Source organism: Streptomyces sp. NPDC059649, from assembly GCF_042734445.1.
In the GTDB taxonomy this organism is placed as follows: Bacteria; Actinomycetota; Actinomycetes; order Streptomycetales; family Streptomycetaceae; genus Streptomyces.
In genome coordinates, this window is sequence record NZ_JBHWDV010000029.1 from 1 (window position 1) to 57671 (window position 57671).

General features: G+C 73.8%; 44 protein-coding genes and 1 tRNA gene (1 of these 45 running past the window's edge). 23 read left to right on the top strand and 22 right to left on the bottom strand.

The features are described 5' to 3' along the window. The first annotated feature begins 413 nt into the window (after positions 1-413). Together ACFV1J_RS26065 and ACFV1J_RS26070 are read left to right on the top strand one after the other, a co-directional pair. A complete protein-coding gene (locus ACFV1J_RS26065; protein WP_385861854.1) occupies positions 414-1340 on the top strand; it encodes an aminoglycoside phosphotransferase family protein in 927 nt (308 codons plus the stop codon). A gap of 48 nt (positions 1341-1388) precedes the next feature. Next, on the top strand, positions 1389-2189 hold the full coding sequence (locus tag ACFV1J_RS26070) for an alpha/beta fold hydrolase (protein ID WP_385861856.1): 801 nt from the start codon (positions 1389-1391) through the stop codon (positions 2187-2189). 67 nt (positions 2190-2256) lie between these two features. On the opposite strand, the gene ACFV1J_RS26075 is transcribed toward ACFV1J_RS26070, so the two are convergent. Further along, positions 2257-4467 carry a restriction endonuclease gene (locus ACFV1J_RS26075; RefSeq protein WP_385861860.1) on the bottom strand — a complete coding sequence of 737 codons (2211 nt, stop codon included), beginning with the start codon at positions 4465-4467 and terminating at the stop codon, positions 2257-2259. Positions 4468-4878: 411 nt separating this feature from the next. After that, positions 4879-6441, bottom strand: coding sequence for an AMP-binding protein (locus tag ACFV1J_RS26080; RefSeq protein ID WP_385861862.1), 1563 nt, complete (start codon positions 6439-6441; stop codon positions 4879-4881). A 321-nt stretch (positions 6442-6762) separates the two neighbouring features. Between ACFV1J_RS26080 and ACFV1J_RS26085 the strand changes: the two genes are divergently transcribed. Further along, the gene (locus ACFV1J_RS26085) at positions 6763-8592 is read left to right on the top strand and encodes an alpha-L-fucosidase (protein ID WP_385861863.1); all 1830 of its coding nucleotides are present in this window, start codon (positions 6763-6765) and stop codon (positions 8590-8592) included. Positions 8593-8708: 116 nt separating this feature from the next. Here the strand turns inward: ACFV1J_RS26085 and ACFV1J_RS26090 are convergent, their stop codons facing one another. Next, positions 8709-8882, bottom strand: coding sequence for a hypothetical protein (locus ACFV1J_RS26090; RefSeq protein ID WP_385861865.1), 174 nt, complete (start codon positions 8880-8882; stop codon positions 8709-8711). Between the two features lie 384 nt (positions 8883-9266). Here ACFV1J_RS26090 and ACFV1J_RS26095 point away from each other — a divergent pair, with 384 nt between their 5' ends. Further along, positions 9267-10691 carry a lipase maturation factor family protein gene (locus ACFV1J_RS26095; RefSeq protein ID WP_385861867.1) on the top strand — a complete coding sequence of 475 codons (1425 nt, stop codon included), beginning with the start codon at positions 9267-9269 and terminating at the stop codon, positions 10689-10691. Here the strand turns inward: ACFV1J_RS26095 and ACFV1J_RS26100 are convergent. Then, on the bottom strand, positions 10585-11673 hold the full coding sequence (locus ACFV1J_RS26100) for a tetratricopeptide repeat protein (protein WP_385861869.1): 1089 nt from the start codon (positions 11671-11673) through the stop codon (positions 10585-10587). The two genes, ACFV1J_RS26095 and ACFV1J_RS26100, sit on opposite strands and share 107 nt — an antisense overlap. A 261-nt stretch (positions 11674-11934) precedes the next feature. Between ACFV1J_RS26100 and ACFV1J_RS26105 the strand changes: the two genes are divergently transcribed. After that, positions 11935-13152: a lactonase family protein gene (locus ACFV1J_RS26105; protein WP_385861871.1), complete on the top strand. Its 1218-nt coding sequence runs from the start codon at positions 11935-11937 to the stop codon at positions 13150-13152. Between the two features lie 86 nt (positions 13153-13238). On the opposite strand, the gene ACFV1J_RS26110 is transcribed toward ACFV1J_RS26105, so the two are convergent. After that, complete coding sequence (locus ACFV1J_RS26110; protein WP_385862002.1) at positions 13239-14009, bottom strand: PaaX family transcriptional regulator C-terminal domain-containing protein; 771 nt, start codon at positions 14007-14009, stop codon at positions 13239-13241. A gap of 136 nt (positions 14010-14145) precedes the next feature. On the opposite strand from ACFV1J_RS26110, the gene ACFV1J_RS26115 reads away from it, so the two are divergent. The 5 genes from ACFV1J_RS26115 to ACFV1J_RS26135 all read left to right on the top strand — a co-directional run bounded on the left by ACFV1J_RS26115 (position 14146) and on the right by ACFV1J_RS26135 (position 19598). After that, positions 14146-15873, top strand: a complete 1728-nt coding sequence (locus tag ACFV1J_RS26115) for an acyl-CoA dehydrogenase family protein (protein ID WP_385861873.1) — start codon at positions 14146-14148, stop codon at positions 15871-15873. Then, entirely contained in the window at positions 15873-16706 is an 834-nt protein-coding gene (locus ACFV1J_RS26120) for a crotonase/enoyl-CoA hydratase family protein (protein WP_385861875.1), read from the top strand. Before ACFV1J_RS26115 ends, ACFV1J_RS26120 begins: the two co-directional genes overlap by 1 nt. 41 nt (positions 16707-16747) lie before the next feature. Further along, positions 16748-17599 (top strand): alpha/beta fold hydrolase, encoded by an 852-nt coding sequence (locus ACFV1J_RS26125; RefSeq protein WP_385861877.1) that lies wholly within the window; start codon positions 16748-16750, stop codon positions 17597-17599. A gap of 111 nt (positions 17600-17710) precedes the next feature. Further along, positions 17711-18217, top strand: a complete 507-nt coding sequence (locus ACFV1J_RS26130) for a DUF1990 family protein (RefSeq protein WP_385862004.1) — start codon at positions 17711-17713, stop codon at positions 18215-18217. 154 nt (positions 18218-18371) lie between these two features. After that, a complete protein-coding gene (locus tag ACFV1J_RS26135; RefSeq protein WP_385861879.1) occupies positions 18372-19598 on the top strand; it encodes a metallophosphoesterase in 1227 nt (408 codons plus the stop codon). An 82-nt stretch (positions 19599-19680) separates the two neighbouring features. Here ACFV1J_RS26135 and ACFV1J_RS26140 read toward each other — a convergent pair whose 3' ends face one another. Then, positions 19681-21168 (bottom strand): glycoside hydrolase family 30 beta sandwich domain-containing protein, encoded by a 1488-nt coding sequence (locus ACFV1J_RS26140; RefSeq protein WP_385861881.1) that lies wholly within the window; start codon positions 21166-21168, stop codon positions 19681-19683. A 477-nt stretch (positions 21169-21645) separates the two neighbouring features. On the opposite strand from ACFV1J_RS26140, the gene ACFV1J_RS26145 reads away from it, so the two are divergent. Then, positions 21646-23790 (top strand): SpoIIE family protein phosphatase, encoded by a 2145-nt coding sequence (locus ACFV1J_RS26145; RefSeq protein ID WP_385861883.1) that lies wholly within the window; start codon positions 21646-21648, stop codon positions 23788-23790. A 33-nt stretch (positions 23791-23823) separates the two neighbouring features. Here ACFV1J_RS26145 and ACFV1J_RS26150 read toward each other — a convergent pair whose 3' ends face one another. The 5 genes from ACFV1J_RS26150 to ACFV1J_RS26170 form a co-directional block, all read right to left on the bottom strand. Then, a complete protein-coding gene (locus ACFV1J_RS26150) occupies positions 23824-25221 on the bottom strand; it encodes an NADP-dependent succinic semialdehyde dehydrogenase (RefSeq protein ID WP_385861885.1) in 1398 nt (465 codons plus the stop codon). 1051 nt (positions 25222-26272) lie between these two features. Next, positions 26273-28303: a dipeptide ABC transporter ATP-binding protein gene (locus tag ACFV1J_RS26155; protein ID WP_385861887.1), complete on the bottom strand. Its 2031-nt coding sequence runs from the start codon at positions 28301-28303 to the stop codon at positions 26273-26275. Next, the gene (locus ACFV1J_RS26160; protein ID WP_385861889.1) at positions 28300-29205 is read right to left on the bottom strand and encodes an ABC transporter permease; all 906 of its coding nucleotides are present in this window, start codon (positions 29203-29205) and stop codon (positions 28300-28302) included. The genes ACFV1J_RS26155 and ACFV1J_RS26160 overlap by 4 nt, the downstream gene beginning before the upstream one ends. Further along, positions 29202-30152 carry an ABC transporter permease gene (locus tag ACFV1J_RS26165; protein WP_385861891.1) on the bottom strand — a complete coding sequence of 317 codons (951 nt, stop codon included), beginning with the start codon at positions 30150-30152 and terminating at the stop codon, positions 29202-29204. Before ACFV1J_RS26165 ends, ACFV1J_RS26160 begins: the two co-directional genes overlap by 4 nt. Beyond that, positions 30149-31903, bottom strand: a complete 1755-nt coding sequence (locus ACFV1J_RS26170; protein ID WP_385861893.1) for a peptide ABC transporter substrate-binding protein — start codon at positions 31901-31903, stop codon at positions 30149-30151. The genes ACFV1J_RS26165 and ACFV1J_RS26170 overlap by 4 nt, the downstream gene beginning before the upstream one ends. A 332-nt stretch (positions 31904-32235) precedes the next feature. Between ACFV1J_RS26170 and ACFV1J_RS26175 the strand changes: the two genes are divergently transcribed. Together ACFV1J_RS26175 and ACFV1J_RS26180 are read left to right on the top strand one after the other, a co-directional pair. Continuing rightward, positions 32236-33447, top strand: coding sequence for an ROK family protein (locus ACFV1J_RS26175; RefSeq protein WP_385861895.1), 1212 nt, complete (start codon positions 32236-32238; stop codon positions 33445-33447). Positions 33448-33499: 52 nt separating this feature from the next. After that, positions 33500-35071 (top strand): M81 family metallopeptidase, encoded by a 1572-nt coding sequence (locus tag ACFV1J_RS26180; RefSeq protein WP_385861897.1) that lies wholly within the window; start codon positions 33500-33502, stop codon positions 35069-35071. Between the two features lie 67 nt (positions 35072-35138). Here the strand turns inward: ACFV1J_RS26180 and ACFV1J_RS26185 are convergent, their stop codons facing one another. The 4 genes from ACFV1J_RS26185 to ACFV1J_RS26200 form a co-directional block, all read right to left on the bottom strand. After that, positions 35139-36362 carry an MFS transporter gene (locus ACFV1J_RS26185; RefSeq protein WP_385862006.1) on the bottom strand — a complete coding sequence of 408 codons (1224 nt, stop codon included), beginning with the start codon at positions 36360-36362 and terminating at the stop codon, positions 35139-35141. A 300-nt stretch (positions 36363-36662) separates the two neighbouring features. Further along, on the bottom strand, positions 36663-37856 hold the full coding sequence (locus tag ACFV1J_RS26190; protein WP_385861899.1) for an amidohydrolase family protein: 1194 nt from the start codon (positions 37854-37856) through the stop codon (positions 36663-36665). Further along, positions 37856-39256, bottom strand: coding sequence for a glutamine synthetase family protein (locus ACFV1J_RS26195; protein ID WP_385861901.1), 1401 nt, complete (start codon positions 39254-39256; stop codon positions 37856-37858). The genes ACFV1J_RS26190 and ACFV1J_RS26195 overlap by 1 nt, the downstream gene beginning before the upstream one ends. Positions 39257-39364: 108 nt before the next feature. Next, complete coding sequence (locus ACFV1J_RS26200) at positions 39365-41428, bottom strand: SpoIIE family protein phosphatase (protein ID WP_385861903.1); 2064 nt, start codon at positions 41426-41428, stop codon at positions 39365-39367. Positions 41429-41633: 205 nt separating this feature from the next. Here ACFV1J_RS26200 and ACFV1J_RS26205 point away from each other — a divergent pair, with 205 nt between their 5' ends. The 6 genes from ACFV1J_RS26205 (at position 41634) to ACFV1J_RS26230 (ending at position 46230) form a co-directional block, all read left to right on the top strand. Then, positions 41634-42518 carry a TetR family transcriptional regulator C-terminal domain-containing protein gene (locus ACFV1J_RS26205; protein ID WP_385861905.1) on the top strand — a complete coding sequence of 295 codons (885 nt, stop codon included), beginning with the start codon at positions 41634-41636 and terminating at the stop codon, positions 42516-42518. Between the two features lie 86 nt (positions 42519-42604). Then, entirely contained in the window at positions 42605-43492 is an 888-nt protein-coding gene (locus ACFV1J_RS26210) for a 3-keto-5-aminohexanoate cleavage protein (protein ID WP_385861908.1), read from the top strand. A gap of 71 nt (positions 43493-43563) precedes the next feature. Then, positions 43564-44541 (top strand): 3-hydroxyacyl-CoA dehydrogenase NAD-binding domain-containing protein, encoded by a 978-nt coding sequence (locus tag ACFV1J_RS26215; RefSeq protein ID WP_385861910.1) that lies wholly within the window; start codon positions 43564-43566, stop codon positions 44539-44541. Next, positions 44538-44993, top strand: coding sequence for a thioesterase family protein (locus ACFV1J_RS26220; RefSeq protein ID WP_385861913.1), 456 nt, complete (start codon positions 44538-44540; stop codon positions 44991-44993). Before ACFV1J_RS26215 ends, ACFV1J_RS26220 begins: the two co-directional genes overlap by 4 nt. A gap of 117 nt (positions 44994-45110) precedes the next feature. Next, on the top strand, positions 45111-45443 hold the full coding sequence (locus ACFV1J_RS26225) for a DUF427 domain-containing protein (protein WP_385861915.1): 333 nt from the start codon (positions 45111-45113) through the stop codon (positions 45441-45443). Between the two features lie 85 nt (positions 45444-45528). After that, positions 45529-46230 (top strand): DUF309 domain-containing protein, encoded by a 702-nt coding sequence (locus ACFV1J_RS26230; protein WP_385861917.1) that lies wholly within the window; start codon positions 45529-45531, stop codon positions 46228-46230. Between the two features lie 7 nt (positions 46231-46237). Here the strand turns inward: ACFV1J_RS26230 and ACFV1J_RS26235 are convergent, their stop codons facing one another. The 6 genes from ACFV1J_RS26235 to ACFV1J_RS26260 all read right to left on the bottom strand — a co-directional run bounded on the left by ACFV1J_RS26235 (position 46238) and on the right by ACFV1J_RS26260 (position 51871). Continuing rightward, positions 46238-47410 carry a D-alanyl-D-alanine carboxypeptidase family protein gene (locus tag ACFV1J_RS26235; RefSeq protein WP_385861919.1) on the bottom strand — a complete coding sequence of 391 codons (1173 nt, stop codon included), beginning with the start codon at positions 47408-47410 and terminating at the stop codon, positions 46238-46240. A gap of 208 nt (positions 47411-47618) precedes the next feature. Next, entirely contained in the window at positions 47619-48854 is a 1236-nt protein-coding gene (locus ACFV1J_RS26240) for a cytochrome P450 (protein ID WP_385861920.1), read from the bottom strand. A 236-nt stretch (positions 48855-49090) separates the two neighbouring features. Further along, positions 49091-50311, bottom strand: a complete 1221-nt coding sequence (locus ACFV1J_RS26245; RefSeq protein WP_385861922.1) for an MAB_1171c family putative transporter — start codon at positions 50309-50311, stop codon at positions 49091-49093. Continuing rightward, positions 50304-50936 (bottom strand): hypothetical protein, encoded by a 633-nt coding sequence (locus ACFV1J_RS26250; RefSeq protein WP_385862009.1) that lies wholly within the window; start codon positions 50934-50936, stop codon positions 50304-50306. Before ACFV1J_RS26250 ends, ACFV1J_RS26245 begins: the two co-directional genes overlap by 8 nt. Before the next feature lie 79 nt (positions 50937-51015). Beyond that, a complete protein-coding gene (locus ACFV1J_RS26255) occupies positions 51016-51504 on the bottom strand; it encodes a helix-turn-helix domain-containing protein (RefSeq protein WP_385861924.1) in 489 nt (162 codons plus the stop codon). A gap of 290 nt (positions 51505-51794) precedes the next feature. Continuing rightward, positions 51795-51871: transfer RNA gene (locus tag ACFV1J_RS26260), tRNA-Pro, on the bottom strand. 164 nt (positions 51872-52035) lie between these two features. Here ACFV1J_RS26260 and ACFV1J_RS26265 point away from each other — a divergent pair. The 3 genes from ACFV1J_RS26265 to ACFV1J_RS26275 all read left to right on the top strand — a co-directional run bounded on the left by ACFV1J_RS26265 (position 52036) and on the right by ACFV1J_RS26275 (position 54170). Continuing rightward, positions 52036-52329 carry a YiaA/YiaB family inner membrane protein gene (locus ACFV1J_RS26265; protein ID WP_030415232.1) on the top strand — a complete coding sequence of 98 codons (294 nt, stop codon included), beginning with the start codon at positions 52036-52038 and terminating at the stop codon, positions 52327-52329. A 231-nt stretch (positions 52330-52560) separates the two neighbouring features. Further along, on the top strand, positions 52561-53211 hold the full coding sequence (locus tag ACFV1J_RS26270) for a transketolase (protein ID WP_385862011.1): 651 nt from the start codon (positions 52561-52563) through the stop codon (positions 53209-53211). 50 nt (positions 53212-53261) lie between these two features. Then, the gene (locus ACFV1J_RS26275) at positions 53262-54170 is read left to right on the top strand and encodes a transketolase family protein (protein WP_385861926.1); all 909 of its coding nucleotides are present in this window, start codon (positions 53262-53264) and stop codon (positions 54168-54170) included. Between the two features lie 8 nt (positions 54171-54178). On the opposite strand, the gene ACFV1J_RS26280 is transcribed toward ACFV1J_RS26275, so the two are convergent. Further along, positions 54179-55093 (bottom strand): alpha/beta fold hydrolase, encoded by a 915-nt coding sequence (locus ACFV1J_RS26280; protein ID WP_385862012.1) that lies wholly within the window; start codon positions 55091-55093, stop codon positions 54179-54181. Positions 55094-55274: 181 nt separating this feature from the next. On the opposite strand from ACFV1J_RS26280, the gene ACFV1J_RS26285 reads away from it, so the two are divergent. Continuing rightward, on the top strand, positions 55275-57671 hold the 5' portion of the coding sequence (locus ACFV1J_RS26285) for an amidohydrolase family protein (protein WP_385861929.1). 840 nt of this gene lie beyond the right edge of the window; the window shows 2397 of its 3237 coding nt (coding positions 1-2397); it begins with the start codon at positions 55275-55277; the stop codon falls past the right edge of the window.

Here is a 57671-nt window from a genome sequence, read left to right on the forward strand (position 1 = left end):
ACCGGCCCCGGAGGACCGTCACCGCACCCACCACAACCCAGCCCGCCGCTGGGGGTACCTCCCACGCCCTTTAGGCAGTGGGGGAGCAACGGCGAACAACAACCGCGGCGCCGCAGACAAAAACGTGGGAGGCGCCGCACAGCGCACGCAACGACGGGACACCAGCCAGGGACCACGCACGCCCCCACCAACCTCTCCCCCCAATCACGGGAGGGGCCGCGCCGCAGGACGAAGTCCGGAGGAGCGGCACCGCACCCGACAACCCACGCCCGCCGCCAGGCGCAACGGCGAGAAACCACCGCGGCGGGACGGCCGACAACGTACGCGGCGCCGCAAAGCGCAGCGGAACGGCGAGCAACCCCCGCGGCCGGAAAGCCAGGTACGTGGGCAGAACAACCGAATAGCATGCGTGGATGTCCCGCTTCCCCGCTGACCTGCCCGTTCTTGCGCAGATGCGCCGCACCGCTTCCGGGCGGGAGTGGCTGGAGCGGCTGCCGGGGATCGTCGGTGAGTTGGAACGGCGTTGGGAGCTGCGGCTCGGGCCGCCGTTCCGGGGCGGCAGTTGTTCGTGGGTGGCGCCGGCCGAGCTGCCCGGCGGGGCACCGGCCGTTCTCAAGGTCACCTGGCCGCACCGCGAGGCCGACGGGGAGGGGCCGGCCCTGCACGCCTGGAACGGCCGCGGCGCGGTACGGCTGCTGCGGCGGGCGCCCGAGCTGGGGGCGCTGTTGATCGAGTGGTGCCGGCCCGGCACCGAGCTCGGTGACGCCGCGCTGCCGCCCGCCGAACGGCTCGGCATCGCCACGGACCTGCTGCGCGACCTGTGGTCCGCACCCGCCCCGCCCGACGGCGAGCTGGAGCGCATGGACGCGGTCTGCGCCGAATGGGCCGACCTCCTGGAGGAGCGGATGGACCGGCTGCGGCCCGGATACGACCCGGGGCTGGTGGCGCTCGGCGCCCGGCTGTTGCGCGAACTGCCGCGGACCGCCCGCCGCGAGGTCGTCGTGCACGGCGACTTCAACCCCGGCAACGTGCTGGCCGCGGAGCGCCGCCCGTGGCTGGTCATCGACGCCAAGCCGATGGTCGGCGACCCGGCGTACGATCCGTCCCCGCTGTTGCTGCAGATCGACGATCCCTTCGGGTACGCGGACCCCCGCCCGGTGCTCCGCGAGCGGTATGCGCAGGTCGCCGAGGCGCTGGACGAGGACCCGGCGCGGTTGTCGGCCTGGTCGGTGGCGCGTGGCGTGGAGAGTGCGCTGTGGTGTGCCGCGCATGGTGATGTGGCGGGCGGGGCCGATGAGTTGAGGCAGGTTCAGGTGCTGGCTCGGCTGGCGGGATGGTGAGGGGCGGATCCGGCCGGCCGGAGCCGGGGAACCCCTAGGGTCGGCAGTATGAGTGCGCTTGGGGAGCGGGAACCGGTTCATGTGACGGTGTGGGACGAGGCGACACCCGGGGCGCCGCGGGTGCTGATGGTGCACGGCACCATGACCTGGGGGACGGAGTGCTTCGCGGGGCAGCGGCCGCTGGCCGAGATGTTCCGGCTGGAGCTCGTCGACCGGCGCGGCTTCGGCGACAGCCCGGACATCGCCCGCAGCGACTACGAGACGGACGCCGAGGACGTCCTCGCGCTCCTCGGCCACGGCGCACACCTCGTGGGGCACTCGTACGGCGCGGCCGCCGTGATGCTGGCCGCGTCCGCGCGCCCCGAGGCGGTGCAGTCGCTCACCCTCATCGAGCCGGGCCCGCTGCGCACCGCGGCCGGGCACCCCACCGTGGCGGCCGCGGTGCGGCGGATCCGGGAGGCGTACGGCGCCTTCGACGCCACGGCGATGGACCCGGAGGCGTATCTGCGGCTCTCCACCGAGCCGTACGGGCTGCCGATGCCCGAGCCGACCCCGCGGAAGCTGCGCGCGGTGCGGTCGGCGATGCGCGAACGGCCGGTGTGGGACGCGGAGTTGCCGCTCGGCCGGCTGACCGCGGCCGCGCTGCCCAAGGTCGTCATCAACGGCACCTGGGAGACTGCGCATCCGGCGTACCGGGAGTTCACCGGCGCGGCGCTGGCCGCCTGCGGGGAGTACCTCGCCGAGGCGATCGGCGCCCGCCACGTCCAGGTGAGCGGCGCCGCACACGCACCGCACCAGGAGCGTCCCGACGCGGTGAACGCCGTGCTGACCCGGTTGTGGCAGAGCTGACCCCGGCCCTCGGCTGCCGGGCGCCGGGCGCCGGTCCGGTTCACGGGAGCGGACGCAGGCGGCCGGCTCAGGCGACCTCGATGCCGTACTCCTGCACCAGGGCCGTGAGGCCGCCGGGATAGCCCTTGCCGCCGATGACGAAGTCCCAGTCGCCGCCGGCACGTTGGCGGAAGGAGCCGAGGACCAGTGCGGTCTCGCCGCGTCGCCCGTCGGAGACCTCCAGCTGTCCCTGCTCCTCCCCCGCGGCGTCCAGCAGCCGGATCCGGGCGTCGGTGAAGCCGGAGAGGTCGGCGTCGGGGTCGGCCTGCGGGTCGACGGCGGCGACCAGCACCAGCCGGTCGGCGTCCGGGGGCAGCCCCTCGAAGTGCACCTGCACCGCGGCCCGGTCTGGGGCGGCGGCTGTGGCGGCGGTGGCGGTGGCGGGCAGCATCCGTACCGAACCGTCCGGTGTGCGCGGGTTGTTGTAGAAGACGAAGTGGTCCTCGCTGAGCACGGTGGTGCCCTTGCAGACCAGGGCGCAGACGTCGAGGGCCACGTCCCCGGACCAGGTCATGCCGAGGATGTTGTGGTCCGGAGTCCCGGAGGAGGAGGGGGAGGAGGAGGTGGTGGGGGCAGTGGCCCCCACGGAGGCGACCGGATCGGCGGCGGCGTAGGAGACCGTGGCGGCGTCGGAGGACGTGGCCGCGTAGGAAACCGTGCCCGCGTCGGAGACCGTGGCGTCGGCGAGGTCGGGCGTGCCGAGGCGGCCGCGGAGGCCGTAGCGGGCGAGCAGGTCGACGAGTTCGGGGCCGGCGATCAGGCTGAGCGGTTTGCCGTTGGCGAAGGTGTGCGCGCCGGGGCCGAAGCGGGAGGTGGTCACCAGCACGCCCTTGTTGGCGCCTTCGGCCTGGACCGTACCGTACAGGTCGCGGACCGCGGTGGGCGGGACGGTGTTGCGGTAGCGCTTGACCTGCACGACGATCTTGCCGCCGCGGATCGGGTCGGGGTCCAGCGCGTCCACGTCCACCCCGCCGTCGCCGGACCGCTGGGTGGTGACGGCCTGCATGCCCATCGCGCGGAACAGCTCCGCGATCAGGTTCTCGAAGGCGATCGGGTCCATCTCGTACAGGTCCGGCTCGGCCTCGCCGCCGTGCGAGACGACCGCGTCGGTACCACCGACGTCGCCCGGCAGCCGTCCGGGCCGTACCGCCGTGCGCTGGTCCGGTCGGGCGGCCAGCTGTCCGCGCAGGCCGTCGGTCAGGCACTCCACCGCGCTGACCCGGTCGAGGTGGAGGGCGTCGAAGGCGCTGCGCGGGGCCATGACGGTGGCGAGGTACAGCTGCGCGGGCCGGCCGGTCGCCGGGTCGGCGTCGGCCACGAAGCCGTTGAGGGCCACGGAGTCCAGCGCGCCGTAGGTGTCGGCGGCGAACAGGTCCCGCAACACCAGCAGCATGCTCTGGGCCAGGACGTCTCGGTAGAGCGCCCGGCGCTGGGCGGCCGGCCGGGCGGTCTCCTTCTCCTGGTCGGCGGTGGCCTGGTACCGGACGGCCTTGGTCTCCGGAACGACGGCGTAGCCGGGCAACTCCCAGTCCAGGACGAGCTGGCGGGCCGTGGGATCGTAGGCGGCGGTGACCCGGCGGGGGAAGCCCTCCGGCCAGGCGGTGGAGGCGTAGAGCGCGGCGGAGAAGTACTCCACGGCGGCCTCGGCGTCGCCGGTGCGCAGACCGGTCAGCAACTCCTCGATGCCGGCGTTGTGCCGCCGGATCTCCGCCAGCGCACCGGCGGCCCACTGGTCGTACTGGCGGCGGTACGCGGCGAGTTGGTTCTGCCGCTGGTGTTCGGCGGCCTGGGCGGCGTACCAGTCCTGTTCGTACCGGGCGCGGGCCTCTTCCTGCGCCCGGTCGCGGCGGGCCGCGCCCAGGTGCCAGCCGCCGCCGGAGGGCGTCTGATAGCGGGCCGGGTCGGGCATCGGTACGGGGGTGGCGAGGGCGCCCGGCGCGAACTCCTCGATGCGCTCGGGGCGCAGCAGCGCGGCGGCGGTGAAGGCCGGGGCGCGGCAGCCGTCGGCGAGCAGGCCGGTGAGCGCGGCGACCCGCGCCTCCAGTTCCTCGGTCCGGCGGCGGGCGTCCGCCTCGCGCTGTTGCCGATAGGCCGTCCGGCGTTCCCGGTGCAGTCGCGCCATGGCCCGTTCGGCGTCCCGGGCCTGCCGTTCCTGGTCGCGTTGCGCCTGGGCGTACGCGCGGCGCTGGGCTTCCTCCCGGCGCTGCTGCTGGCGCTGCGCCTCGGCCCAGACGGCCATTAATCCATGGGAACGGCGGCTCATGTCGACTCTTCGTCCTCCCCCCGGGGCGGCGGCCCCCGGAACCCTGTGGAAGCGGCTTCACCAGCACTGTTGCAGCTGACCGTCGCAGTCGACTCTAGCGGGCGCGCGGTGCCGGGACGGTGGCGGGAGGAGACGTTTCCGACCCGGGGCCGGTACGACGGGGGGGACGATGACGACGCGGGGAGGCCCGTCCCCGCAGCGGCCGGCCCGCTCCCGGCGGCCGACCCTCTCCTGACGGCCAACCGCCGCTCGGCGACCGACCTCCGCGCGGCGGCGGCCCCCGAGACGTCGTCATCGGCGGCGGTCCCGGGCACCAGGACGCGGTCGCCCTCGATGTGCCGGGTGCGCAGCGGCAGGATCTCCCGGTTCGGACGGTGACCGACCCCCTCAGATCGTTCCCCCGTGCCCCGCCCAGTACGGGTCCCGCAGCTGGCGTTTGAAGAGTTTGCCGGACTCGTCGCGCGGGAGCCGCTGTTCGAAGACGACGGCCCGTGGGACCTTGTAGCCGGCGAGCCGCTCGGCGACGTGGCCGCGTACGGTTTCCGCGGTGAGCCGTACGCCGGGCTCGGTCTCCAGGTGCGCGGCGAGGACCTCGCCGAACTCCTCGTCGGGGATGCCGAACACCGCGGCGTCCCGTACCCCGTCCAGGGCCAGCAGCGCGGCCTCGATCTCCGCGGGGTAGATGTTGACGCCGCCGGAGATGACCATGTCGTGGCGGCGGTCGCTGAGGTAGAGGTAGCCGTCCGCGTCGAGATGGCCGATGTCGCCGATGGTGACGTAGCCGGGCAGGCCCGGTGCCTCCATGGCGGCGCGCTTGGCCGGGTCGCCGAGGTAGGTGAACTGCGGCCAGTCCTCGGAGGGTTTGAGGTAGATGTCGCCGGGGGCGCCGGGCGGCAGCGGCTGCCCGTCGGGGCCGAGGACGGCGACGTCACCGGTGCCGCTCGCCCGGCCGACGGTGCCGGGGTGGGCCAGCCACTCCACGCTGTCGCACCATGTCACCGCGCCGGTCTCACTGCCGCCGTAGTACTCCCGGAGGACCGGTCCCAGCCAGTCGATCATGGCGTGTTTCACATGCGGCGGACAGGGCGCGGCGGCATGCACCACCGAGGTGAGCGACGACAGGTCGTAGCGCTCGCGGACGTCCTTGGGGAGCCGCAGCAGCCGTACGAACATGGTGGGCACGACCTGTACCTGCTCGATGCGGTGCCGCTCGATCAGACGCAGGAACTCCTCGGCGTCGAACCGCGGCATCAGGGTGATGTCGAGGCCGGCGGCGAGCGCGAGGACGGCGTGCTGGCCGGGGGACGCGTGGTAGAGCGGGGCGGGGATCAGCGTACGGCCGCCGGGCGCCACCGCGAAGTACTCCAGGAACCGCTGTACGGCCTGGCCGAGCCGGTCCGCTGCGACCGGGGCGCGCAGAACTCCCTTGGGGCGCCCGGTGGTTCCGGAGCTGTAGATGACGGTGGGCGGGCGTTCCGCGGCGGGCCGGTCCAGCGGCTCGTGGCCGGCCAGCCACTCCTCCAGCACCGGATGCGTGCCGGTGGGCGGGGGTGCGGCGATGCCGCACGCGGCCGCCACCCCGGCGGGCACCGCCACCTCGACGAGACGGACGCCCTCGGGCAGCACGGCGGCCACCCGGTCCAGCAGGTCGGTGTGGACGAAGACCACCTTGCTGCCGCTGTCGGTGAGGACGTGCCGCAGGTCGTCGTGGCGGAAGTGCCAGTTGACCGGGACCGCGGAGGCGCCGAGCAGGGCGGCGCCGGAGGTGATCTCCAGATGGGCGAGCTCGTTGCGGAGCACCACGGCGATCCGGTCACCGGGTTCGACTCCCGCCTCCCGTAAGCCGGTGGCGATCCGCGCCGCACGGTCGGCGAACTCCGGGTAGCCGCGCTCCTGCCCCGCGCAGCGGAGGGCGGGGGTACCGGTGGCGGGCGGGGCGACGGCTTCCATGGGACCTCCAGTGGGTGCGCCCGGGCGGCTCATTGAACAGCCAACCGGGGTGCTGCACCAGGGCTCCGCGGCACCGTACAGACAAGCGGGACGCCCGACCGTACGCATCTCGGCCAACCTCCCGACGACCGCTTTGATCCGAGCAATGAGCCCGTATTCCGCCCTCAGCGCCCTTACGGGCCCCCGGTTCCGCCCAGATGCTCCGATGTTTGTGGTGTCCGGGGGCTTCCGGTCGCGGGGCCGGGGCTGCACCATGCGGGAGGACACGGGAGGCGCGCGCCCGGTTCGCCGACGGGACCATCCGACCCGAGGGAGCGAGCGATGCACAGCCGCACAAGACCGTTACGGAGACTGGCAGTCGTGGTGGCGCTGGGCGCGCTGCTGCTGACGGCGGGCGGCTCGGGGGCCGCCGCCGCGCCCCCGCCGCGGCCCGCCGAGGGACCCGGGACCAACCACGCGACCGACGACCCCTTCACCGCGCCGCGCACCGCGTGGTGGCGCACGGACCGCTTCGGGATGTTCATCCACTTCGGCGCGTACTCGAACCTGGAGGGCGAGTACACCCGGCCGGACGGGACGGTCTGCCGCAACGCGGAGTGGATCGAGCGGGAGTGCGGCATTCCGCGGGCGGAGTACGAGAAGCAGGCCGCCACCTTCGACCCGTCGGGCTTCGACGCCGAGGCGATCGTCCGGGCCGCCAAGGACGCCGGGCAGCGCTACCTCGTCATCACGTCCAAGCACCACGACGGCTATGCGATGTGGCCGACCCGGCAGAACACCTGGAACCTGCGGGACCACTCCGCCTTCGACAAGCGCCGCGACCTGCTCGCCGAGCTGAAGCGGGCCGCCGACGCCGCCGGCATCACACTCGGCTTCTACTACTCGATCTGGGACTGGCACGACCCCGACTTCGCCGACCCGGCGACCTTCCCGCGCTACCGGAAGCGGATGTACGGCCAGCTCAAGGAGCTGATCGAGAACTACGACCCGGCACTGCTGTGGTTCGACGGCGAATGGGACGCGGACCGCCCCGCCAACCACTGGTCCCGCCAGGACGGCGCCGCGCTCCAGGCGTATCTGCACCGGCTGAAGCCGGACCTGATCGTCAACAACCGGGTCGGCAAGCGCGATGTGGTCGACGGTGACTTCGGCACACCGGAGCAGGAGATCCCCGCCGAGCCGGTGGACGGTCAGCTGTGGGAGAGCTGTATGACGCTCAACGACCACTGGGGGTACGCCCGTTACGACAGCAACTGGAAGTCGCCGGCGACCGTGGTCCGCAATCTGCTGGACGTGGCGAGCCGGGGTGGCAACTACCTGCTGAACGTGGGCCCCGACCGGCTCGGCCGGATCCCCGGGCCGTCCGTCGACCGGCTGCGGGAGACCGGTCGCTGGCTGGCCGCGCACGGGCAGGGCGCCGCCGTGTACGGCGCCGGGCACACCGGGCTGGTCTCCGCCCCGTCCTGGGGCGCGGTCTCCCGGCGCGGCGACGAGCTGTACGCCTCGGTCACCTCCTGGCCCGCGGCCGGTACGCCGCTCCACCTGACCGCGCGGGCGCCGTTCGGGATCACCGCGGCCCGGGTGCTGGGCAGCGACCGGCCGGTGAAGGTGGTCCGGGCCGGCGACGGCTTCGACCTCACCCCGTCGGGTCCGGCCCCCGACCCGCTGGCGAGCGTCCTCCGGCTGACGATCCAGCCGCCGCCCGCGGCGCCCGCCGGCACCGGCACCGGGCTGACCGCGCGGAGCTGGGCGAACGACTCCTTCACCGGCCCGCCGGCGGTGACCGGTGTCGATCCGACGGTGAACAAGTCCTACCGCTTCGACGGTTCTCCGGACCCCGGTATCCCCGCCGATCACTTCAGCACGCGCTGGACCGGCTTCCTCCAGCCGCGCTTCGACGAGACGTACACGCTGACCACCGTCTCGGACGACACCGTGCGGTTGTGGCTGGACGGCCGGCTGCTGATCGACAGTACGACGCCGCACGGCCCGCAGGTGGACAAGGCCACCGTCTCCCTGAAGGCCGGCCACCGGCACCGCATCCGGATCGAGCACACGGAGCGGACCGGTGAGGCGTATCTGAAGCTGCTGTGGTCGAGTCCGAGCCAGTCCCAGCAGATCGTGCCGCAGCGCCGGCTCTACCCGGGCTGATCCCCGACCGCGCGGCCCGCGCGACGCCGGCGCCCCGCCGTCCGCGGTGCCTGATCGGGCGTCGGCCCTGACCCTGGAGGGAGCTACCCCAAGGGTCAGGGCCGACGTCCGAGCGATCAGTCGATGCCGCGGAAGATGTGCGGCTCGCCGGGATCGTCGTCACAGCCGGCCAGCCGCACCGGGCCGCAGCGGTCCCAGACTTCGAGGTTACGGACTTCCTTGATCCGACCTGGTCGCTCGCCCCCCTGCTTCAGCCGGGGTTGCTTGGTTTGAACCTTGTGCACAGCCACCACGCACTCCTTCATCGAGGTTTTGGTCCGACGCGGTGGCGCCTTGCTTCACAGAGCGGGAAGTCGGCCAAGGTTTGTGGCGTTCCCGCGACGGGCCAATGGTGTTGGCGTCTCCCAGATAGGTCGTCCGTCGGCCTTCAGAGTAACTACGGCGCTCGCGGCGCGCTCGACGTTTTCCGGCGAGATGGTCATGTCGCCGGAAGGCGGGAACCGCACCCCCTTGGGAGATCGGGCCGACAACGCCATCATGTGAGGTGCATCACACACTCGAACGGCTCTCAGGTTGCTGCATTTGCCCCGATCCGTACGCTGGAGAGTGACGGGAGCGTGACCGCCCGGACAGCGTGTTCCCGGGGGCGCGGCGGCAGTGCTACCCATGGGCGGGTGGCATGGTTCTCGGATTCCGGTTACTGGCTCGGCCGGCTGGTTTTCCAGCGCACGCTGGCCGTTCTCTACCTGCTCGCGTTCCTCGCGGCGGTTCGGCAGTTCCGGGCGCTCATGGGGGCGCGCGGGATGCTGCCGGTGCCCGATTACGTGGCGCGGGTGCCGTTCCGCTTGGCGCCCTCGGTGTTCCACTGGCGCTATTCGGACCGCTTCTTCGCGGGCTGGTGCTGGTCCGGGGTGGTGCTGTCGGCGGCGGTGGCGGCGGGTGCCGCGGATGCCGTACCGCTCTGGGCGTCGATGGTGCTGTGGGCCGTGCTGTGGGCGCTGTACCTCTCCGTCGTGAACGTCGGGCAGACCTGGTACAGCTTCGGCTGGGAGTCGCTGCTGCTGGAGTCGGGCTCGCTGGCGGTGTTCCTCGGCAACACCGACACCGCGCCGCCGGTGCTGACCATGTGGCTGCTGCGCTGGGTGCTGTTCCGGGTGGAATTCGGCGCCGGCCTGATCAAGATGCGCGGCGACCGCTGCTGGCGGGATCTGACCTGCCTCTACTACCACCACGAGACCCAGCCGATGCCCGGCCCGCTGAGCTGGTTCTTCCACCATCTGCCCAAACCGCTGCACCGGGTCGAGGTGGCCGCCAATCATGTCGCCCAACTCGCCCTGCCCGTCCTGCTGTTCACGCCGCAGCCGATCGCCGGCTGGGCCGCGGCCGCGATGGTCGTCACCCAGCTGTGGCTGGTGCTGTCCGGCAACTTCGCCTGGCTGAACTGGGTGACCATCGCGCTCGCCGCGTCCGTCGCCGCACCGCTGTGGGCCCAGCCCGATGCGCCGCTGCCCGCCCCGCCCCTGTGGTTCGAAGTGCTGGTCCTGATCGCCACCGCCGGCGTGGCCTGGCTCAGCTACCGGCCGGCCCGCAATCTGCTCACCCGGCAGCAGATGATGAACACCTCCTACGAGGCGCTGCACCTGGTCAACTCCTACGGTGCCTTCGGCAGCATCACCCGGGTCCGCCGGGAGATCGTCATCGAGGGCACGGCGGACGCGGTGACCGGGCCCGGGACGACCTGGCAGGCGTACGAGTTCCACGGCAAACCGGGTGACGTGCGCCGGCTGCCGCGCCAGTTCGCGCCGTACCATCTGCGGCTGGACTGGCTGATGTGGTTCGCCGCGCTCTCCCCGGCCTATGCGCGGTCCTGGTTCGTCCCGCTCGTGGCGCGGCTGCTGGAGAACGACCGGGACACCCTGCGGCTGCTGCGCAGCAATCCGTTCCCCGACCTGCCGCCGGCCCGGATCCGGGCCCGGGTCTTCCGCTACCGCTTCACGACCTGGCGGGAACTGCGGGAGACGGGAGCGTGGTGGCATCGCACCGAGGAGCGGGAGTTCCTGGCGCCGATCGGGCGGTCAGCTCTGTCCGGAAGGCGATGACCATGGCGCGCGCATGGCGCAGGCCTATGCGGGCGAACTCCTTTTCCAGGTCGGCGAGTTCGGCCAGGGTCTCGTCGAGGTCGCGGCCGAGCCGGGCGCGGGACTTGGCCAGCCCCAGCCGGGACAGCGCCTCCCCGCGCGGTTCCTGCATCGCACGGAACTCCCCCAGCGAGAGGGTGTAGGTGTCCCGCGCCGCGGCGTAACGGCCCGCGCGGTACAGCACGTTGCCGCGCATCTTGTGGTTGTAGGCGAGCGCGCTGGCCAGGTCCATCCGGCGGCAGACCGCCTCCGCCTCGGACAGCAGCGTCAGCGCCCGCTCGGTCTCGCCCCGCACGGACAGCACATCGGCGATCCCCCGCAGCGACCAGGCGCGGCCGCGGGCGTCATCGCCCTCCTCGGCTATCCGGGCGGACTCCTCGAACAGCTCCAGGGCCTTGTCGTAGTCGCCGGTGTTGCGGTGCATCTGGGCGATGCCGGACATCGCCCAGACCGTGTGCCGGGTCTCGCCGTGCGCCCGGGCCTGGGCGAGCAGCTGTTCGTGGAGGTCGGCGACCGCGGCGTAATCGCCCTGTATGCGACCGGTTTCGGCGAGTCCGGCGAGCGCGTAGCCGTGCGCGAGACGGTCGGCGCCGTGGTCGGCCAGCGCGACGGCGTGGGTGAGCAGCCGGCGGGCCAGCGGCAGGGTGCCGCACTGGCGGGCCAGTGTGCCGCCGCTCCACAGTGCCCAGGCCATGGCGCCGGCGTCACCCGCGCTCCGGGCGCTGCGGTAGCTCTCCCGCCAGGCGGCGCCCGCTGCCGCGACCCGGCCGAGCCGCCGGTTGGCCTCGGCGACCGCGAGTCCGGCGCGGGCCCGCTCCAGCGCCGTGCCCGCCTCGGTGCGCGCCCGGCTCGCCGTGGCCAGCACCTCCTCGTAGGAGGAGTTCACGCCCAGTGCCGCGCCCAGCTCGCCCTGATATTCCGGTGCGAACGCCTTGCCGTACATCAATCCGGGACCTCTCGATCATTTCCGTGCTTGATCACGAAACTACGAGCGATCGGGGGTCCGGCGAATCACTCCACGTATGGGTCCTTCCGTACAACTGGAGTGCTACGCAAGGGGTACCTGGTCATCTTGGGGATGTAGGGGTCTCTCAGGGTCGAACCCGGAGGGGACAGGCCGCGGAAGGGCTCCGCCGCCGTTGCACCCTGCGCAATCCGGGTTGCAGCTCTTGCCCGCACGGGCGCCGCGGGCCACCCTGCTCCCATGACGGAAGCGCGCACGGACTCGCGTACAGGGGCGGCGGCCGGAGGCGGGATCGGCCGCCGCAGGTTCCTCGGGACGGTGGCGGTGGGGGCGGTCACGGCGGCCGGTGCGGGGCCGCTGACCGCCGGCGATGCGGCGCCCGCGCGGGCCGGACGCACTGCCGGCCGCCGCCCGCACGGTACCCGCCCGCTCTTCCTGGGCACCTACACCTCGAAGGAGGGCGGCGGCACCGGCATCGGTCTCGCCACGTACGACACCGCGACCGGCCGGATCACCGCCACCGGCGTGGTCCCCGGCGTCCCCGACCCGTCCTACCTCGCCCTCGCCCCGTCCGGCCGCACCCTCTACGCGGTCGACGAGCAGCAGGACGGCCGGGTGACCGCCCTCGCGCTGGCCGCGGACGGCCGGCCCACCGTGCTGGGCGCGCAGTCCACCGGCGGCGCCGGCCCCTGCCATCTGTCGGTGCACCCCGGTGGCCGCTGGCTGCTGAGCGCCAATTACCTCTCGGGCAGCGTGGCCGTCCACCCCGTCGACCGGGCCACCGGAGCCCTCGGGGCGCGCACGGACCTGGTCACCCACGACGCTCCGCCGCCCGGCCCCGGCCAGGACGGCCCGCACGCCCACCAGATCCTCACCGGCCCCGACGGCCGCCACATCCTGGCCGTCGACCTCGGCAACGACACCGTGTACACCTACCGCCTCGATCCCACGGCCGGAAAGCTCACCGAGGTGTCGGCCGCGTCGCTGCGGCCCGGCGCCGGCCCCCGGCATCTGACCTTCCACCCCACCGGGGACTTCGCGTATCTGGCGAACGAGGTGGACAACACGGTGGTGGTCTGCCGCTACGACCGCCGCACCGGACGGCTGACACCCGGCGCACCGCAGTCCACCGGGACCGGCCCCGGCACCAGCTATCCGGCCCAGATCCTGGTCACCGCCAACGGGCGCTATGCGTTCCTCGCCAATCGCGGCCACAACAGCCTCACCCGTTACGCCGTCACGGCGGGCGGGGCGCGGCTCGTCCTGCTGGACACCGTGCCGGTGGGCGGCGACTTCCCCCGGCAGATCGCCTTCTCCCCGGACGAGCGGTGGCTGTTCGCGGCCAACCAGAAGTCCGGCACGGTCACGGTCTTCGCCGTCACCGCCCGCACCGGAACCCTGACTCCTGCCAGGGAACCCTTCGCCGCCCCGCTCCCCGTCTGCGCCCTCCCGCTCTGAACGCCCGCCCCGAACGCCCGGCCTCAACTCCCGCCCCGAACGCCCGGCTTGAACGCCCTTCCTGCTGTCCGGAAAGGGGGCCTCCCCTAGTCGGACAGGTACGGGCGGAGGGCCTGGCGGAGGTCTGCTTCGAAGTGGGCGTAGTGGGTGCGGAGCGGGGTGCCGGGCCAGTCCGGGGGGAGCAGGGCGGCGGGGAGGAGGGGGTCGGCGAGGAGGTGGCGGAGGGCGGCCGCGGCGATGGTGAAGCGGTCGGCGAGGGTGTCGGCGCGGTCCAGAGCGGTCATCAGGGCGCGGGCGTGGGCCGCCCAGGCGTCGAGGTCCCAGAGCCGGGCGGAGAGTGCGGCCGGGTCGTCGTCCGGGGTGGCGGTGAACCAGGTGCACTGTTCGGTGACCACCGCCGGGCGGGGCCGGTCGAGGTTGGCGGGGCGCAGCCAGCTGCCCTCGCGGAGTTCGGCCAGCCGGAGGCCCGCCATGGCCTGTCGCAGCGCGGTGCGTTCCGCGGCGGGGCGGCGCTCGGCCGTGGTGACGACGGCGATCTCCCAGTCCCCGTGCCAGCGGCGGGTGCGCGGCGTACGACTCTCGTCCTGGCGGGCCTGGCGGGCCAGGAGGCGGCTGGTGAGGGCGTAGGTGCCACCGGTCTGCCGCAGGTCACCGGCGGCGACCATGCGGGACAGGGCGACCCGGACGGTGCCCTCGGCGACGCCGAAGAGCTCGCCGACCCGAACCAGGGCGCGCGCGGGCAGGCGCGGCGGATGGTGGCCGAGGAGGGTGCTCAGCACGATCGAGCGGGCGGTGAGCGGCCGCGGTCGGTCGAGGTCGGCGGGGCGGTCGAGGGGGGCGGGGCGGTTGTCGTTCATGGGTGGCTGGGCGTTCATGGGTGGCTGGAGTTTACGGGGCGGCGGTCGGCGGGCCGGTGGTCGGTGGTCGCGGCCGGTCACCGCGGGCGGTATTACATGCTTCCTTCGGGTGTTCGGATTCTGTAATGTCGAGGGTATGACCGTCACCCATGAAGTCGTGAATCAGGCGCCGCCGCTGACCGGGTTCAGTACGGCGGACGAGCCGGCCCTGCTGGAGGCGCTGCGGCGGTACGGCGCCGGGTGGGGCGAGCCGGAGGTGACCGCGCTCGGGGCGCTGGCCGGTTCGGCGGCGGTGCAGGACCAGGCGCGCTGGGCGGAGCAGCAGCCGCCCCGGCTGCACACCCACGACCGGTTCGGGCACCGCGTCGACGAGGTCGAGTTCCACCCGGCCTGGCACCAGCTGATGACCGTGGCGGTGGAGCAGGGCCTGCACGCCGCGCCGTGGACCGATGACCGCCCGGGGGCGCATCTGGTGCGGGCCGCGAAGTTCTACGTCTGGTCGCAGGCCGAGCCGGGACACGGCTGCCCCATCTCGATGACGTACGCCGCGGTGCCCGCGCTGCGTGCCGCACCGGAGCTCGCCGCGCGGTACGAGCCGCTGCTGGCCGCCCGGTCGTACGACTTCGGGCTGCGCGCCCCGCTCACCAAGTCGGGTCTGATCGCGGGCATGTCGATGACGGAGAAGCAGGGCGGCTCCGACGTGCGGGCCAACACCACGCGCGCGGTGCCGGCCGGCGACGGGACCTACCGCCTCACCGGCCACAAGTGGTTCACCTCGGCGCCGATGAGCGATCTGTTCCTGGCGCTGGCGCAGACCGAGGAGGGGCTCAGCTGCTTCCTGGTACCGCGGGTGCTGCCGGACGGCACGCGGAACGGGATGCGGTTGATGCGCCTGAAGGACAAGCTGGGCAACCGCTCCAACGCCTCGTCCGAGATCGAGTACGAGCAGGCGGTGGCGTGGCCGGTCGGCGAGCCGGGCCGCGGGGTGCGGACCATCGTCGAGATGGTGAACATGACCCGGCTGGACTGTGTGCTGGGCTCGGCGGCCGGGATGCGGGCGGGGCTGCGGCAGGCGCTGCACCACACCGCGCACCGGCGGGCGTTCGGGCGGGAGCTGGACCGGCAGCCGCTGATGCGCTCGGTGCTCGCGGACCTGGCGATCGAGTCCGAGGCCGCGACGCTGCTGGGCCTGCGGCTGGCGGCGGCGGTGGACCGGGCGCAGGCCGGGGACGCGCAGGAGGCGGCGCTGCGCCGGGTGGCGCTGGCGGCCGGCAAGTACTGGGTGTGCAAGCGCGGCAGTGCGCACGCCGCGGAGGCGCTGGAGTGCCTGGGCGGCAACGGCTACGTCGAGGACTCCGGCATGCCGCGCCTCTACCGGGAGGCGCCGCTGCTGTCCATCTGGGAGGGGTCGGGCAATGTCGCCGCGCTGGACGTACTGCGGGCGCTGGGCCGGGAACCGGACGCGCTGGACGCGTTCTTCGCCGAGGTGGAGCAGGCGGCGGGCGCCGACCGGCGGCTGGACGCGGCGGTGGCCGGGGTGCGCAAGCTGCTCGGCGAGGCGTCCGGTCCGGAGCGGGCGCAGCTGATGGCGCGTTCGCTGGCGGAACGGATGGCGCTGGTGCTACAGGGTTCGCTGCTGGTCCGGCACAGCGATCCGGCGCTGGCCGATGCGTTCTGCGCGACGCGGCTCGGCGGGGAATGGGGCCATGCGTACGGCACGCTGCCGCCCGGCGCCGGCCTGACGGCGATCCTCGAACGGGTCCGGCCGTGGACGCCGGAGGCGGCGGCCCGGGGCAAGGCGGCCGGGAGCACGACGGCCGGGGTCGCGGCGGTCGGGGGCGCGGCGGTCGGGGGCGCGGCCTGATGTCCGTACGGGTGGAGCGCGCCGGGCCGGTGACGACGGTGGTGCTGTCGCGGCCGGACCGGCGCAATGCCGTGGACGGCGCCACGGCCCGTCAACTCGCCGATGCCTTCCGGGAGTTCGAGGCGGACGACGGGGCGCGGGCGGCGGTGCTGTGGGGCGCGGGCGGCACGTTCTGCTCGGGGGCCGACCTGAAGGAGGTGGGCACCGAGCGCGGCAACCGGGTGGCGGCGGACGGCGACGGGCCGATGGGGCCGACCCGGCTGCGGCTGAGCAAGCCGGTGATCGCGGCGGTGTCGGGGCATGCGGTGGCCGGCGGGCTGGAGCTGGCGCTCTGGTGCGATCTGCGGGTGGCCGAGGAGGACGCGGTCTTCGGGGTGTTCTGCCGGCGGTGGGGCGTGCCGCTGATCGACGGCGGTACGGTGCGGCTGCCCCGGCTGATCGGGGCGAGCCGGGCCATGGACCTGGTGCTGACCGGCCGGCCGGTGCCGGCCGCGGAGGCGCTGGCGATCGGGCTGGCCCACCGGGTGGTGCCGACCGGTACGGCGCGCGCGGAGGCGGAAGCACTGGCCGCCGAGCTCGCCCGTTTCCCGCAGGCGTGTCTGCGCAGCGACCGGGCGTCCCTGCTGGACCAGGAGGGCAGGGACGAGGAGACCGCGATGGCCGCCGAACTCCGTTACGGGCAGGCGGTGTTGGCCGAGGCGCGGCAGGGCGCGGCACGCTTCGCCGCGGGCGCGGGACGGCACGGCACACCGGCCGGGGAGCCGGGCACCTCCGACCGGCCGGACTCCGCGGAACGGGCAGGTCCCGGTGGGCCGGGCGTCTCCGCCCCGTAACCCCCTTGCCGTGATCGTCGCGCGGTCAGGAGGATGGTGCCATGTCTGCCGCCACCTTCACCGCGCCCGACGGGACCGAGCTCAGCTACCACCTGCTGGGCGAGGGCGAACCCCTGCTCTGCCTGCCGGGTGGTCCGATGCGGGCCGCCGCCTACCTCGGCGACCTCGGTGGGCTGTCCGCGCACCGGCAACTGGTGCTGCTCGACCTGCGCGGCACCGGCGACTCCGGCGTACCCGCCGACCCGGCCGGCTACCGCTGTGACCGGCAGGCCGAGGACGTCGAGGCGCTGCGCCGGCACCTCGGCCTGGCGCGGGCCGATCTGCTGGCGCACTCGGCCGCCGGTGACCTCGCCCTCTCGTACGCGGCGCGGTACCCCGAGCGGATCCGTGCGCTGGTGCTGAGCAATGCCCGGGGCCGGACGCTCGGCGTCGACTTCACCACCGAGCACCGTCTGGAGGCCGCGGCGCTGCGGAAGGCCGAACCGTGGTACGAGTCCGCCCACGGCGCCTTCGAAGCCATCTGGGCCGGCACGGCGACCGACGAGCAGTGGGACACCGCCATGCCCTTCTTCTACGGGCGGTGGGACGCGGCCGCACGGGCGCATGCGGCGGCCGAGGTGGCGCAGACCAACGAGGAGGCCGCGGAGCACTACGCGTCGGCCGGCGCCTTCGAGCCCGCCGCCACCCGTGCCGCCCTCGCCGCGCTGCGTGCTCCGGTGCTGTTCCTCGCCGGTGAGCTGGACGGCGGTCCGCTGCCCCGGATCGCCGCCACCATCGCCGGGCTGCTCCCCACCGCCGAGCTGACCGTCCAGCCGGGCGCCGGCCACTACCCGTGGCTCGACGACCCGGACTTCTTCGTCCGGACGGTGGAGGCGTTCCTCGGCCGGGTGTGACGGACGGCCGTGCCGTTCGCGGGCCCGGTCCCGTACGGTGTGGCCCGGCCGCCCGGCGAACGTTGTTGATCACCTGCGGCCGCCCGCGTACCGTCGCCGTTCATGACCGATCTGACCGACCTCAGCTACCCCGAGGTGGGCGCCACCGGACGCTCGCCGTTGCCGCCCGGCTACGACCACCTCCACGAGGAGCTGCCGATCGGCCGGGGCCGCGCGGTGCTCACCGCGGCGGGCGAGGCCATCACCACCTTCGGGATGCACCGGGCGGCGGGCACCGGCATCCGGTCCGACGCCCCGCGGGCCGCCCCCGGCGTGGCCGTGACGGTCTCCCTGGGCGTCGGCCCGCTGCGGCTGCGGGCGCCCTGCCGGGTGGTGTGGACGGCGGACGAGAGGGACCGGATCGGCTTCGCGTACGGGACCCGGGAGGGGCACCCCGAGTGCGGCGAGGAGGCGTTCCTGGCCGAGCTGCGTGCCGACGGCACGGTGTGGTTCACGGTGACCGCGTTCAGCCGTCCCGCGCAGACCCTCACCCGGATCGCCGGTCCGCTCGTCCCGGTGTTCCAGCGGGTCTACGTCCGCCGCCTGGGCCGCACCCTGCGCCGGCTCGCGAGCGGCTGACGGAAGGCGCCGCGTCCGCTTTTCTCACCGCCTGATGCCGTACGGGGACGGGTAGTTACCGACGCGTAGCAAAGGTGTCGCCGATCGCCATACGTCCACCTCCGGTTCATCTTTTCGTCACCATCGCCCCTGCCGGCCATGAGAAAAACCAGGCATGTGTGAAGACGAACTGATCCCGCCGCAGGCGGACATGACCGAGCGGGAGTGGCTGCGGGCCGGCTCGGAGGCGGCGGGCGCCGGGGCGGCGCCGATGCCGACGACGGGGCGGGTGCCGCAGTGGGTGAACCGGCGGACCCTGCTGGGCGGCGCGATGGCCGGTGCCGCGCTGGCGGTGCTGCCCTCGCCGGCCCAGTCCCCCGCGTCCGCCGCCCCCCGCCCCGGTGCGCCGGGAGCCTTCCCGTTCCCCGAACGCCCCAACGGCAAGGGCGAGTTCGCCATTCTGGTCACCGGTGACGCGGGGACCGGGGACGAGGCGCAGTACGCGGTGGCGGCCGCCGCGCGTGACATCTGCCGCAGCGAGGGGGTCGGCCTGGCGGTCGGGCTGGGCGACAACATCTACGAGAACGGGCCGGAGTCCGACCACGACTCCGAGTTCCAGGACAAGTTCGAGAAGCCGAACAGCGGCATCGACGTGCCCTGGCTGATGGTGCTCGGCAACCACGACTGCTCGGGGCTGATACCCGGCAGCGGCGGTGACCCGTCGCGCGGTGACCGCGAGGTCTCCTACGCCAAGAGCTCGAAGCGCTGGTACATGCCGGCCCGTTACTACCGCGTGCCGCTGCCCGCCGCCGACCCGCTGGTGGAGTTCTTCGCCCTCGACACCATTCCCTGGTCGTCGTACGTCGCCCAGCTCGACCCGTACTACCGCTGGGACGGCCCGTACATGCGCGCCCAGCGCAGCTGGCTGGACGAGGCGCTCAGGTCCTCTCGGGCGCGCTGGAAGGTGGTGATCGGCCACCACCCGTACCTCAACAACGGCAAGCACGGCAGCGCCGGTTCGTACGACGGTTTCGAGATCGGCAACTACACCAGCGGCGTCCACCTCAAGGACATGTACGAGAAGGTGGTGTGCGGCCGGGCCGATCTGATCCTGTCCGGGCACGACCACACCCTGCAGATCCTGGAGCCGACCGCACGCACCGGCGGCACCCGCCAGGTGGTGTGCGGGGCGTCCGCCAAGACGGAGGACGGCAAGGCCCACTTCGCGCATCCGGCGGCCTGGCAGAACTTCTCCGACCACGGCTTCATGCTGCTGAAGGTGTCCGGCGCCCGCCTGACCATCGACGCGTACACCGTCGACGTGGCGACCCGCAAGGCCACCCTGGCCCACCGCACCCGCCACACCCGCCCGGTCACCACCCCGGCCGCGGCACACGCCTGACCGGTACGGGCCCGTGCTCCTGGACGACGCGGCGCCGGCGCCCGCCCGTTCGCGCCGGCGCTGAAGCCAGTGCTCGGGCCCGCTACCAGACGAAGGTGGCCGAGGCGCCCGGGGGGAGGGTGTAACGGGTGTGCCGGTGGGTGGAGTTGATGCCGGCGGGCTGGGGGGTGGGGGTGTCGTTGTAGGTGATCAGGACGGTGGAGCCGTCGGGGTTGCGCCAGGCGACGTGGGGCAGGGCGGACGGGCCGGTGGAGGCGATGCGGCGGGCGCCGGGTTTCACGAACTTGGTGAGGTGGCCCATCGTGTAGTACTCGACGGTGTAGTCGACCCGGCCGTTGCGGTCGTCGCCGTGGTGGACGGTGACCAGCCCGCTGCAGTCGGAGCAACCGCCGTGGTGGGGGCCGTGGTTCTGGTCCACGGCGAGTGACCACTTCGTCCAGCTGCTGCCCCAGTTGCGGGTGTAGTCGATGAGGTCGTGCATGTCCTGCTTCTGCTGGTTGGCGATCCACCGGCCGCCGGAGTGCTCGGTGTCGTAGACCGGCAGATCGGGGTACCGGTCGTGCACCCGGGTCTGCCGGGTGACCTCGCCGCCGTAGCCGTGCCAGGCCAGACCGCCGAAGTTGGGGTGGTGGCGGACGGCCGGATCGTCGACGGTGGGCCGGGCGAAGGCGTCGTAGCGGTCCCAGTTCCAGTCCAGGGCGAGGACCTTGGTGGGCAGTTGGGCCCGGCGCAGCGCGGGCAGCAGGTCGTGCTTGGTGAAGCGGGCGAGCGAGGCGCCGGTCCACCGCATGGACGGGTAACCGGCGCAGCAGGTGGGCTCGTTCTGGACGGAGACGTAGTCGACCGGCACGCCGCGGTCGCGGTACGCCCGGAGGTACTTCACGAAGTAGCGGGCGTAGCCGGCGTGGTACTCCGGCCGCAGCCGGCCCTGGTCGAGCCGGCCGTTGTCCTTCATCCAGGCGGGCGCGGTCCAGGGCGTGGCCATCACCTTCAGCGCCGGGTTGAGCCGGCGGGCCCGGGCGGTCAGCGGCAGGACGTCGGCGAGGTCGTGGGCGACGGAGAAGTGCCGGAGGTCCGGGTCGGTGCGGCCGGCGGGCAGGTCGTCGTAGGTGTAGCCGGAGCGGGCGAGGTCGGAGGCGCCCATCGGGTTGCGGAGGAAGCCGAGGCCGATGCCGTCGTCCGGGTCGAAGAGCTTGCGCAGGACCGTCGCGCGGGTCGCCTCGCTGAGCGCACCGCTGCTGTTCAGCAGCCAGGCGGCGGTGTCGGTGAACGAGGCGCCGCCGCCCTCGAACCGCTGGTAGGTCCGGGACGGGTCGACGGTGAGGGTGCCGCCGCGGCCCGGCCGGAAGGTGAGCGGCGGCTGCCGCCGCAGACCCTGGACGACCTGCCGGCCGCCGGGGTCGGAGGTGGTGGTGAGGTAGACCCGCATCCGGTGCGGTGCCGGGCCGGCGGGCTCCGGGGGCGTCGGCGCCCCGGCGGCCGTCCACAGCACCAGCAGGCCGGCCACCCCGGCCGCGGACGTGGCCAGGGCGCGCCGGCGGCGTCGCGCTCGTGCGGCTCGCGCTCTCATGGCGGGGCCCTCCTGTGGCGCGGGCAGTCCGGCGTACGCCCGGTGTTCTGCCCGGTGAGCCGGTACGGACCCGGCCCGCTCGCGGCTTCCGGCCGGCGGGGCACCCGGCCGACGGCTCCGCCCCATGGTTCGGGAGGTGAACGGTTGCGTCAAGCGACGGTATACAAGAGGGAGTTGGGCGGGGCCGGGGCGGGGCCGGGGGGCTTGCCCGCCTTGGTCTTCCGGACTCCGGGGAGCGGGCCGGGCCCGCGGTACCGGTACCGCGGCCGGTACCTGCCGCGCCACGGGCGCCGGGTGCACCCGCCCCCGCCCCCGAACGCGTCCCTGCCTCCCCTCCCCTCCCCTCCCCTCACCCGTTCTCCGTACCCCGGGGGCCGCCCGGAGCACCGGACATGCGGGGTGTGCGGGCCCCGCCTAGGGTGTTCGCATGGCGAGCCCACACGTCGCACGCTCCCGGGCCACGAGGTGGGGCACCCGATGACGGCCCCGCCGGCCGGACCGTCCGACGAGGGCTACGACCCCCGAACCGACCGGGACTGGCGCCGGGTCGCGGAGGAGACTCCCGGGGTCTCGCGGCACGAGCCGCTCGGGCTGCGCGAGCGGCTCTCACTCAACCGGATGGGCACCTTCGACTGGGACCTGGACCGCGGGTTCATGGACCTGGACCCCGGCGCCCTGGACGTCTTCGACCTGCGCCCGGAGGAATACGACGGCGCACCGTTGTCCCTGGTGGCGCGGGTGCCGCCGGAGGAGGGGCTGCGGCTGGACGAGGCGCTCTCGCAGGCGCTCCAGGACGGCCACTCGTCGTACGGCGCGTACTTCCGGGTCCAGTGCCGGGACGGGACGCGGCGCTGGACGCACTCGCAGGGGCGGATCCTGCACGATCCGGAGGGCACGCCGTACCGGGTCATCGGCATCGTCCGGGAGGCGACCAGTGAGCTGGCGGACTCGGCGCTGCTGCGCTCGCTGCAGCAGGAGCGGCAGCGGCAGACCGTGATGGTGCAGCAGACCACCGCCGCGCTGTCGAGGGCGCTGTCCGTACGGGACGTGACGCGGGTGCTGACCGGTAGCCGCGGCGCCCGGCGGTTCGGGGCGGACGGGCTGGTGCTCGGGCTGGTCGCGAACGACCGGTTCGAGGTCATCGCGGCCGCCGGGATGCTGGGCGAGGTCCCGGACGACATGATGAACTCGCGGCTGGACGACACCCTGCCGCTGGCCGACGCGGCACGCCGGCGGCGGCCCGTCTTCCTCAGCACCCGCGGCGAGCTGATCGCCCGCTACCCGCGGCTGCGCCCGTACGCGGACCTGCTGCCGGCGGGCGGTGCGGCCCTGTTGCCGCTGGTCGCCCAGGACACCGTGATCGGGGCGCTGGGGCTGTTCAACGCCGAGCCGGCGGTGCGGTCGCCGGAGGCCCGGAACCTGGCGCTGGCGCTGGCCGGTGTGGTGGCGCAGTCGGTGCAGCGGGCGACCCTGTTCGACCAGGAGCGGGAGCTCGCGACCGGGCTGCAGGCGACGATGCTGCCGCGCCGGCTGCCGCCCCTCGCCGGCGGCGCGGTCACCGTCCGCTACCACCCGGCGAGCGTCGGCCGGGACATCGGTGGCGACTGGTACGACGTGATCGCGCTGCCGCAGGGCCGCACCGGGCTCGTCGTCGGTGACGTCCAGGGGCACGACACGCACGCCGCCGCCGTGATGGGCCAGCTGCGGATCGCGCTGCGCGCCTACGCCAGCGAGGGGCACGCCCCGGAGACCGTGCTGGTGCGGGCCTCGCGCTTCCTCGCCGAGCTGGACACCGAGCGGTTCGCCACCTGTACGTATGTGCAGGCCGACCTGGAGTCGGGGGCGCTGCACGTGGCGCGGGCCGGTCATCTCGGCCCGCTGATCAGCAACACCTCCCGGCACATCGACTGGCCGGAGGTCCGCGGCGGGCTGCCGCTGGGGCTCGCCACCCACTTCGGGCCCGACCACTTCCCCGAGACCCAGCTCTTCCTGGAGCCCGGGTCGACGCTGCTGCTGTGCACCGACGGCCTGGTCGAACAGCCCGGCCGGGGCATCTCGGCGGGCCTCGAGGCGCTGACCGAGGCGGTCCGCACCGGCCCGGCGGACCTGGAGGAGCTGGCCGACCACCTCTCGGCCCGGCTGTGGGCCGACCCCGGCTCGGACGACGACATGGCCCTCCTGCTGCTGCACCGCGAGCCGGGCCCGGGGGCCGTGACCACGCCGCGGCTGCGGCTCCACGTCCACCAGGCCGATCCGTCGGGCACCGTCGAGGTCCGCTCGGCGCTGCGCCGCGTGCTCGACCAGTGGCGGGCGGGCGCCGTCCTGCACGACGTCGAGGTGGCGGCCTCGGAGCTGATCGCCAACGCGCTGACCCACACCGAGAGCGGCGCCCTGGTCACCGTGGAGCTCCTGCCCGGCACCCCGCGGCGGATCCGGCTGGAGGTCGAGGACCGCTCCAGCCAGTGGCCGCGCCGCCGCAGCCCCGGCGAGACGGCGACCTCGGGCCGGGGCCTGCTGCTGGTCGAGGCGCTGGCGGACCGCTGGGGCGCGGAGCCGCGGGGCAACGGCAAGGCGCTGTGGTGCGAGTTCCTGACACCGGACGGCGCGGACCCGGCGCGGTGACCACCCACGGCCGGGCACGCGCCCGTCGAACCCTCACTCCTCGGGGCCGTACCAGAGCGTCGTCGTGTTGCAGAACTCCTTGATGCCGTGGCCGGACAGTTCCCGCCCGTAGCCGGACCGCTTGGCGCCGCCGAACGGGAGGCCGGGGTGGGAGGCGGTCATGCCGTTGAAGTAGACGCCGCCGGCCTGGAGGTCCCGGGCCAGCCGGGCCTGTTCGTCGGGGTCGCGGGTCCAGGCGTTGGAACTCAGCCCGAACGGGGTGTCGTTGGCGAGCTCGACCGCCTCGTCGAGATCGGCGACGCGGTAGAGGGTGGCGACCGGGCCGAACGCCTCCTCGTGGTGGATGCGCATGGTCGGGGTGATCCCCGCCAGGACCGTGGGCTCGTAGAACCAGCCGGCCCGGTGCTCGGGCGGCCGGCGCCCGCCGCACAGCGCGGTCGCGCCCTGGTGGACCGCGTCATCGACGAGTTCCTCCAGGTCGGAGCGGCCCTGCTGGCTGGAGAGCGGTCCGATGTCGGTGTTCTCGTCCATCGGGTCGCCGACGGTCAGCGCCGCCATCCGCTCGGTGAACCGCTCGCTGAACGCGTCGTAGACGTCGTTGTGCACGATGAACCGCTTGGCCGCGATGCAGGACTGCCCGTTGTTCTGCACCCGCGCGGTCACCGCGACCTTGGCCGCCTTGTCGAGGTCGGCGGAGGGCAGCACCACGAACGGGTCGCTGCCGCCGAGCTCCAGCACGGTCTTCTTGACCTCGTCACCGGCGATGGACGCCACCGCACGCCCGGCCGGCTCGCTGCCGGTCAGGGTCGCGGCGGCCACCCGCGGATCCCGCAGGATCTCCTCGACGGCGCCGGAGCCGATGAGCAGGGTCTCGAAACAGCCCTCGGGGTAGCCGGCGCGGCGGAACAGCTCCTCGATGTAGAGGGCGGTCTGCGGGACGTTCGAGGAGTGTTTGAGCAGTCCGGTGTTGCCGGCCATCAGCGCCGGGGCGGCGAACCGCACGACCTGCCAGAGCGGGAAGTTCCACGGCATCACCGCCAGCACCGGGCCGAGGGGCCGGTAGCGGACCACGGCACGCATCGCCCCGGAGTCGGCGACGTCCGCCGGGTCGGGGTGCTCGTCGGCCAGCAGGCCCTCCGCGTGACGGGCGTACCAGCGCATGGTCTTGACGCACTTCGCGGCCTCCGCACGGGCCTGGACCAGCGGTTTTCCCATCTCGGTGGTCATCGTGCGGGCGATGCCGTCCTGGTCGGCCTCCAGCAGGTCGGCGGCCTTGAGCAGCAGTTCCGTACGGCGGGCGAAGCTGGTGGTGCGGTGGATCTGGAACGCCTGCTCCGCCCTGACCAGGCGGTCCTCGATCTCGCCCGCGTTGAGCGCGTCGAAGGTCTTCAGGGTCTCGCCGGTGGCCGGGTTGACCGTGGCGATGGCCATGGTCAGCACCTCCTAGGAAAGCGGTGAGGGAGCGGGGGACGGGTCCGGGACCGGGTCGGGATCGGGTCCGGGCGGCCGGGGTATCGGCGACGGTTCCGGAGGGATGGGCTCCGGTGGCGGGGGCGGGACCGGTGGTCCGGGAAGCGGGTCGGGGGTGGGATTCGGCGGCGGGCCTCCCGGGTCCGGCGGCCGCGTGGGCTCCGGATCGCGGTCGAGCGTGCGCTCACGGCGCGGGTGCGGTTGCCGCTGCACGGCGGGCCTCCAATGAGAGGTTCTGTAGCCACGTATGCGGCGTACGCCGCATGTGTCCCCCGTACCCGAGTCTGGCGTCTCTACGGGTCCCCCGCACGGTGGGTTGCGCCCCGCACCGTTCCGCTGCGCTTTGCGGCGCCTCCCACGTACCTGGCCGTCCCGCCGCGGGGCTTGGTCGCCGTTGCGCTTTGCGGCGCCCCGCACGTACCTGGCCGTCCCGCCGCGGGGCTTGTTCGCCGTTGCGCGCTTTGCGGCGCCTCCCACGTACCTGGCCGTCCCGCCGCGGGGCTTGTCGCCGTTGCGCTTTGCGGCGCCCCGCACGCACCTGTCTGTCCCGCCGCGGGGCTTGTTCGCCGTTGCGCCTGGCGGCGGGCGTGGTGTTGTCGGGTGCGGTGCCGGCCCTCCAGACTTCGTCCTCCGGTCCAGCCCCTCCCGTGAGTGGGTGGTGAGAGGCCGGTGGGGGTGACTGTCATCCGTTGGCTGCGCGCACGTGGGCATTACCTGCACCCCCACCGTCCTTAACTTTCCCTCTCACGGGAGGGGACGGGCCGGAGGGGCCTTGTTCGTGGGCTTCGCTTCCAGGGGCTCAATTAAGGAGCGAAGGCGGAGCGCAGCGGAGCGTAAAGCGAAGCAGTCCACGAACAAGGCCCCGGAGGTCCGTCACCGCACCCGACAACACCCAGCCCGCCGCAGGCGCAACGGCGAGCAACAACCGCGGCGCAGCAGACGGGTACGTGCGGGGGCGCCGCAAAGCGCAACGGCGAGCAAGCCCCGCGGCGCCGCAGACAGGTACGTGGGGCTAACCGCGAAGCGGAAAGTGGCAGGAGACGTGGTGGGCCCCGCCCGTCTCCACCACCGCCGGCGGCGGCTCCGTCGCGCAGAGCTCCGTCGCAAAGGCGCACCGCGTGCGGAAGCGGCAGCCCGACGGCGGGGACGCGGCCGAGGGCGTCTCGCCGCCGAGGGGGCGGGAGGCGGAGTCGGGCGGGCGGACCGTGTCCAGGAGCCCGCGGGTATAGGGGTGGAGCGGGCGGTCGAAGACCGCCTCCACGGGGCCGGTCTCGACGAGTGTGCCGAGGTACATCACGCCGACCCGGTCCGCGACGTGCCGCACCACCGCGAGGTCGTGCGAGATGAAGAGGTAGCTCAGGCCCTTCTCCCGTTGCAGGGCGCGCATCAGGTTGAGGATCTGGGCCTGGACGGAGACGTCGAGCGCGGAGACCGGTTCGTCGGCGACGACGAGGGAGGGGGCGAGCGCGAGGGCGCGGGCCAGCCCGAGGCGCTGGCGCTGGCCGCCGGAGAATTCGTGCGGGTAGCGGTCCACGGCGCCGCGCGGCAGACCGACGTCGTCCAGGAGGCCGGCGATCCGGCGCCGGCGGGCGGCCCGGTCGCCGATGCCCTGGATGACCAGGGGTTCGGTCAGTACGGAGCCGACCCGCATCCGGGGGTCCATGGCCGCGGCGGAGTCCTGGAACATCAGCTGGACCTCGCGCCGGTGGGCGCGCAGTTCGCGTCCCCGTAGCGTGGCGAGGTCGCGGCCGGCGACCTCGACGGTGCCGGTGGTGGGGGCCTCGAGGCCGACCGCCAGCCGGCCGAGGGTGGATTTGCCGCAGCCGGACTCCCCGACGATGCCGAAGGTCTCCCCGCGCCGGACGGTGAGCGAGACCCCGGCCACCGCGCTGATCTCGGCAGCGCCCCGGCGGCGGGCGAACGGGCCGCCGTGCAGCGGGTAGCTCTTGCCGAGGTCGGTGAGGCGGAGCAGCGGCGCGTCGGTGCGGGGCGGGGCCGCGGCGGGCGCGGGCGGGCGTACCTCGGCGACCGGGTCGGTGCCGGGGGCCGGGCCGGCCGGGTGGAAGCAGGCGAAGGCGTGCGCGGTGCGGTCGGCCGGCCGGCCGCCGTCCGGGCCGTCGGTGAGCTCCGGTTCGGCGGTGCGGCAGAGGTCGGTGGCGAAGCCGCAGCGGGGCGCGAAGCGGCAGCCGGTGGGGCGGGTGGTGAGGGCCGGCGGGAGGCCGGGGACGGTGGCGAGGGGGCGGGCGGGGTCGGCGGCGCGTTCCGGGAGGGCGGCGAGGAGGGCCTGGGTGTAGCGGTGCCGAGGGGCGGTGAACAGCGGCCGTACGGGGGCGCGTTCGGCGATCTGGCCGCCGTACATCACCGCGACCCGGTCGACCCGGCGGGCGATCACCCCGAGGTCGTGGGTGACCAGGATCAGGGCCATGCCGAGCCGGGCGCGCAGTTCGTCGAGGAGCTCCAGGATCTGGTGCTGGGTGGTGACGTCGAGGGCGGTGGTGGGCTCGTCGGCGATCAGCAGGTCCGGTTCGCAGACCAGGGCCATGGCGATCGCGACGCGCTGCCGCATACCGCCGCTGAGCTGGTGCGGATGGTGGGCCATCCGCTCGGCGGGGCGGGGCAGGCCGACCAGGCGGAGCATCTCCTCGGCCTTGGCGCGGGCCTCGGCCCTGGTCAGCCGGGTGTGCAGGCGGAGGGGTTCGGCGACCTGGGCGCCGATGGTCATGGTGGGGTTGAGCGAGGTGAGCGGGTCCTGGAAGACCATGCCGATGGTGTGCCCGCGGACGTCGCGCAGGACGGGTTCGGGGGCGGCGGCCAGGTCGGTGCCGTGGAAGAGGATGCGTCCGCCGGTGATCCGGCCGCCCGCCGGGAGCAGGCCGAGGACGGAGAGGGCGGTGAGGGTCTTGCCGCAGCCGGACTCGCCGACCAGGCCGAGCGCTTCGCCGGGGGCGAGGTCGAGGTCGATGCCGTCGAGGGCGTGCACGGTCCGGTCGCGGGTGGCGATGTCCACGCGCAGGTCGTCGATGCGCAGCAGGGGTTCGGTCATCGGTGGCTGCCCCGTCCCGTGTCGAGCCGTACGTCGAGGGCGTCCCGCAGCCCGTCGCCGAGGAAGTTGAAGGCGGCCACGACCAGCACGATCGCGAGGCCCGGCGGATAGATCAGCCACCAGTGGCCGACCTGGGTGTAGGTGATGCCGGCGGAGAGCAGGGAGCCCCAGTCGGCGGCGGGCGGCGGCAGGGAGAGGCCGAGGAAGGAGAGGTAGGCGACGTAGAGGATGGCGTCGGCGATCTGGAAGGTGGCGTTGACGACGACGGTTCCCAGGGCGTTGGGCAGGATGTGCCGGAACACCGCCCGGCCCCCGCCGCCGCCCATCAGCCGCATCGCGTGGACGTAGTCGCGGCTGCGCAGGGCCAGCGCCTCGCCGCGCAGCAGCCGGGCCGGGGAGAGCCAGGCGACGGAGGCGATGACCAGGATGAGGACCGGCTTGCTGGGGGTGACGAGGGTGGCGACCACGACGAGGAGGAAGAGTGCGGGGACGGCGAGTGCGGCGTCGGTGACCCGCATCATCACGGCGTCCGGCCAGCCGCCGAAGTAGCCCGCGACCGCGCCGTAGACGGTGCCGAGGAGGGTGGCCAGCAGGCCGGCCGCCAGTCCGACCTCCAGGGACGTGCGGCCGCCGTACATCAGCCGGCCGAGCAGGTCGTAGCCGAGGTCGGTGGTGCCGAGCGGGTGGCCGGCGCCGGGGGCGCGGTTGGCCTGGGTGAGGTCGGTGTGGATCTGGTCGGTGGGGTGGAGCAGCGGGCCGAGGAAGCAGAAGGCGAGCAGGGCCAGCAGGATCAGGGCGCCGGTCAGGGCGAGCTTGTTGCGGCGGAAGCCGGTCAGGGCGCGGCGGACCGGTCCGGGGGCGGGCGGCGCGGCGTCCTGCGGTGCGGGGGCGGTGGTGGTCACGGCACGCTCCTGATGCGCGGGTCGAGGACGGCGTAGGCGACGTCGGCGAGCAGGGAGCCGAGGACGGTGGCGACGCCGACGACGAGGGTCACGCCGAGCAGTACGGGGAAGTCCGAGCCCTGGGCCGCGTTCCAGAACAGCAGTCCCATGCCGGGGTAGTTGAACATCGACTCGACGACGAGGGTGCCGCTGAAGAGGGTCGGCAGGTAGAGGCCGAGGAGGGTGACCAGCGGGATGAGCGCATTGCGCAGGACGTGCCGGACCAGCACCCGGGTGCCGGACTGGCCCTTGGCGCGGGCGGTGCGGACGTAGTCCTCGCCGAGGTTGTCCAGGACCGCGGAGCGCAGATAGCGGCTGAAGGCGGCGACGATTCCCAGGGCCGTGGTCACGACCGGCAGGATCAGGCCGGCCGGTTCGGCGAGGATCCCGCCGACCGTGTCGGCCTGCGGCGCCTCGGCGGGCAGCAGCGGCAGTTGCTGGCTGAAGACCAGGACGAGGACGAGCCCGAGGAAGAAGACCGGGGTGGCGTAGGCGAGGAAGGCCAGCCCGGTCAGGACGTGGTCGGCGGTCCGGCCGCGGCGTACCGCCTGCAGGATGCCGAGCGGGACGGCCAGGACCGCGGCCAGCGTCAGCGACAGCCCGGCCAGCAGGGCGGTCCTGGGCAGCCGTTCGGCGAGCAGCGCGGCCACGCTCTGGTTGAGCTTGTAGGACTCCCCGAGGTCACCGGTGAGCAGCCGGCCGAGGTACATCACGTACTGCTCGGGCAGCGAGCGGTCGTATCCCTGCCGGTGGTTGAAGTGCGCGACGGCCTCGGGGGTGGCCTGCACGCCCAGGATGGCGCGGGCCGGGCCGCCGGGGAGCAGGTGCAGCAGCACGAAGACGAGGACGGAGACCAGCAGCAGGACGACCAGGGCCTGGCCGAGACGTTTGACCAGGAAGCGGATCACCGTCCGGCACCGCCCTTCCTGACGTAGTACCAGTCCTGTGGGGCCAGCGACAGCGTGGGGTTCTGGTCGACGCCGCGCAGGTCGTTGCGGATGGCGGAGACCTGGTAGGCGGGGTTGGGGGTCCACAGGACCGGGAGGCGGCGGGCGACCTCTCGGCCGTAGGCGCGCAGCGCGGCGGGATCGTCGGAGTACTCGGTGGCCCGGATCAGCTCGTCGGTACGGCGATCGGACCAACTGCCCATGTTGGAGGGGGCGTTGCTGGCGAAGATCTTCTCCCCGCTGGGGTCCGGCGGGAAGTACCAGCTGCCCTGGGTGCCGAAGAAGCCGAGCTGCCAGGCGGAACAGACGGGGTCGCCGGTCGTGCAGGGGACGGTGGTGCCCAGGACCGTGTTCAGCGGCTGCTGCCGGACGTCGAGGGCGATGCCGGCCGTGCCGAACTCCGACTTGAGGACCTGCATGGTGTTGGAGGTCTCGGTCGAACCGGACTGGGAGAGCAGCGAGAGCCGCAGCTCCTGCCCGCCCTGGACGCCCGCACCGCAGGCGGTGGCGCCGCGCCCGGGGCGTACGCAGCGCAGCACGCCGTCCCGGGCGGCCCAGCCGTGGCCCGCCAGCAGGGCCTTCGCCCGTTCCGGGTCGTACGGATACGGGTCGGTGTCGAGCAGTCCGGCCGGGACCGGGCCGAGGGTGGGCGCGGCGCTGCCGTGCCAGATCACCCGGGAGATCGCCTTCTGGTCGATGAGGTGCTGGAGTGCCTGGCGCAGATAGGTCTGCCGCAACAGGGGCCCGGCGGTGGGGTGGTGGTAATTGAGCACGATATAGGTGATCGCCCAGCCCTCCCAGGGGTCGATGCGATAGCCCATTTCCCGGAATGTCGCCGACCGGGCCATGACCGAGGGCGGGAGGTAGCCGTAATCGACGCCGCCGGCCCGCAGGACGTTGAATTCGGAGTCGGCGGTGGTGAAGGGTTTCAGGACGACCCGGTCGAGATGGGGTTTGTCCGGCCCGCTGTAGTGGGTGTTCGGGGTCAGTTCCACCTGGCCCGAGGTGGTCCACTTCGCTATCCGCCAGGGCCCGTCGACGGTTTTCCACAGCGGGTCGGTGGCGAATGCGGAGAACTGCCGGGCGTGCCGCATCAGCCGGGCGAAGGCCCGCCGGGGGTCCTCGTGGTGCGGGTTCCAGGCGTGTACGGGGAGGGCCACGAAGTCCTGGAGTTCATTGGCGGTGAACCATGCCGGATTGTGGGCGCGGTCCAGCCGGAGCCGGAAGGTGCGGTCGTCGAGGACCTCGAACGCCGTGACGTCGTCCGGCATGAGTTTCGGTGAATACCCCGCCCATTCCCGCTTGTTGGCCTTGATCAGATCGAACCAGAATTTCACGTCGCGGGTGGTGACGGGCTGTCCGTCGGACCAGCGGTAGCCCTTTTTCAGGGTGATGGTGACGGTGCGGTTCCGGTCGGCGTAACGGGGTTTTCCCGCGAGGCCGCGGGGTGAGTCCAGGGTCAGCGCGTCGCCCTTCTTCTCGGGCAGGTAGAGCCGCAGGAACAGCAGGTCCTGGATGGCGCTGTTGTAGGAGGCCAGATAGCCGGGGGCGCCGATGGGGAAGATCCAGTTGGGGGTGGAGGCGGGCGGCAGCGCCATGGTGGCGGTCCCACCCTCGACGGGCACGCCACCGGTGGCACCCAGCTCGGTGACAACGTTGCCAGGCGGGCCACAGCCGACCAGCGCGACGGCACCGACCAGCGCGGTGACCACCAGGCGGCCGACTCGCCCGCCTCGGCCAACACGCTTGATCCGACCGGGAGTTCGTGTCCTGCGCAGGCCCATGCTGCCTCCGGGAGGTCGGGCCGGTGGAAGAGTGCGAGCAACGTACGGACGGCCGCGAAAAGAAGTCAAGACCCTGGCGAATCCGGCCCGACTGCGCTCTACTGTCGGCGAGTTGGGGCGGAGTCTTCCTTCGGCAACGAAGGAAGACCGCCGAACGAAGCCCTCTCCCCCGCCCCTGCCGGGCCTGTCGCCCCACCGCCTCGACCACCACTCGACCACCAGCCCCCTCGTCCCGACCGTCCGGCGAAAGGCGCGTGACCATGACCACCCCCGACGGGCCGCCCGGTTCGGCCGCGCATGTCCTCGCGCTCGTCGCGAACGGATCCGCCACCTCTCGCGCGGACCTGGTCCGCGAGCTCGGGCTCGCCGCGTCCACGGTGTCCGCCCGGGTCCAGGAACTGGTCGAGGCCGGGCTGCTGACCGAGTCCGGTGCGGGCGCCTCGCGCGGCGGGCGGCGGCCACGGCTGCTGCGGGTCGCCGGGCAGGGCGCGGTGGCACTCGCCGCCGACCTGGGCAGTCACCACATCCGTACCGGTGCGGTGGGCCTGACCGGCGACGTCTTCGACGCCGAGGACCACGCGACGGATCTGACCACCGGCCCCGGGCCCGCGCTGGACGCCCTCGCCGAGCGGCTCGGCGCGCTGGCCGAGCGGCAGCGGGCGGCCGGGCGGACGGTCCGCGGCATCGGCATCGGCTTCCCCGGCCCGGTCGACTCCGACGGCGCCCGGGTCGTCGCACCGTCCCGGATGCCCGGCTGGCACCTGTTCCCGCTCCGCGACCGGCTGGCCGACCGCCTCGGGCTGCCGGTGCTGCTCGACAACGACGCCAACATGATGGCGCTCGGCGAACACCGCGCCGCCCACCCGGCCCGGCGCCATCTCGTCGTCGTCAAGGCCGGCCGCGGCATCGGTTCGGGCGTCATCAGCGAGGGCCGGCTGCACCGCGGGGCGCACGGCGCGGCCGGTGACATCAGCCACGTACGGGTGGACGAGTCCGCCCGACTCCCGTGCTCCTGCGGCAACATCGGCTGTCTGGAGACGGTGGCGAGCGGCGCCGCGATCGCCGCCGCGTTGCGCGAGCGGGGCATCGCCGCCGCGTCCGCCGCCGACATCCTGCGGCTGGTCGAACACGGCGACGCGCAGGCCACCACGCTGGTGCGGCAGGCCGGCCGGGACATCGGTGCGGTGCTCGCCGTCGTCGTGAACTTCTTCAACCCCGAGGCGGTGGTCCTCGGCGGCGCGCTGGCCGGCGCCCAGCCGCTGGTCGCCGCGGTGCGCGGGATGCTCTACGAGCGCTGTCTGCCGATGGCCACCAGCGAACTCACCATCGACACCGCGGTCTGCGGCCCGAACGCGGGACTGCTGGGCGCCGGCCACGCCGTACTGACCGGAACACCGCACTCCGCACCCCGCCCCCAGAGGGACCCCGCCACCCGGGAAGCGCCCACATCCCCCGGCACACCCACCCCTTAGGACCCTTCAGGACACGCCTCGGCGAACCCTCCACCCAGGGAAGTGAGCCCGCATGCTCCCAGCGACGACCAGGCGCCCGCTGCGCATCGGCATCGGCGGTATGGCCATCGAGTCCAGCCAGTTCTGCCCGCACCGCTCGACGTACGACGACTTCCGCGTCACCCGGGGGCGGGCCCTGCTGGACCGCTACACCTGGACCCGGCCGGACGGTGACCTCTCCAGGACGGTCGAGTGGGTCCCCCTGGTGCATGCCGTCGCGGTGCCCGGCGGTCCGGTCGAGCGCGCCACCTACGACCGTATCCGGTCCGAACTCACCGACCGCATAAGGGAATCCGGCCCGCTGGACGGTCTGGTGGACGACATCCACGGGGCGATGAGTGTCATCGGGCTGGACGACGCGGAGGCGGACCTGACCGAGGCCGTACGCGCCGCGACCGGCCCCGACACCCTGATCTCGGCCGCCATGGACCTGCACGGCAATGTCTCGCGCCGCTTCGCCGGACACCTCGACCTGCTGACCGCGCACCGGATGGCGCCGCACGAGGACGCCTGGCAAACCCGGGAGCGGGCCGCCCGCAACCTCGTGGCGCGACTGGTCTCCGGAAAAGGCCGCCCGCACCGGGCGTGGGTGCAGATCCCGGTGCTCCTCCCGGGCGAGAAGACCAGCACCCGCCTCGAACCGGCCGCATCGCTCTACGGCCGGCTGGCGACCGTCGAGGCACTCGACGGGGTCGTCGACGCGGCGCTCTGGGTCGGGTACGCCTGGGCCGACGAGGAACGCTGCCGGGCCGCGGTGGTGGTCACCGCGGACGATCCCGGGCTCGCCCTGGACCAGGCCGGCGCGCTGGCTCGGGCGTACTGGGACGCCCGCCGGGACTTCACCTTCGTCGGCCCGACCGGTGACGCCGACGACTGCATCGCCCGTGCGGTGGCCTCCTCCGCCCGGCCGTTCCTGATCAGCGACTCCGGCGACAACCCCACCGCGGGCGGGGCCGGCGACCTCGCGTACATGCTCGGGCGGCTGCTGGCGCACGAGGACCTGGCGAGCGGCCGGTGCACCGCGCTGCACCCGGGCCTCACCGACCCGGCGGCGGTCGCCGCGTGCTTCGCCGCCGGGCCGGGCGCCGAGGTGACCCTGCGCGTCGGCGGCTGCTTCAGCGCGGGCACCGGCCCGCACGCCGCGCCGTACGAACTGACCGGTACGGTCACGGCGTTGGCGGACCCGCGGCCCGCCCCGGGCCCGGCCGCGGGGGCCTCGGGCAGGGCGCCGGAGGGGGCGCCGCCGGGCACACCGCGCGGCAACCCGGCGTACGACGGGGGCGGCCGGCGCGCGGCGGTCACCCGCGGCGGGGTGACGGTCGTCCTGACCGAGCGGCGCACCCCGTTCCACACCCGCGCCGACTTCGGTCCCCTCGACCCCCTCGGATACGACCTGGTCGTCGTCAAGATCGGCTACCTGGAACCCGAGTTGTACGCCATGGCCGCCGACTGGCTCCTCGCCCTCACCCCCGGCGGCGTCGACCAGGACCTCCTCCGCCTCGGCCACCACAAGATCCGCCGCCCCCTGTACCCGTTCGACGACGAGGACTTCGACGACCCGGACCTGACACCCCAACTGCTGTGACCCGCCACGGGCGAGCTACCGGTCGCGGGCCTTCGGACGGGGTGCCGCCACGGACCGCCGCTTCCGGCTACGGCTGTGGGTCCCGTGCGTCGTATCTCGCGAAGGCGCGGCGGCCGAGGCCGAGGGTGGTGACGGTCAGGATGCAGGCCAGGCCGCCGCCGATGACCGCGGTGGCGGGGGTGGTCAGGTCGGAGACCGAGCCGGCGAGGAAGTCGCCGAGGCGGGGGCCGCCGGCGACGACGACGATGAAGACGCCCTGGAGGCGGCCGCGCATCGCGTCCGGAGTGGCGGCCTGGAGCATGGTGCTGCGGAAGACCATCGAGACGGTGTCCGCGCAGCCGGCCACGGCGAGGAAGAACAGGCCGAGCCACAGGTTCCGGGAGAGCCCGAAGCAGGCGATGGCCGCGCCCCAGGAGGCGACCGCGAGCAGGATGGCCAGGCCGTGCCGGCGGATGCCGCCGAGCCAGCCGGAGAACAGTCCGCCGAGGACGGCGCCGACCGCGGGCGCGGCGACGAGCAGGCCGACGGTCTTGGCGTCGCCGGCGAACCACAGCACCGCGACCGCGGGGAACAGTGCGCGGGGCTGGGCCAGCACCATGGCCGCCAGGTCGGAGAAGAACGTCATCCGCAGATTGGGCCGGGTGGCGAGGAAACGCAGGCCGTCGAGGACGGAGGCGCGGCGCCGCGGCCCGTCGCCCTGGTCGGGGCGCATGGACGGCAGGCGCCACATCGCGTAGAGCGCACCGCTGAAGGCCGCGACGTCGATCAGGTACGCGGCCTGGTAGCCCCACAGGCCGACGATGACGCCGCCCAGCATCGGGCCGCCCATCAGACCGAGTTTGCTGGTAAGGGAGTTGAGGGCGTTGGCGGCCGGCAGCTGTTCGGTGGGCAGCAGCCGGGGGATCATCGACGTGCGGGCCGGGGAGTTCATCGCGAAGCAGACGGCCTGGAGGGCGACGACGGTGTAGAGCAGCCAGACCCGGTGGTATCCGGCGAGCGCGGCGGTGGCCAGCGTGATGGACATCGCGGTGGCGCCGACGGCGCTGTAGAGGCCGAGCTTGCGGCGGTCGACGGTGTCGGCGATGGCGCCGCCGTACAGGCCGAAGACGACCAGCGGGACGAGCGAGCACAGGCCGACCAGGCCGACCGAGAAGGTGGACCGGGTGATGGCGTAGACCTGCAGCGAGACCGCGAGGGCGGTCATCTGCTGGCCCATCCAGGAGATGGTGTTGCCGCACCACAGGCGGCGGTAGTCGGGCGAGGTGCGCAGGGGGGTCAGGTCGGCGAATATGCGGGAATGCCAGGGCGTTCCGCCCTTGTCCGGATGGGTGCCGGGGGTGTGCCCGGTGGTCTGCCCGGGCGTCTCGCCGGAGGTCTCGTCGGACGTCTCGCCCGAGGTCGTTGTAGGGGCCACGCGGCGCAGTAAAGCATGAGCATGACGGAACGCCGACGGCAGGACGGGAAGAGGTGCCCGACCTCTGCGGTCCTTACCGCGTCCGCCCGGACCGCCCCGGGCCCGGTGCGCCCCTCAGCCGCCCTGGGGGCCTGGTTCCCGTCGCCGCCCGGCCTCGCGTCCCCGCACGGCGTCCCGTTACTGCCCAGCTTCCCGTCGCCGCCCGGCCGCCCCCAGGCCGTACACCCGGCGGGCGTTCTCCGCGGCGAGCAGGGCGCCCACCCGGTGGGCGTCGTCCGCCGACCATGCGCCGCTCGCCGTCCAGCCGCCGAGCACCTCCGCCAGTGCGGTGCGGAACAGTGCGCTGCCGACGACGTAGAACTCGGGCAGGCCGTAGGCGTCGGTGGAGAAGAGGAGTTTGCCGAAGGGGGCGAGTTCGAGGAATTCGGCGAGGACGGTGCCGGCGCGCGGGCCGGTGTGGGTGAGGGTGAGGCCGACGTCGGCGTAGACGTGGGGGAAGACGCTCGCCAGGTAGGCGGCCTGCCGGTGGTACGGGTAGCAGTGCAGCAGCACGAGGTCGGTGCCGGTGCCGGCGGTGGCGCGGACGAGGTCGGTGAGGAGGGCCGGGTCGGCGTGGTCGAGCCGGAGGTCGGGGTCGCCGAAGCCGGTGTGGATCTGCAGCGGGCGGCCGGTGGTGACGGCCAGGGCGACGAGGTGGCGGAGCAGGACCGGGTCGGTGAGGCGGCCGGCGCCGGCGGCCAGCCAGGCGCGGGCGGCGGTGTGCACCGCGCCGGCGGTGGGCGGTTCGGCGGCGAGGGCGAGTCCGTGGCGGTAGGCGGCGACGGTCTTGAAGGCGACGGCGGTACGGGCCGCCTCCTGGACGGCGCGGGCCAGGGCGTCGGTGAATTCCTCGGGGTCGGCGGCCGCGTCCCCGTCGCCGCCCCCGTCGGCGACCGCGGCGGCGGTGCGTTCGGCGAGGGTTTCCAGCCGTACGACCTCGTGGCCGGTGCCGCCGCCGGCCGCGGCGGTGTCGTCGGGGCCGGTCAGGTCGCCGGGCAGCCCGGTGTCGACGAGGTAGGCGCCGATGCCGGTGGCGCCGAGCAGCCGCCGGCGGGTTTCGTCGGGGCCCAGTTCGCGGCGGCGGGCGAGGTAGCGCTCGGGCGGGCAGTGGGCGGGCAGGTCGAGCAGCGGCGGGCACCAGCGGCGGACCGCGAAGCCGGTCTGGGTGTCGAAGTGGGTGGTGCCCGCCGCGGGTGGCCGGTCCGATTCGGTGAGGTACGAGGCGAACGTCGCGGCGTCGGGTTCGTGGCGGAGCACGCCGTGGCAGTGGTGGTCCACCAGCGGCGGCAGGCCGTCGTCGAAGCCGGGGCCGCTTCCCGGGGCGGCGGGCATCACCAGCGCCAGCGGGTGGCGGCGGCGATCTCCTCGTCGGTGCTCTCGGCGAAGTGCGCCTCCTCGGCGCGCCGGACGGCGAGGACGGCGCCGTGCAGCACCTCGCCCAGTGCCTCGTGGAGCGGTGCGGACTTCTCCAGCCGGTCGGTGGCCTCGGTGAGGGTGGCGGGGAGGCGGACGATGCCGCGCCGGGCGCGTTCGCGGACGCCGAGGGTGCCGGGGTCGCCGCTCTGCGGGTCCGGGAGGGCGGCCCGGGCGTCGATGCCGTGCAGTCCGGCGGCGATCACCGCGCCGACCGCGAGGTACGGGTTGGCGGCGGCGTCGAAGGTCTTGACCTCGGCGTGGCCGCCGTCGGGGTCGTCGGGCGCGCCGGTGATGAGCCGGAGGGCGGCCTCGCGGTTCTCGATGCCCCAGCACTGGTAGACGCCGGCCCAGCGGGAGGGCTGGAGCCGGAGGTAACTGGCGGGGGACGGGCAGCCGATGGCGAGGAGGGCGGGCAGGGCGCCGAGGATGCCGGCGAGGAAGGCCGCGGCGTCCGGGGCGAGGCCGTGCGCGGCGTCGGGGGTGCGGTGCAGGCTGCGGCCGTCGCGGTAGAGGCTGAGGTGGAGGTGGCAGCCGTTGCCGACCTGGCCGGCGACGACCGCGGGGGCGAAGGAGGCGCGCAGGCCGTGCCGGGCGGAGACCGCGCGGACGGTCTCGCGGACCAGGACGACGTCGTCGGCGGCGCGCACCGGGTCGCCGGGTGCGGTGGTGAGCTCGAACTGGCCGGGGGCGTATTCGGGGTGGAGCTGGAGGACGTCGATGCCCTGGACGGTCAGGGCCTCGGTGACGTCGCGGAGGTAGTCGGAGAGTTCGACGACGCGGGTCATGCCGTAGGCGGGGCCGGCGCAGGGGTAGTCGAGGGGGGCGGAGGTGTCGGGGGTGCCGGGGTGGTGGGTTTCGGGGGCGCGGGTGACCACCCATTCGGTTTCGAAGCCCATCCGCAGGTCGAGGCCGGCGGCGGTGGCGCGTTCGGTCATCCGCCGGGCGAACTGGCGCTGGCAGGCCGGGTGCGGCCGGCCGAGCTGGTCGTAGCGGTCGGCCGGGGCCCAGGCCCAGCCGGGCTGGGCGGCGAGGACGGTGACGCGGTCCAGGTCGGGGAAGAGCCGCAGGTCGCCGTCGGGTCCGCCGAGGTGGTCGGATTCGGTGATGGTGTCGTCGGAGGTGAAGACGTCGAAGACCGGTGACATGCCGACGCCGCGGGCGACGGTGTCCGCGAGCCGTTGGGCCGGTACGGTCTTGACGCGTGCGATGCCCGCATTGTCCACCCAGGTCAGCGCGATGTTGCGGACGCCTTCGGCCTCCAGGCGCGCCGTCAACTGCCGGGCTTCCTCGTGCTGTTGTGCAGCCCGCGATGTCATAGAGCCGTCCTCACTCGACCGTGCCGATCGCTCGGCGACCGTTCCCCCTCGGTTGCCGGGGCGGCCGGACGCTCCCCCGGCCAACGCTGGGAGGCACCCCCGTCCCGGTCAGGGGCAGTTGAACTCGCACCATACGCACTTTCCGCCGCCGCGCGGTTCCACACCCCAGACATCGGCCAGCCGGTCCACGAGGAGCAGGCCGCGGCCGGAGACGCCGGCCTCGCCCGGTTCGCGGCGTCGGGGCAGGCTGCTGGAACGGTCCTCGACCTCCAGCCGCAGCCGGCGTCCGACGCTGTGCGGCATCCGGATGTTGACCACGGCCTCGCCGTCGGTGTGCAGCAGGGCGTTGGTGATGAGTTCGTCGGCGACCAGCTCGATCTCCTCGGCGCGTTCGGCCGCTCCCCAGGCGCGGACCGCGGACCGGATCATGTGCCGGGCGGCGGACAGGCCGTCGGGGTCGGCGGGGGCGATGTGCTGCCGGAACCGTCCGACGGTGTCGTGTTCGGGGGCGCCGAGGCGGCGCAGCAGGAGCAGCGCCATGTCGTCCTCGTTGGTGCGTTCGCCGGCCGTTGCGCAGAGGCGGTCGGCGAGTTGCTGGACGTCCTGCGGGCCGTCGCGGATCTCCCGGGCGAGGTGGCGCATGCCCTCGTCGAGGTCGGTGCCGGGCTGTTCGACGATGCCGTCGGTGCACAGGACGAGGGTGTCGCCGGCGGCGAGGTGGACGGTGGTGACGGGGTAGTCCAGCCGCCGGAATTCGGAGGCGATGCCGAGCGGTAGTCCGCCGGGCACCGGCAGCAGGCGGCAGATGCCCTCGGCGTGCCGCAGCAGGGGGTCGATGTGGCCGGCGCGGACGATCCGGGCGGCGCCGGTGCTCAGGTCGGCGTCGACGTAGGTGCAGGTGGCGAAGCGGTCGGTGTCGAGTTCGTTGAGGAAGGCGGAGGCGCGGCCCATGACGGTGGCGGGGGCGTGGCCTTCGGCGGCGTAGGCGCGCAGGACGATGCGCAGCTGGCCCATGAGGGCGGCGGCCTGGGTGTCGTGGCCCTGGACGTCGCCGATGACGGCGGCGACCCGGCCGTTGGGCAGCGGGATGACGTCGTACCAGTCGCCGCCGATGTCCCGGCCCATCCGGGCGGAGCGGTAGCGGACGGCGATCTGGGCGTCGGGGACGCCGGGGATCCGGCGCGGGAGCATGGCCTGCTGGAGGCCGGCGGCGAGGTCGTGTTCCTGGTCGTAGAGCATGGCGCGGGCCAGGCTCTGCGCGATGCTGCTGCCGAGGGCGACCAGGACGTTGCGTTCCTGGTCGCGGAAGTCGCTCTCGCGCTCGAAGAAGAGGCCGATGACGCCGATGGGGCGCCCCTGGGCGATCAGCGGGAGGTAGGCGGCGGAGTGGACGTTGAGGGGTTCGATGGCGGGCCAGAGCCGGGGGTACTGGTGTCGGAACTCGTCGCGGCTGCGGACGTAGCGCGGGGTGAGGGTGCGGACGACCTGGCTCATCGGGAAGGCGTCGTCGATCCGGGTGTATTCGAGGTCGGGGACGAAGCTGCCGGCCTTGCCCTCGGAGATCAGCCGGATCCGGCCGGCCTCGACGAGGCCGAGGATGATGTTCTCGGCGCCGAGCCGGCTGAGGCCCTCTTCGCCGGCGAGGACGGCGATGACCTCGCCGACGGTCCGGGCGTGGGCCAGGGCGGCGGTGGTGCGCTCGACGACGCTGGTGTGCCGGCGGCGCTCCTCGTCGACGGCGAGCCGCTCGGCCGCGTGGGTGTATTCGTCGCTGGCGTCGCGGACCACGCCGATGATGCGGCGGGGACGGCCGGCCCCGTCCCGGCGGATGCTGCCCTGGCTGTGCGTCCAGCGCAGTTCGCCGTTGCGGAGGCGGATCCGGAAGTAGGCGCCGTAGGAGTCGCTGCCGTCCTTGAGCGCGCGGGCGACCAGGGCGTCCAGGCGGGCGGCCTCGTGGCCGGGGACGCGGGCGTTGAGCGTCTCCGGGCGGTCGTCGTACTCGGACGGGCGCATGTCGAAGACCTCAAGGGCGGGCGGGTCCATGTGCATCAGCCCGCTGTCGAGGTCCCAGTCGAAGCCGCCCATGCCGTTCAGGGCCAGGGTCAGGTCCGGGTGGGCGGGCCAGTCGTCCGGCACCGACACGGTGGGGCGCTTCGCTCCCCGGTCAGCCATGTCGTCACTTTGCCACATTCGGCCGGTTCACGGCGCGTCCAGCCCTCTCCCCCGTTCCGCGGCCGGCACCACCCGCCCCACCACTGACTCACTCATCAGTTATCTCATCACTCCCCCGCGAGAGTGGCCACGAACTGCGGTTTTAAGCCCGTCCACCTTCCTTGGCATTGCGATGTTCTCAACACGGCTGTTACGGTCCCGGACCATGAAGGACGCCCCCGGAGGCCCGGGCCCCGATGACGCCGTGGACCGGATCACCGATGCCGCCGGCGCGGTCACCGACCGTGTCCGGGAGGTGATCGGCCGGCTCGGCGTCAGCCACCGGGAGTTCGCCCGCCGGATCGTGATGGACCCGTCGAAGCTGTCCCGGTCGCTGGGCGGCACCCGGCGCTTCACGCTCGCCGAGATCGTGCGGATCGCCGACCTGGGCGGGGTCGACACCGGATGGCTGCTCGGTGCGCCGGAGCGGCCCGCGCCGGCGGCGGAGCGGGCGCCGGCCGCCGTCCCCGAGGGCGGCCGGCCGCTGCAGATCGTCCGGGAGACCGTCCGGCTGATCGCCGAGCACGGCTTCCACGGCGTACGGGTCGCCGACATCGCCGCCGCCTGCGGTACCAGCCCGGCCGCCGTGCACTACCACTTCCCGGGCCGCGACGAGCTGCTGGAGGCGGCCGTGCGGTGGTGCATGGACGAGGACACCGAGCGCCGGGCCGCGGGCCTGGCGGCGGCCCCGGACGCCCACGCGGAGCTGCTGCACCTGATCGCGCTGCAGACCCCGCGCAGCGCGCAGCAGCGCCGCCAGTGGCTGGTCTGGCTCGACCTGTGGGCGCAGGCGGCCCGCTCCACCGCCGTGGGGCGGCTGCACGAGCACTACTACCGGCAGTGGCGCAGCACCGTCGCCGACGTGCTGCGCCGTGGTGTCGCGCAGGGCGTCTTCCGTCCGGTCGACCCGGAGTTCACCGCGCTGCGGCTGACCGCGCTGATCGACGGGCTGGCCACACAGGTGCTGGCCACCGCGCCGGACAGCACCGGGCCGGACACCATGCACGCCGCTCTCCTGGCCTTCGTGGAGAGCGAACTCACCGTCCGCTGAGGCACCCGGCCGTCCCCGCCGGCACCGCCCCCCCGCAGCACCCGCAGCACCTGAGGCACCCGAGGCACCCACCCGAAGGGATCCCCGTGAACCACGAGGTCATCATCACCTGTGCGCTGACCGGCGCCGGTGACACCGTCCGCCGCTCCCCGCACGTCCCCGTGACGCCCGAGCAGATCGCCGCCTCGGCCGTCGAGGCGGCCGCCGCGGGCGCCGCGGTGGTGCACATCCACGTCCGCGACCCCGGGACCGGCGATCCGTCGCGCGATCCGCGGCTGTACGCGGAGGTCGTCGACCGGATCAGGCAGACCGGTACCGATGTCGTCATCAACCTCACCGCCGGCATGGGCGGCGACCTGGTCATCGACCCGGACCGGCCGCTGCGGCAGCTGCCCGGTACGGATCTGGTCGGCGGCCTGGAGCGGCTGCCGCACGTCGAGGAACTCCTCCCCGACATCTGCACCCTGGACTGCGGCTCGCTCAACTTCGGTGACGGCTCCAGCCTTTACGTCTCCACCCCCGACATGCTGCGGGCCGGGGCCAGGCGCATCCAGGAGCTGGGCGTACGGCCCGAGCTGGAGATCTTTGACACCGGTCAGCTGTGGTTCGCCAAGCAGCTGCTGGCCGAGGGGCTACTGGACGACCCGACCGTCTTCCAGCTGTGCATGGGCATCCCCTGGGGCGCGCCGGCCGATCCGGGCGTGCTGCAGTCGATGGTGAACATGCTGCCCGAGGGCGCCCAGTGGGCCAGCTTCGCGCTCGGCCGGATGCAGATGCCGTGGGTCGCCCAGTCCATCCTGCTCGGCGGCAACGTCCGGGTCGGCCTGGAGGACAACCTCTATCTGAGCCGGGGGGTGAAGGCCACCAACGGCCAGCTCGTGGCGCGTGCGGTGCAGATCACCGAACTCCTCGGCGCCACGGTCGCGACCCCGGACCGGGCCCGGGCCCGGCTGGGCCTCAAGCCGCGCCCCTGACCGCCCGGCCGGGGCTTTCCGGCCGCCCCTCCCCGACCACCGCCCCTCCGCTCCCCGGGAGCCGCCCCGCCATGCCCTCCACCACCCCCGCGCCCTGTGCCCCCGACGACGTGCGCCGCATCGCCTGCATCGGCGCGGGCGTCATCGGCGGCGGCTGGGCCGCCCACTTCCTCGCCCGTGGTTACGACGTCACCGCCTGGGACCCGGCGCCCGACGCCGAGCAGAAGCTGCGCCGCCTGGTGGCCGCCGCCTGGCCGGCGCTGGAGCAGATAGGTCCGGCCGCGGGCGCCTCCCCGGACCGGCTGACCGTCGCCCCCACCCTCGCCGAGGCCGTCGCGGACGCCGACTTCGTCCAGGAAAGCGCCCCGGAGAAGCTGGAGTTGAAGCGTTCGCTGCTCGCGAAGCTGGCCGCGGCGACCCGCCCCGGCGTCGTCATCGCCTCCTCCACCTCCGGCTACCCGATGACCGACATGCAGGCCGAGGCGGCCGGCCCGGACGCCGCCGCCCGCATGGTCGTCGGCCACCCCTTCAACCCGCCGTACCTCATCCCGCTGGTCGAGGTCGTCGGCGGCGAACGGACCGACCGGGCCGCCGTCGAGTGGGCCGCCCGCTTCTACCGCCTCGCCGGCAAGTCCGTCATCACCATGGACCGCGAACTGCCCGGCTTCATCGCCAACCGCCTCCAGGAGGCGCTGTGGCGGGAGGCGCTGCACATGGTCGCAAGCGGTGAGGCCACCGTCGAGGACATCGACGCCTCGATCACCGAGGGGCCGGGCCTGCGCTGGGCGTTCATGGGCCCCTGCCTGACCTTCGCGCTGGCCGGCGGGGAGGGCGGCATGGCCCATATGCTCGACCACTTCGGGCCGTCCCTGAAGTCGCCGTGGACCCGGCTGGCGGCTCCCGAGCTGGACCGGCCGCTGCGCGACGCGATGGTCGACGGCTGCGCGGCGGCCGCGGGCGGGCGGACGTACGCGGACCTGGTGGCCGAACGCGACCAGGGCGTCATCGACGTGCTGCGGGCCACCGGCCGTCTGGGAGGCACCCGTTGACCGCACCGCTCCTCTTCCGGCAGACCGTCCGGGACGACTGGATCGACTACAACGGCCACCTCAGCGAGGCGTATTACGTCCTGGTCTTCGGCTTCGCCACGGACGCCCTGATGGACACGACCGGTCTCGACGCGGCCTACCGGGAGCGCACCGGCTGTTCCCTCTACACGGTCGAGACCCATGTGCGCTACCTCCGCGAAGTCGCCCGCGGCAGTGAACTCACCGTCCGTACGGCCGTGTTGGGCGTGCACGGCAGGAAACTGCGGCTGCTGCACGAGATGTTCGTGGGCGCACCGTCCGGTGAGCCGGTGGCGACGGAGGAGCTGTTCCTGCTGCATGTCGACCGGTCCGGCGGGCGGGCGGCACCGCTGCCCGAGGCGACCCGCGAGCGGCTGGCCGGGCTCGTGGTGCCGGCGCCGGAGTGGGCGGGGCGCGGGATCCGGGAGGTGTAGCGGTGCGCGCCGGGGGCCGGTCGCGGGTCCCCGGTGCGATCCTGGACGGTACGGGGCCCGCGCCCGTGCGCGCCCCCGTACCCTCACCGTGCAGGCCCCAACGAAGGAGAGCCGGTCATGAGCGCCACCCACGGCCACCGTATCGACGTCACCCAGGGCACCGACCACGTCCGCGTGGTGATCGACGGCCGGCTGGTCGCCGAGAGCCACCGGCCGGTGCGGCTCACCGAGACGGGCTGTCCGGTGCGGTACTACCTCCCGCCCGAGGACGTCCGGATGGATCTGCTCACCCCGTCCGGCACCCACACGGTCTGCCCGTTCAAGGGCACCGCCTCCTACTGGTCGCTGCCCGACGGGCCCGAGGACGTCGCCTGGGCCTACCCGGAGCCGCATGCGGAGGTCGCGCAGATCAAGGACCATCTGTGCTTCTACGACGCCGAGGTCGTCTGACGCGCGCGGTGGCGGCGTCCCGGCGCGGGCGGGCAGGCGGTACCCCGCCACGACGCGCCGGGCCCGCCCGGCGCACAATCGAAGCGTGAACGACACCCATGACGAGGGCGGCGACCCGGCGTGCTGGCTGGACCGGGTGTGCGACGCCTGCGGCCGGATCCGTGAGCGGCCCGGCAGTGACGTGTGCGAGCACTGCGGCGCCGCCGCCGACGGGCCGGAAGAGGAAGACCGGACGGCTCCGCCCGCCGCCTCCGGGACCGGTGCCCGCCGCCGGGACCGGGACGAGACGGGCCGGGCCCGGAACGCCCGGCCGCGGGACGGTCTGGGCCGGCCGCTGCCGTACGGTGCGCCGGGCGTGGACCGCCAGCCCGAGGGGGTGGCGCGGACGCCCGCGGAGACCCTCGCCGAGGCGCAGCGGCTGCTGGACTTCGGGATGCCGTTCCACGCCCATGAGGTGCTGGAGGACGCGTGGAAGGCGGCGCCGGAGGCGGAACGCGAGCTGTGGCGCGGGCTCGCACAGCTCGCGGTGGGCCTCACCCATGCGGCGCGCGGCAACGCGGTGGGCGGTACCGCCCTGCTGGAGCGGGGAGCCTCGGCCCTCGCGCCGTACGCGGCGGCCGCCCCTTACGGGATCGATGTCGCGGGGCTGCTGGCCTGGGCGGATGGGCTGACCGGGCGGCTGGCCGGTGGGCCGGCCGCCGGGGACGGGGCGGCCGGTCCGGGGCCCGTACCGGCGGCGGAGACCGCGCCCCGGCTGCGGGCCGGCCAAGGGCGGGCCGGGGCCTGAGGGCCGGCTACCCGGCCGCTCCGTCCTTCCGGCCGTGGCCGGACGGGACCGGCTCTCGCCGCCACCGGGCGAGCAGGGAACCCAGTCCGAACGTCGCGATGCCGGCGCCGCCCGCCCCGAGGACGAGGGCGGAGGACGCGGCGGACGCGGGGTGGCCGACGCGGCGTTCGGGGCCGGTGATCTGGGCGGCCACCGGGCGGAGCGGGGCGGCGCGGACGGCGTGCAGGGTGCCCACCGGGTGGGTGCTGCCCTCCGTGCGGAAGCCCCAGTCCAGCAGCGAACCGGCTTCCTTGTAGACGCCGTTGGCCACCTGGGACTGCGGGTTGAGGACGGTGACCAGCAGGGTCCGGCCGTTCCGGCGGGCGGCGGCGATCAGGGTGTTGCCGGCCTTGCTGGTGTAGCCGTTCTTGACGCCGATGATGCCCGGGTAGCGGGGCACGCCGTGCGAGCCGGACAGCAGGCGGTTGGTGTTCTCGATCGGGAGGGCGCCGCCGGCGCCGGGGAAGGTGGCCCGGGCGGTGCCGCAGTAGCGGGCGAAGTCGTCGTTGGCCAGCCCGGCGCGGGCGAAGACGGTCAGGTCGTACGCGGAGGACACCTGGCCCGGCGCGTCGTAGCCGTCGGGGGACTTGACGGTGGTGTCGTGCGCGCCGAGTTTCCGGGCGGTCTGCTGCATCTCGCCGGCGGTGGCCTGCCAGCCGCCGTTCATCGCGGCGAGGACGTGCACCGCGTCGTTGCCGGAGCGCAGGAAGACACCGCGCCACAGGTCGGCCACGGTGTAGCGGTGGCCCAGCTGGACGCCGACGAGGCTGCTGCCGGCGCCGACGCCGGCGAGGTCGGCGGAGCTGACCCGGCGGACCGTGCTCGACCGGAACTTCGGCAGGACGGTGACCGCGAACAGCGTCTTGAGGGTGCTGGCCGGGGCGAGTTTGCGGTGCGGGTCCTTGGCGGCCAGCACGGCGCCGGTCTCCGCGTCGGCCACCAGCCACGACAGCGCGGACAGCCCGCCGGGCAGCTGCGGTGTGCCGGGTGCGGTGACGGTGCGCACCCCGGTCGCGGCCCCGGCGGGCTGACGGTACGTCGGCCCCTTCGCCGTGGCCGGTATGCAGGTCAGCGCGACACCGGCGGCGGCGAGCAGCGCCAGCGCGGCTGCCTTCTTCGGTACAGCTGCGTCACATGCCATGCCGACACGCTACGGAGCGCGGCGGCCGTGCGCAGCGCGGTTGGGCCAGTCGGGCCATCGCGGCGTGGCGCGGGCCGGGTTGTCGCATCTGCAACGGCCGCAAAGGAAGGCCCGCCCGGTGCGACGGGGGATGCACACCGGGCGGGCTCAAGAACCTTTCTACCGCATCGACGAACGGTTACGCCTCAAAAACGTGTTCGTTTCTCGATTACCAGGCGATCGGCAGCGAAATCAGGCCACGCGAACGGAGGGCCGGACGGTGCCGCAGATCCCCTCGCGGGACGGCCAGGCGCAGCTTCGGGAAGCGGGCGAGCAGCACCTCCAGCGCGGTGACGGTCTCCATCCGGGCCAGCGGCGCGCCGAGGCAGTAGTGGATGCCGTGCCCCAGGGCGAGGTGCCCGGAGAGCTCCCGGCCCCGGTCCAGCCGGTCCGGGTCGGGGAAGCGGGCCGGATCGCGGTTCGCGGAAGCGATCGCCAGCAGCACGCTCTCGCCCGCCGGGATCCGCACCCCGCCGATCTCCACGTCCTGTGTGGGGAACCGGCGGATGGCGAGCGGGGACGGTCCGTCGTACCGCAGGAACTCCTCGACGGCGGCGGGCAGTTCGGCCGGATTGTGCTGCAACTCCTGAAGCTGTTCCGGGTGGTCGAGCAGGGTGAGCACGGAGTTGCCGATGAGGTGGACGGTGTTCTCGTATCCGCCGAAGAGGATGAGGAAGGCGAGCGAGGTCAGCTCGTCCTCGGTGAGCCGGTCGCCGCCTCCGGTGCCGTCGCCGCCGTCCGTGTCGTCCCGGACCGCGACCAGGTCGGAGAGCAAATCGTCGCCCGGCTCGGCGCGCTTGGCCGCGATCAGCCCGGTGTAGAACTCCTGCATGGCGCCGATCGCCTGCCCCATCAGCTCCGGCCGGGCCGGGTCCGGGGTGATCAGCGCGTCGGACCAGGCCAGGAAGTCCCGGCGGTCCCGGTGGGGGACGCCGAGCAGATCGCAGATCACGGTGATGGGCAGCGGTCCCGCGTAGTCGGCGATCAGGTCCGCCGGGCCGCCGCGCCGCTCCATCGCGTCCAGCAGTTCCTCCGCGACCTGCCGTACGGGCGCCCGCAGCGCGTCCACCCGGGCGGGGGTGAACGCCTTGTTCACCAGGCGGCGGATGCGGGTGTGGTCCGGCGGGTCCATGTTGAGGAGGTTGGCGTCGAGGGCGGGCGGCAGGGCGAAGCCGCGGTAGCCGCCGGGTGCGGCGTGCCGTTTGTCCAGGGAGAGCCGCGGGTCGGCGAGGGCCCGGCGGACGTCGTCGTAGCGGGTGACCAGCCAGGCGGGCTGCCCGTCGGCCCCGGTGATCCGGTGCACCGGTCCGGCCTCGCGCAGTGCGGCGTAGGCGGTGTACGGGTCGTCGAGCAGGGGCGTGACGTCGATGGGCGCGTCGGGGGCGGTCTCGGCGGAGTTCTGCATGGTCCGACTGTAGGTCGCCGGCGGCGGGCCACCTGCTGTGGTGCGCCATCGGGCGGCACCCGCGTGCGCACGGGCCCCGGTACGCGAACTGCCCCGCACGCGAACGGCGTTGCCCGCGCGCGGGGCGTCGAACGGGCAGCGGCACCGGTCCCAAGGGACCGGTGCCGCGTCCTTCGTGCCGGGCGGCCCGGACCCCCGTGCCGGGCCACCCCGTCTCTGTGGCTGCCGCGCCCGCCTCAGCCGCGGGCCGCCGCGCTGCGCTGCCGGAGTTCGGTCAGCACGGTATCGATCAGCGGCGAGTGGTAGACGTCCGCGACCAGCGCCAAGTGTTCGTATTCCGCGGCGAGTTCGGCCGGTTCGGTGCCGTTGGCGACCACCACGCTGTCGGCGCCGTGGACCGGGACGTGGCCCACCGCGCGGTTCTCCAGGCCCCGGCGGAGCGCGGCGGCCTCGGCGACGGCGGCCAGCTGCCGGTCGTCGAGGGCGACCGCGCGGGCGCGTTCCCGGGCGATGTCGACCGCGTCGGACTCCACATGGCGGCGGATCCCGCGCTGGACGTCCCGGATCTCGGCCATCTGCCGGTTGGCCCGCCACTCCAGATCGGCGAACGGCCAGCGCACGGACCACGCCGAGGTCTCCATCGTGACCTCGGGGGTCTGCGCGGTGACGGTCCGCCAGAGCGGCGACAGCCGGCGCAGCCGGCGCCAGGCGGCGACCCGGGGTCCGGCGGCCGGCAGCGCGAACCCGGCCAGGACCAGGATCGCCGCGACCGAGGCGCTCAGCGGTGCCACCCCGTTGGAGAGCCAGAGTGCCGGGTGGCCCGTCCAGGAGAGGACGAAGCCGATGACCTTGCAGGCGCAGTAGACCAGGCCGAGCCAGCAGCCGGCGGCCAGCACCCGCAGCCCGCGCGCGAGATGCGTACCGCCGAGCCGGGCGGCGTAGCGGGGACAGAGCGTCCCCAGGCCGGCCAGGCTCGATCCGAAAATGGCCAGATACAGCACCAGGAACAGCATGACTCCGGGCGAGTCGGTGTAGGCGGTGCTGAAGTCGCGGGGATGCTCGACGGCGTCCGGCCGGCCGACCGCGAACCCGGTGATCGCCACCGCCCACAGCACCGCGACTCCCCCGACCGCGGCCCGCGCCCGCGCCCGGGCGCGCGCCCTGGCCGCCGCGCCCTCCCCCGCCGTCCAGCGCAGCAGCAGGACCAGCGCGCCCGCCGCGAAGACCACCACGGAGGAGTAGAGGAAGACCATGGCGAGGTTGGCCACACCGACCAGCCGGTCGAAGGCGCGGTAGAGGCTGGGCGCGGAGAACAGGAAGACCGTGGCCACCCCGCCGGTCATCAGACAGGCCAGCCCGAGGTCGGTGTTGCTGCGGTCGCGGAACCAGGCGACGGACTTGTAGCCGACGATCGCCCAGGCGGCCAGCCCGAACGACAGATAGATGACGTCAAACACGCGGTCCCCCGTCCTCGCCCCCGGCCGGCCCCGCGCCCGCTCCCTCGCCGGTCCCGTCGAACCGCTCGCCCCCGTCTCCCGTACGCTCGCGCTCCCGCCGTACGTGCTGCAGCGCGGGCCCGAGCGCCGCCGCGAGCGCCGCGGCCTGTCCCTCCAGCGGGAGTTCGTCTTCCGCGGCCGAGGGCGCGACCCGTTCCATCAGCAGGGTGCCGAGCACCTCGGTCTCCCGCTCGGCGAGGTTGTCGTAGCCGTGGTGCCGGGCGAAGCCCATGGTCAGGCCCATCCGCCGCATGGCGGTGGCGACATCGACCGAGGGGGTCCAGATCTTCAGCGCGTCCTCGGTGACGGCCGGGTCCTGACCGTGCCCCAGCAGGAGGTGGCTCAGCTCGTGCAGCACGATGTGCGCCTGGTGCCAGGGCGAGGTGCGCAGCTCGTAGAAGACCCAGTAGCCGTCGTCGGTGACGGCCGTCATGCCCGAGACCACGCCGCCCAGGCTCATCGGCACGAGATGCACGGGCCGCTCCACCCGGGCCGCGACGACCTCACACATCCCGCGCAGATCGATGACGGCGGGCAGTGCGAGCTCCTTGATGAGCCGCTTGCACCGCCTGCGTATCTGCCCCACTCGCATGCTCGTCCCGTCCTCATGTCCGGCCTGCCGCCAGGTGGCGAAGAGCTGGCCGCGGTCAACGGCGCCCACCGTGTCACTCACCACGCCGGTCACCGCCCTGCTCCGGCGGGTCGGTCGGCAGGTTCATCTGCTGCCGGAACTGCGAGATGATCGTGGTCAGGCTGTCCTGCACCTCCGGCGGCAGCCCGACGGAGCGCAGCGCGATGGCCCGGACGCGCTGGTCCCGCATCGCGGCGAGGAACCGCACCTCTTCCTCCACCCGCGCGGCCTGCGGCTGGGAGAGGTCCCCGAGCAGGTAACCCACCGGCACCGCAAAGAACTTGGCCAGCGCGCGGAGCAGCTCCGGGCTCGGATTCGTCCGCTTGCCGTTGCGCAGCATCGACAGATACTGCTCGGTGACCCGGACCCCGCCGTACTCCTCCGTCCCGGCGCTGATCTCCTCGGCGACGTAGGCGTTGGTGTACGGAGCACCCGGCGGGTGCATGTTGGCGAAGAGGTGGTTGAGCCGCTCCGCGAGCACATTGCCCGCCCCCTTGGACCGGCCGTCGCCCCCCACGCCCATGCCTACCGTCCCCCCGTCGACAGCACCAACGAACGTCCCAACGGTTGGTTAAGCCGCCGGGCCCACAGCACTCATCCTGTCATGCAAGGAACGCGCCGCACCAGTCCCCTTACGGACAGTGAGGGCGCTCGGGCTTAACCGGGAGTTGAGTGACGGGCCCGAGTATCCGGATCGCCCGACGGATCGCCCGGATCACCCGGCGACGGGCCCCCGCACCCGCACCCTCCCCAGGGCAACGCAAAAGCCGCCTCCTCCGAAGAGAAGACGGCTTCCGACCTACGAGAAATCGCTGGTCGGGACGACAGGATTTGAACCTGCGACCCCTTGACCCCCAGTCAAGTGCGCTACCAAGCTGCGCCACGTCCCGGTGCCCGTTCCGGCCGGGAGGTCCCGGCTGGCCGTGCACGAGAACGATACCGCATGTCAGAGGGTCACCGCTGCCATATCGCGACGGAGCGCCACGGCGACGGGCCGGACCGGATGAGTACCCGTACTCATGCGCCGGTGTCACCGCGCGGCCACGCTACGCGCATGACTACTCCATCGATTCAGCGGCCGACCACGACGGCCTTCTTCGTGCAGGCCGCGATCTCCTTCGGGCTGTCGCTGGCGGCGCTGGTGATCGGGATCCTCAAGCTGCCGGTGGGACCCTGGGAGCGCGGGTTCCTCGCGCTGGGGCTGATCTTCGTGGTGTCCTCGGCGTTCACGCTGGCCAAGTGCGTGCGCGACCGGCAGGAGGTGGCCGAGGTGACGAACCGGGTGGACAAGGCCCGGATCGACAAGCTCCTCATCGAGCAGGACGTGTTCAAGCCGGGGCAGGTCTGAAGCCGGCCGCGCCGGACCACCCAGCCGTGACGACCGTTCCGACGGTTCCGGTTCGACGGCGGCGGTCCGGTGCTTGACCTCAAGCGGGCTTGAGGTTGCACGCTCGGTGGCATGACGCGGACGACGCAGACGCAGGCACACACGCAGACGCAACCACAGACACAGACAACGCAGACACAGACACAGACGAGGCAGGCGACGGCTACGGGTTTCGCCCAACTGCCCGGTCTGATGAGCCTGATGACGGGGGATGAGAAGCACGGGCCGGCCGCGACCTCCACGCTGGACGCGCTGTGGGTGCTCTACGACCGGGTGCTGCGGGTCTCCCCGGAGCGCGCCGACGCCCCCGAGCGGGACCGGTTCCTCCTCTCCAAGGGCCACGGACCGATGGCCTACTACGCGGTACTGGCCGCCAAGGGCTTCTTCCCCGTCGACTGGCTGCCGGGCTTCGGCTCGTACGACTCGCCGCTCGGTCACCACCCGGACCGGCTGCTGGTGCCCGGCGCCGAGATCGGCAGTGGATCGCTGGGGCACGGGCTGCCGCTGGCCGTCGGGACCGCCCTCGGGCTGCGGGCGCAGGGCCTGACCGACCCCGCCGTGTGGGTGCTGATCGGGGACGCCGAGCTGGACGAGGGCAGCAACCACGAGGCGCTGGCCTACGCGGGCGCCGCGGGCCTGGACCGGCTGCACACCCTGGTCATCGACAACTCCTCCGCCACGCACGGCTGGCGCGGCGGGATCGCCGCCCGGTTCGAGACCGCGGGCTGGTCCGTGGCCACCGTGGACGGCCGTGACCACCGGGCGCTGTACGAGGCGTTCACCGCACCGCACCCGGGCCGTCCGCATGCCGTGGTCGCCCGCGTCGAACCCAAGGGCGCCTGACCCGCCCGGTTTCCCCCTCCCCACCAGAGCTTCCAGAAAGGCCTTCCGTGATGGACACCATGCGTGAGCGCTTCGCCTCGGTCACCTCGCAACTCCTGGACGACGATCCCCGGCTGGCGGTCGTCCTCGCCGACATCGGCGTGGACGGATTCGCCGGGGCGGCCGGGCGGCACCCGGACCGGGTGGTGAACGTCGGCATCCGGGAGCAGCTGTTGATCGGTGTGGGCAGCGGGCTGGCACTCACCGGGCTGCGCCCGATCATGCACACCTTCGCCAGCTTCCTGGTGGAGCGCCCCTTCGAGCAGGTGAAGCTGGACCTCGGGCACCAGGGCGTGGGCGGGGTGCTGGTGAGCGCCGGCGGCTCGTACGACTGGCCGAGCGGGGGTTTCACCCACATGTCGCCCGGTGACATCGCGCTGCTCGACACGCTCGACGGCTGGACCGTGCACGTCCCGGGGCACCCGGACGAGGCCGAGACGCTGCTCCGCCAGGCCGCGGCGGCCGGCGACGACAAGGTGTACGTACGGCTGTCGGTGCAGGTCAACCAGGTGCCGCGGGCGGTGGACGGCGCCCGTTTCCAGCGGCTGCGGGAGGGCCGCCGGGGCGTGGTCGTGGCGGTCGGCCCGATGCTGGACAACGTGCTCGCCGCGACCGAGGGCCTGGACGTCGGCGTGCTCTACGCGACGACCGTGCGGCCCTTCGACGGCGCGGCGCTGCGTGCCGCGACCGGGGCCGCGGACGCCGCGGACGTGGTGATCGTGGAGCCGTACCTGGCGGGGACGTCGACCCGGTTCGCCAATGACGCGCTGGCCGACCGGCCGCACCGGGTGCTGGGGCTCGGGGTCGGCCGCCGGGAGCTGCGCCGGTACGGACAGCTCGACGAGCACCTGGCGGCGCACGGCCTGGACGCGCCGGGCCTGCGGGAGCGGATCGCGGGGTTCCTGCCGTCCGGTTCCTGATCTTCGGTTCAGATGTGCTTGTCGAGCCAGGCCAGCAGGTCGTGCTGGACCTCGTCGCGGTTGGTCTCGTTGAGGATCTCGTGCCGGGCGTCGGGATAGGCCTTCCAGGTCAGGTCGCGGATGCCGAGATAGCGGAAGTCCTCCAGGAGTTCCTGCACCAGTGTCAGGCCGGCGTGGCAGGGGTCCAGCTCGCCGACGGCGAGGTGGACGGGCAGTCCGCGGGGGATCCGGGCCAGGTTGGCCGGGTCGTTGATCTTGCGGATGGCGCGTACCCAGTCCCGCGTGAGGCCGGCGCAGAACGGGAAACCGCAGTCCTCGTCGGCGACGTAGGCGTCCACCTCGGCCGGGTCGCGGGAGAGCCATTCGTAGCCGGTGCGGTGCGGGAAGGCGTCGTTGAACGAGCGGAAGGTGCGGGGGAGGAAGGACGAGAGCGCGGTGCGGCCGTGCCGGGCGATCTCCTCGTCGAGTTCGGCGGTCGCGGCCTCGATGTCCAGGCCGGGGAGCGTGCGGAAGGTGCCGCTGAGGATGAGCCCGGCGAGGTCGGCGCCGTACTCCTGGGCGTAGTCGCGGGCGAGCATCGAGCCCAGGCTGTGGCCGAGCAGGACCAGCGGGGTGCCGGGGTGGGCGGTGGCCGCGTGGTCGCCGAGGGCCTTGAGGTCGGCGACGATGGCGCGCCAGGAGTCCTCGCCGACCACTCCGCGGCCGCCGGTGGAGGCGGCGGTGGCGCCGTGGCCACGGTGGTCGGAGGCGAGGACGCCGTAGCCGTGAGCGGTCAGGAAACGGGCGAAGCGGTCGTAGCGGCGGCCGTGTTCCGCGGCGCCGTGCGCGATCTGGACCAGGGCCCGGGGCCGGCCGGACTCCGGCAGCCAGGTGTAGGTGGCGATGCGGGCGCCGTCCGGGGCCTGGTGGAAGTCCTGCTGCATGGCGTCGTCTCCTGACTGCCGGGTGGTGGCTGACGAGTCGTCGGCGTCCACTCTCGCGTCCCGGGCGGGGAGCGCCAAGGGGGCGCGCGTGGCGGGGTTGGCCGGGCGGCTGCGGGCCATGACACGATCAGCCGGTTCTTTCCTGGCGCCTGTGCCGCAACTCCCGTTCACAGGAGGATCGTTGGACACCACGGACGGATTCGAGAACACCCCCGACGCGCCCGCTCCCTCGCCCCTTGGGGCCCTACCGCTCTCCCGCCGCAGGTTTCTGCGGGGCACGGCGTCGGCCGCCGCCACGGCGGGCCTGGCCGGGGTCGCCGTCGGCGCACCGGCCGCCGCGGCCCAGGACGCCGGTGCGTCCGGCGGCGCGCTCTCCTTCACGGCCGCCACCAACGGCGCGGCCTCGCTCGCCCCGGCCGGCGACCGCCTGGTCGCCGAGGTGCAGAACGTCCTGTGGTCGCTGCCCCGAAGCGGCGGCGAGGCGGTGGCACTGACCCCGCCCGATCTGGAGCCGACCCGTCCGGTGCACTCCCCCGACGGCCGCCGGATCGCGGTCTGCGCCTACCGGGGCGGCAACTTCCATCTGTGGACGCTGGCCACCGACGGCTCGGACCTCCGGCAGCTCACCGACGGGCCCTGGGACGACCGCGGTCCCGCCTGGTCGCCGGACGGCACCCGGATCGCTTTCGCCTCGGAGCGCGGCGGCGATCCGGTGACCGGCAGCCCGTACCGGTTATGGGTGCTGGAGGTGCGTACCGGCCGGCTGACCCGGGTGACCGGGCTGCCCGGCCAGGACGGGCCGCACCAGGACGGCGCCTGGGAGGACTTCGACCCCTGCTGGTCGCCGGACGGCGCCCGGCTCTTCTTCGTCCGGGGCACGGCCTCCGACACCGCGCTGGTCTCGCGCACGGTGGCCTCGGTGGCGGCCGACGGCAGCGGCGCGGTGCGCACCGAGCACACCGAGACGGCGGCCGCCCAGGTGCTGGTGCCGGCGCTCTCCGCCACCGGCCGGCTGGCGTACCTGCGGACCACGGACCGGCCGGGACCGACCTGCGCGCTGGTGGTCGACGGCCGGGTGGTCGCGGTGGACGGGGACGTGGAGCCGGTGCCGCCGCGCTGGATCTCCCGGGACGAGCTGCTGCTGACGGTCGGCGGGCAGTTCCGGATCGTCCGGCCGGACGCCCCGGAGCACGCCGAGACCGTGCCGTTCTCCGCGCGGCTGCCGCTGGACCGCCCCGGCTACCGCGTCAAGGACTACGGTTTCGAGCGGACCGCCGCCGGACCGCTGCGCGGGGTGCACCTCCCGGCGCTCTCCCCGGACGGCCGCACGGTGGCCTTCGCCGCGCTCAACTCCCTGTGGACGGCGCCGACTTCGGGTGGCGGCGCCCCGCGCCGGATCGTCCGCGCCAAGGCCACCCGGTACGTGTCCGCGCCGAGCTGGTCGCGGGACGGCCGGGCGCTGCTCTACGCGGACGACCGGGACGGGCTGTTCGCGGTGCGCCGGCGGGAGGTCGCGACCGGTGAGGAGACCGTGCTGGCCACCGGCGGCCGGGTGCAGCCGGCGCTGTCCCCGGACGGCGGACGGCTGGCCGCGCTCGACATGTCGGGAAATCTCGTGGTACGGACGCTTGCCGACGGCCAGGAGACCGTACTCGCCGCACCGATGGGCGCCGGCGGGCTGCCGGGCCGTCCCAGCTGGTCGCCGGACGGCCGTCATCTGGCGTACTGCGACCGCAACCGCCTCAACCGCCGCTTCCGCGAGGGCTACAACGTCATCCGGGTCCTCGACACCGGGACCGGCCGGGAACGGGTGTTCGCGGTCGCCGAGCATGTCTCGATCGCCGACCGCTACGACTCGGGCCCGGTGTGGTCGCCGGACGGGCGCTGGATGGCGGTGATCGCCGAGTCCGCGCTCTGGGTGCTGCCGGTGCGGCCCGACGGCACGCCGGACGGCCCGCCGCGGCAGCTCACCGACGAGAGCGCCGACCATCCGTCGTGGTCCGGGGACTCCGGCACGCTGCTCTACCTCTCGGCGGGGCGGCTGCGGCTGATCCCGGTGTCCGGCGGCCCGGCCCGCACGGTCCCGCTGTCCCTGACCCCCACGCGGTCGCGGGCCCGGGACACCGTCGTGCACGCGGGGACGTTCTGGGACGGCACCGGCGAGACGGTGCGGGAGGACGTCGACGTGGTGGTGCGGGACGGGCGGATCACCGCGGTACGCCCGCACCGCACCGCCCGGTCCGGTGCCGCCCGGCGGGTGGACGCCTCGGAGCGGACGGTGCTGCCGGGCCTGTGGGACGCGCACACCCACCCCTGGCAGATCACCTACGGCGGCCGGCAGACCGCGCTGCAGCTGGCGTACGGCATCACCACCGCGGTCTCCTGCGGCGGCTTCGCCTACGAACAGGCGCGGCTGCGCGAGGCGGTGGCGGCCGGGGCACTGGCCGGGCCGCGGCTGCTGACCTGCGGGGAACTGCTGGACGGCGGCCGGGTCGCGTACAGCATGGGGCGGGCGCACCGCACCCGGGAGGGGCTGCGGCGCTCGCTGGAGCGCGGTGCGGCGCTGGACTGGGATGTC

What these genes read in the sequence shown, in the direction of transcription:
- ACFV1J_RS26065 (WP_385861854.1), top strand. Translation starts at nt 414, where the DNA reads ATGTCCCGCTTCCCCGCTGACCTGCCCGTTCTTGCGCAGATGCGCCGC.
- ACFV1J_RS26070 (WP_385861856.1), top strand. Translation starts at nt 1,389, where the DNA reads ATGAGTGCGCTTGGGGAGCGGGAACCGGTTCATGTGACGGTGTGGGAC.
- ACFV1J_RS26075 (WP_385861860.1), bottom strand. Translation starts at nt 4,467, where the DNA reads ATGGCCGTCTGGGCCGAGGCGCAGCGCCAGCAGCAGCGCCGGGAGGAA.
- ACFV1J_RS26080 (WP_385861862.1), bottom strand. Translation starts at nt 6,441, where the DNA reads ATGGAAGCCGTCGCCCCGCCCGCCACCGGTACCCCCGCCCTCCGCTGC.
- ACFV1J_RS26085 (WP_385861863.1), top strand. Translation starts at nt 6,763, where the DNA reads ATGCACAGCCGCACAAGACCGTTACGGAGACTGGCAGTCGTGGTGGCG.
- ACFV1J_RS26100 (WP_385861869.1), bottom strand. Translation starts at nt 11,673, where the DNA reads ATGTACGGCAAGGCGTTCGCACCGGAATATCAGGGCGAGCTGGGCGCG.
- ACFV1J_RS26105 (WP_385861871.1), top strand. Translation starts at nt 11,935, where the DNA reads ATGACGGAAGCGCGCACGGACTCGCGTACAGGGGCGGCGGCCGGAGGC.
- ACFV1J_RS26110 (WP_385862002.1), bottom strand. Translation starts at nt 14,009, where the DNA reads ATGAACGACAACCGCCCCGCCCCCCTCGACCGCCCCGCCGACCTCGAC.
- ACFV1J_RS26115 (WP_385861873.1), top strand. Translation starts at nt 14,146, where the DNA reads ATGACCGTCACCCATGAAGTCGTGAATCAGGCGCCGCCGCTGACCGGG.
- ACFV1J_RS26120 (WP_385861875.1), top strand. Translation starts at nt 15,873, where the DNA reads ATGTCCGTACGGGTGGAGCGCGCCGGGCCGGTGACGACGGTGGTGCTG.
- ACFV1J_RS26125 (WP_385861877.1), top strand. Translation starts at nt 16,748, where the DNA reads ATGTCTGCCGCCACCTTCACCGCGCCCGACGGGACCGAGCTCAGCTAC.
- ACFV1J_RS26135 (WP_385861879.1), top strand. Translation starts at nt 18,372, where the DNA reads ATGTGTGAAGACGAACTGATCCCGCCGCAGGCGGACATGACCGAGCGG.
- ACFV1J_RS26140 (WP_385861881.1), bottom strand. Translation starts at nt 21,168, where the DNA reads ATGAGAGCGCGAGCCGCACGAGCGCGACGCCGCCGGCGCGCCCTGGCC.
- ACFV1J_RS26145 (WP_385861883.1), top strand. Translation starts at nt 21,646, where the DNA reads ATGACGGCCCCGCCGGCCGGACCGTCCGACGAGGGCTACGACCCCCGA.
- ACFV1J_RS26150 (WP_385861885.1), bottom strand. Translation starts at nt 25,221, where the DNA reads ATGGCCATCGCCACGGTCAACCCGGCCACCGGCGAGACCCTGAAGACC.
- ACFV1J_RS26155 (WP_385861887.1), bottom strand. Translation starts at nt 28,303, where the DNA reads ATGACCGAACCCCTGCTGCGCATCGACGACCTGCGCGTGGACATCGCC.
- ACFV1J_RS26175 (WP_385861895.1), top strand. Translation starts at nt 32,236, where the DNA reads ATGACCACCCCCGACGGGCCGCCCGGTTCGGCCGCGCATGTCCTCGCG.
- ACFV1J_RS26180 (WP_385861897.1), top strand. Translation starts at nt 33,500, where the DNA reads ATGCTCCCAGCGACGACCAGGCGCCCGCTGCGCATCGGCATCGGCGGT.
- ACFV1J_RS26190 (WP_385861899.1), bottom strand. Translation starts at nt 37,856, where the DNA reads ATGCCCGCCGCCCCGGGAAGCGGCCCCGGCTTCGACGACGGCCTGCCG.
- ACFV1J_RS26195 (WP_385861901.1), bottom strand. Translation starts at nt 39,256, where the DNA reads ATGACATCGCGGGCTGCACAACAGCACGAGGAAGCCCGGCAGTTGACG.
- ACFV1J_RS26200 (WP_385861903.1), bottom strand. Translation starts at nt 41,428, where the DNA reads ATGGCTGACCGGGGAGCGAAGCGCCCCACCGTGTCGGTGCCGGACGAC.
- ACFV1J_RS26205 (WP_385861905.1), top strand. Translation starts at nt 41,634, where the DNA reads ATGAAGGACGCCCCCGGAGGCCCGGGCCCCGATGACGCCGTGGACCGG.
- ACFV1J_RS26215 (WP_385861910.1), top strand. Translation starts at nt 43,564, where the DNA reads ATGCCCTCCACCACCCCCGCGCCCTGTGCCCCCGACGACGTGCGCCGC.
- ACFV1J_RS26225 (WP_385861915.1), top strand. Translation starts at nt 45,111, where the DNA reads ATGAGCGCCACCCACGGCCACCGTATCGACGTCACCCAGGGCACCGAC.
- ACFV1J_RS26235 (WP_385861919.1), bottom strand. Translation starts at nt 47,410, where the DNA reads ATGGCATGTGACGCAGCTGTACCGAAGAAGGCAGCCGCGCTGGCGCTG.
- ACFV1J_RS26240 (WP_385861920.1), bottom strand. Translation starts at nt 48,854, where the DNA reads ATGCAGAACTCCGCCGAGACCGCCCCCGACGCGCCCATCGACGTCACG.
- ACFV1J_RS26255 (WP_385861924.1), bottom strand. Translation starts at nt 51,504, where the DNA reads ATGGGCGTGGGGGGCGACGGCCGGTCCAAGGGGGCGGGCAATGTGCTC.
- ACFV1J_RS26265 (WP_030415232.1), top strand. Translation starts at nt 52,036, where the DNA reads ATGACTACTCCATCGATTCAGCGGCCGACCACGACGGCCTTCTTCGTG.
- ACFV1J_RS26270 (WP_385862011.1), top strand. Translation starts at nt 52,561, where the DNA reads ATGAGCCTGATGACGGGGGATGAGAAGCACGGGCCGGCCGCGACCTCC.
- ACFV1J_RS26275 (WP_385861926.1), top strand. Translation starts at nt 53,262, where the DNA reads ATGGACACCATGCGTGAGCGCTTCGCCTCGGTCACCTCGCAACTCCTG.
- ACFV1J_RS26280 (WP_385862012.1), bottom strand. Translation starts at nt 55,093, where the DNA reads ATGCAGCAGGACTTCCACCAGGCCCCGGACGGCGCCCGCATCGCCACC.